This is a genomic window from Litorilituus lipolyticus, assembly GCF_006439335.1.
Lineage (GTDB): Bacteria > Pseudomonadota > Gammaproteobacteria > Enterobacterales > Alteromonadaceae > Colwellia > Colwellia lipolytica.
Genome location: NZ_SAWY01000016.1, coordinates 1 through 57,671 on the forward strand (window position 1 = coordinate 1; position 57,671 = coordinate 57,671).

The following is a 57,671-nucleotide window of genomic DNA, read 5'->3' on the forward strand; positions in this document are numbered from 1 at the left end:
ACTCTCCTCAATTGAAGCTTCTTATCAACTTCACTATGGCACATTCGCTAGCGATAGATGCCGAGTGGGGAGTCCATATCATTCGTTATAACGATAAGGAGCATAGGTGCAAACTTTAACTAAAAAGAATATCCCGTTTATATTTCTTGCAGTTATTTCTGTTTTCTGGGCTTTTTACTATCAAAGCTCAAATATTCTTAATGGATATGGCGTAGAAAAACCAGAATGGCTTTTGCTAATCGATGGTTTAGTTGTCTTACCTATATTATGCTTTTGGTTTGTTAAAGATAAAAAAGAAGCCGCTATAAAAGCTGTTGCCTACAGCTGTTTAATTATTTTGCTTGGCAGCTTTGTAATTCCTGAAAGTTCAAAGGTTGTATGGCCTTACCTTGAATCATTGCGCTATCTTGCTATAGCTGCGTTTATCATTTTAGAAATCACCACTATTTTGACCGTATTTTTTGCTATCAAAGCTTCTCTTACCAAAGAGCAAGATCCAGATTTGGCTATATCAAAACCAATTGAAAAAATTTTAGGTAAAGGTGCTATAAGCTCTTTACTCTCTTTTGAGGCGCGGGTTTGGACATACGCGTTATTTTCTAAAAAGATAAGGCAACAAAGTTTTACTGGAGATAGTCATTTTAGCTGTCATAAAAAAGATGGAGCTCAAAGCAATCAATTAGGCTTTATTTTAATCATTTTATTTGAACTACCCGTAATGCATTTGCTGTTACATTTTTTATTGTCACCGTTTGCTGCTAATTTCACAACGGCTTTAACTCTTCTTGGTTTAGTGTTTTTTATTGCAGAGTATAAAGCAATTGCAATTAGACCTATTTCAATTCTTCAGGACAGCATTATAGTGAGGTATGGTGTTTGGAATCCATTAAGGATTGCTTTAAGTGAAATTGCTCATGTTCAACCTAATTCAATTTTCATACGTCGGTCAGGTAATGTTAATAGATTCAATTTGGCTGGTAATCCCAATATTGAGATCAAGCTTAATTCGGGTAAGCTCATATATTTAGGAGTAGATTCACCCAATGAATTTCTAATGACTTTAGAAAAATATCGAGAAAAATCGTTATAACAAGCTGTTTAACAAGGACAAAATACAGTTGGCTTTTGCTCGTGGCTCGCTAACTTTAGCCGACCAATTTAAGCCGCTTATTGCGGCGTTAGGTTTTTAATGACTTCTACTCAAACGAATAAGCATGATTAAAATACTTACTATTACTTTCCTTATCCTTTCATTCGCTTGCAATGCGGTTGTTAAACGCCATGATGTTCAACCAGAAGTGTATGAAGTTAAAAAGACACCTGATTTTTTTATTGATATGCCGCATGAAGGAGCTGCTGTTCTTGTTGATAAATATTGGTTGGTAACGGCTGCGCATGTAGTCTTTTACAATTATCATGATAAACCTATAATGCTTCACGGTGTAGAAAATAGAATTGAAAGGGTTATTTTCCATCATGGATACAAGAACGACCCAGGTAATTGGGGGCAAGGAGATGCTAAGCCATTAATAGATTTTTTGAGCAATCGAGATGATATAGTGCTACTCAAATTAGCCGAACCTGTTGAACACTTAAAACCTATATCTCGATATTATGATAATAAAGAAATAGATGAGGAAGTTACTATATTTGGTAGAGGAGCAACTGGTACAGGTCTGACGGGAGAAATATTGACAACCAAGGAGCCTTCTTTTTGGGAAAGTATTTCAAACACTATAAGATCTCCGTTTACAGATATAGACGAAACTCAAGCCAATAGAACACTAAATAATTATAAAAATATTATAAAGTCAGCAAATGAAAACTGGTTGATGTTCCGGTTCGATAGAGGAGATGATGCACTTCCTCTAGAAGGAAGTGTTGGTTCTGGTGATAGTGGCGGTCCTGCAATTATGGTACAAGATGGCATACCTTTGCTTATCGGATTAGCAAGCTGGCAAGAATACGAAGGTGATTTAGAAGATTATGTCGGAGGAAAGTATGGGGCTGTTTCCGTATTTGTCAGAATTTCTTCATACAACCAATGGATCGATAAAACCATCTTGGCATACAAAAACAAAACCTAATAAGGTTTTTAAGTCGGACTCGTAACAGCTTGCTCGGTTCCACTTCGTTTCACATTATAGCAAGCTATTACGTGCCGCTTAAAACTGCGTTAGATGCCTGCATTATTCAAGTCCGGAGTTTTAGTTGGAGATTAGAAAATTAAACACATTGCGTGGGTTGGCTGCATTAATTGTGTTTATTACTCATTTTAGCGATATTACAAATTGGCTTAATGGAATGTTAGGCGGAGGCTCTGGAGCGTACGGTGTAATGCTGTTTTTCTTGCTGAGTGGTTTTTTAATGTCTCACTTATACCTGACCCAAAAATTCAGCAACGTTAATATCAAGCGCTACTTATTAGCTCGAATCGCAAGAGTAGTTCCATTATTCTTGGTTATTGTACTTAGCTCTTATGTTTTGTCCTTAATCGGCAATGATAGTCTTTATAACATTCCAGATACGAATGCACTGATTAGTCATCTACTATTTTTATATGGTGACAGTGTACTTTGGTCAATCCCCCCTGAAATACAATTTTACTTCGTATTCCTGGTTTTTTGGTCATTTCCAAAGAATAGGAGAGGCTATATTTACCTTTCAATATTAGCGGTTATGCTCCTGCTATTTTTCACAAACTTTCCACGAGTATATGGAGACATAAACGGAGTTCGTTACAACTTATTTAATACGTTAAGAAGTTTACCTTATTTTTTTATTGGGGTTATTTTTGGAATGCATTATAAGTCTTTTGAGGTACCGAAATACCTTAAGAAACATTACTTTATTTTCGTCTTACTCTTAATACCTGCTATGTATCCAGAGATCTCATCTGTTACGTCTGATGCTAAGACAAGAATGTGGTTAAGCTATGAAGTATTACTTGTAATGAGTTCCGTATTTTTTTGTATTGTATTTTTAGTTCCTGATAACAATGTACTATTAGCTAACAGGTTCGGTGACTTCTTGGGAAAAGTATCTTATTCATTATATTTGTTTCACATGCCAGTTATTATTTTTGTAAACAAGCTCAATTTAAGTGTTGAATTGAAATTATTATTATCTTTCGTTCTAACTGTTTCAGTAGCATTTGTATCATTTAAATATTTTGAAAAGCCCGTTGCTAGGTTCATACGTAACATAGCATCTAACACATATGAGCCTTCTTCCCGTCAATAGACACTAGACAGTTAACGGGAAACCTTACTTACGCTCATTTGCCGCAATTTTGCTTTTATAAATATCCTTCTAATGTAACCCTCTGTATATAATAAGATAGGTATTGAGACTATTCATAAAAAAAACATATCTGAAATACGAGGAGTTTTCTGATGTTTTCTTCATTTAGGTTTTATTGAAGTTGTTAGTAAAATCAAATAAACGACTAATTTATAGGCGAAGATCTAACTTAAATGTTACTTAGCGAGATTTAACAAAGACGTAATACTAATTCGACAAACGTTAACTTACGCCCCTTGAGGGGGCAATCTAATAAGTCTAAGGCTTTGCCGTAGGTAATTTAACTGATATAATTCACCCTAAAGATTTGCTATATTGTATACTGTATATTATTTGTGGTATGATCGGTTTAATGTGACTTTTTAACAGTAGGAAATATGATGGAAACAACAAGTACAGATTGGCGATATACGGTTATGCCGGCCGTATTTACATGGCTAAAAGAATCAGAATCCGGTGCCCTTGAAATTGACCTTGAAGTAACCCAAAAATACGCTGCAGATATTTTAAAGGTGCAAGGTAAAGGCGGAACTAGAATGGGTGGTCTTGTTGGTTCTGGTACGCTAGGTGAGAATAGCTACCTTAGCTCTGAACAGCGTATTTCTTTACTTAAAGGTCTTTCTGATGTTGCTAAAGAATTCAATGTTCCATTAATTAGTGGTGCTGCAGCAGAAACAAAAGAAGAAATTGCTGAAATAGTTAAAGGTTTAGCGTCTGCTGGAGTGGATACTGTTATGGTAATGCCTCCTAAAACAAAAGAGCTTCCTTCAGACGAAGATATGTATGCTTATTATGAACTTGCTGAATCAGCAGCAAGGGCTGCTGGTGTTACAATTATGCCTTATAATAACCCTGATGCAGCTGGTTATCATGAAATTTCAACAGAGCTTCTTTTAAAAATTGCAGAGCTGCCTAATGTGACTGCACTTAAAATATCTACTATTGATGTTTCAATCATTGAAACAATGATGTTAGCGAACAAAGATGCAAAAATCTTAGCAGGTGTTGACACTGTAACAGTACACGCAGGCCTTGCAGGCGCTTGCGGTGGTATTACAGGTGTTGGTTGTATCTTCCCTAAAGCAAGCGTAACGATGCAAGAGTACGTTTCTGCTGGTAACTGGGCTGAGGCAAACAAAATTTCTCAGGCGATGAACTCTATCTCATACCTTGACGCACAGCCATTACTATTAGAGTACCTAAAGTTTGCATTTGGTGTTCACCACAATGACGCTGAAGGCGGTCTTCGTACCCTTGGTAAGAAGTTAACTCAAGAACAAATTGATGATGTTCGCGCTAGGTATGTTCTAGCAAAAGAAAGACTTGAAGTTCTTGGTTTAGCTGAATAACCATTTCAAGAATCCAAATTAAAAAAGCCTCATTTTAACGAGGCTTTTTTTGTATGTATGAGATGGTAAATAGCTAAAGAGTTAAAGCCATTTGAAAAATATAAATTTCACTTTATTTATAAGTTTCTTGCAGATGCATACTAAAAAAGGGATTTATGCATGCGATTATTAAAGCTATAGCCGTAAATACCTAACGCAAAATTTGGCAGGGACAAATAACTGTTGGCTGTTTGCTCCTGGCTTGCTTATATTAGCCAACAATTTTTTGCCTCTTAATTGGGCGGTAGCTGTATAAGGAAATATCATGAGCTGGTTTAATTCTAAAAATTTGTGTTCTCACTGCAATATAACTAAAACGAATCAAAAATTTGAAAATGCCATAACTTGTCCTCAATGTGAAAGCAATATATTACTGGCTAGAGAAGGTATACGTATGTGCCCTGTTGACCAAACTGAGATGACAAAAGAGAATCATAAAGGCATTATCTTGGACAGGTGTAGTAAGTGCAATGGTGTATGGTTAGATAGGGATGAATTATCTAGTATGCAAGAGTTAGCCATAGAAGATTCTGATTTTGCAACAGGCATGGTTATTGGCATGGCAATAGGGTAACTATAGTTGGCAAGTGCAGGTATCTCACACACTTTAGCAAACTAAAAATGCTCCTTATCGGGTCATTAGTATTATTGGGAGTTTCAGTTGAGTATTGGAAATCAAATAACAGGCCAATTAAACAGCATAGAAGATTTTATTGAAAATTCTTCTGTCTACTTATTTCCTGTGAAAGTATTAGGCTGGATAGTTTTACTGTTAGCCTTGATTATTACTAATTTTATAGCAATTGCTAAATGGCCTTTATCTGCTATATCAAGAAAGTTCTATAAGAAAGAATTAGTTTTAGGAGATCCGATTGATATAACTTCTGAAAATGAACTTCAGAAAGTAGTTTCTGAACAAGATACCGTATTATTGGACTTTTGGGCTGAGTGGTGTGGGCCTTGCCTCTTAATGAACAATACCATTACAAACATAGCACAAGAATATGCGGGTAAGGTTTCTGTTGTTAAAGTCGATGTGTCATTAAACTCAACTCTAAGTAAATTATATGCTGTAAAGGGTTTGCCTACGATCATTGTCTTTAAAAATGGTGATGAAGTGATTAGGAAAAGTGGTTCATTAACAAAGAATCAGCTGGTGGAGCTAATTAAATAAAAGACACTGCTAAAGCAGTGTAAGCTCACCTTAGTCACTAAATTTAGCCAAACATTCAAGCATAGAGTTTTACGTTAGCTTTTGTTACACATTGAAGTCATTAACAGCGATCCTTTTATGTTAACTTACACTTTTTATCTTCAAGGGTACAACCGTGAATAACTTTCAAAAAAATGGGGGGGCATTGCAGCACTTTTTCAGGCAGCCATATACATATCAGCTTTTGTTTTTTTGGCGCGTTTTAGCATTATCCTGTCAGTGCAGATGATATTCAGAAGTTTATTTTTCTCACCAATAACCAGGTAATTTTATCGATAGTTAACTTAATTATGTATGTCGCCTTGGGTAGTTGTTTGGCAGTTTTAGTGTTAGCAACTCATCAACGGATGAAAACCAAAGCTCCTGTTTTATCAGAAGTTGCTTCAGTGTTCGGTATTATTTGGTTACCCTTGTCATAGCAAGTGGTATGATTTTCAACATAGGATTAGTTGCTGTAATCAATTTATCTGCCAAAAACTCAGAGCAAGCAATGGCTCTTTGAATAGTTATTAATACTATAGTTGAAGGTTTAGGCGGCGGAAACGAAGTTGTTGGTGGCTTGTGCTCTTTTATTGTGTATTGCAGGCTTAAGAATTAATGAGCTACCTAGACTACTTAACTATTTAGGTTTGTTTATTGGTACTGTTGGTATTTTCACGATTTATCCTGCTGAAATACTGACAGAAATATTTGGATTAGGCCAAATATTATGGTTCTCTTGGCTAGGTGTTGTAATGCTTATGAGCTATCAAAGCACTCAAACATCAGCTAACAGTTATTCAACCCGAAACATTGTGACAAACAGTTATTTGCCTATTAAATCGGGCGTTGTATTTTGCGTAGGTTCAGCATGAAAATAGATACTACTTCAAAAGAAGACTATTCAATCTTAATTGCTCTTTGGGAGCGATCTGTTCGAGCAACTCATGATTTCTTACCAGAAGACAATATAAAGATTTTAAAACCGCTTATTTTCAAACATTATTTCGATGCTGTTGATTTAAGAGTGGCTAAAAATAATCGTGGTGAAATTGCTGGGTTTATCGGGGTAGCCGAAGGCAATATTGAAATGTTATTTATTTCACCTGATTTTTTCAATTGTGGCATAGGTTCGCTGTTGTTAAAAAATGCTATTCAAACTCAGTCAGCAACTAAGGTAGACGTAAATGAGCAAAACCATGATGCTACAGGTTTTTATCAGCACTTAGGTTTTAAAGTTGTTGGCCGTTCACCTATAGATGGCCAAGGCAATCCTTTTCCATTGTTACATATGGAATTGAGCGAAGTATAACGTGCAAGTACTGTTGCAAAACAGCTAAAGTCTGACTAAGGTCCGCTTTACTTTGTCTTTTTAGGCAAACACTTTCAGCCCTTTTTGGGGCGTTATTTTATTTTTCTTTAAGGTTTAAGATGCAACCTGATTTCTCAAAATATACGTTAGAAGAGTTATTAGATATTGAGCAAAATATCGATAAAGATTTGTACCCAGAAAGATATGAAATAGTGTGTAAGCTAATTCAGGTTAAAGCAAGCAACTCTGTTGAAGTTGATGCAATAGCATTGGAAGAAAAGTCTTCTAAAATTCACCGCGTTTTATATGTTGTAGGGTTATTTTGGTTTTTTGCATTTTATTCAATCATTAAAGGTGAGTTTAGCCTTAAGTCTTACACCGCAACATTTGCTGATAATCCTTTGGGTTTCTTTTGTGGCGTAGGAGTTTATTTCAGCTTAGGTTTATATTTTTATTTTATGTATAAGAAGCAATGTAATAAGCTAAAAGAAAAGGAGTAAACATCAGCCCTTAATTTTTGGTGTTAATCGTAAAGGAATTCTAATGAACAAACACAATAAAACGAATGCGATTAAAAGCCCTGTAGGTTTTGGATTATCAATCGGTGTCGCAATTGGTTGTGGTATCGGTGTGGCACTAAACGATCTTGCTATTGGTGTAGGTGTTGGTTCAGCCATAGGTGTGGCATTTGGGGTTGCTATCAAAAAAGAACAAGAAAATAAGAAAGACTAAAATCAGTGGCAATTCAGTACACAAGCGACGAAGTAAAAGCATTCAAATTAATTTAGGAAAGTATGAATAAACATTCGATACCATTATTCATTGGCGTAGTCATTAGCATCATAGTTGTATTACTAATAAATAACTTCACAGTTGTTGATGACTGTTTAGACCATGGTGGAAGCTTTGATTATAAAGCTGGGCAATGTGTATTGGAGACTGGAGAAATTCATGTTGCTAGTTTTACTAATTATTTAATAGCGATTTATTTTATCATTGCAATTGCCGTCGCTTTCACTGTATCAAGGCTCATCAAAAGGTTTTTAACCGGTAAAACTTAACAGCGCTTTGATAGGAATCATTGCGACAGCACCTGTTAACCAACATAGATGTCATCGTAAAATGGATAGAATTATTAACCTCGTTGAGCAGGACGTGTTTAGGATTAACGCGTTAGATTGCATTTTTCAGCTGAACTTGCCTCAGTGTTATTTAGCCGCTGGCTTTGTTAGAAACTTAGTTTGGGATTATCTTCATAATAAACCAAAGCCAACCCCACTTAATGATGTTGATGTGATTTATTTCGATATAGCAGAAACACAGCCCAACAAGCACTTTGAATATGAAGCTAAGTTAAAAGCGATAATGCCTCAAGTGAACTGGCAAGTGCGAAATCAAGCCAAAATGCACATACAAAATGGTGATAAACCTTATTTAAGTACACTTGATGCCATGCGCTATTGGCCTGAATATGAAACGGCCATTGCCATTCGAAAAGTTAATAACCTTGATTATGAGTGCATATCAGCATTTGGGGTTAAGTCTTTATTTGCGTTGAAAATTACTCGTAACCCAAAACGAGATCGCACTACTTTTGAAAGTCGTATAGAATCAAAAGGCTGGCTAACTCAATGGCCTAAGTTAACCATTTCACACTAACAAGGAGCATTCATGAGAATTCAAGCAGACGTAGCAACAATAGACATATTAGGGCATATCATTCTGTGGTTTATTTTAGTACTTATTACCTTCGGAATTGCCGCGTTTTTCTTTCCGTATTCATTCTCTAAATTTATTCTAAACCGCTCACAAGTGATTGATGAACATGGCAACCCTAGGCAAATGGTGTGTCACACCGACATTTTTGGCAACATTGGCCATGTCATTATTTGGATGATTATTTCCATACTGACACTTGGTTTAGGTTACGCATTCTACTTTTATAAAGTGTGGAATTACTCATTAAACAATACCAGCGTTGAATAGAATCTAACTAAAATATAACGATTAAAAGGAGTTACGATTATGATTAGAGGCATGCTGTTTTGCTTTACCTTAGCTGTTTTAATAGGCTGTGCTAAACCTGTGAGTTCAAGTTGTATGGAGTCTCAACGGTATAAGGTTCCTGAAAACAATTACCCGCCTGATAATAGTAAATGTGATGCGCAAGATGCTGCCGTTTATGTGATTGCTGCAACCATTAAAACTATGCAAGAGCAAGAGAAAGAGAAAAAAGAAGCGCCTTCATCAAAAGAGCCGGTAAAATGTTCTGACATGATTGGTAATGCTCGAAAAGACTGCCTTCGAAAAGAGAAAGAACTTAATGATCCTTTAGATGAGTTTTAACTAAAGGTTCACTTTTGCTTTACCATTGTAATGCTATTTATAGCATTACAATATCGTCATCATTTCACCAATAAGAATCACAAGCCTCTGAATTTACTCAGTTTAGCTCACTAGTAACTTATTATTTAGATGGTCAAGCTACAAACTTACTGGCAGTTTTCCTTGCGCTTGCTGGTTGCCTAATAAAATGCCAATAGCGCTGTTATAGCCTGGGCTTTGTGCTGCGTTGTTATGATAAAAGCTACGATCATCAAACCCGAGTAAAACCACATCAGCATGCTGACTATAAGGCGACATTAAATAAGGTGAGCCCCTGCCAATAAACACAACAGGTTTTTGTTGTGCCTTAGCATTTGCTAGCGCCAACTCGACCAACTTGTCATAGGTTAATTTACTCTCTTTACTAGTTGAAGCTACTTTGCCAGTAGGTACAGTTACCAAATCATCCATTCCACCTAAATCAACCAAACTCGCCGTTTTTACATTGATGGTGCTAATAAATAAATCTGACCTCTTTAATGCGGCGTTATTTTCTTTATTCATTAGAGAGCTTTTATCCGTTGCGATAACCGCGGTGATGTGAGGCTGTGCTAATTTCGCAATAGCAAACTCTTCATTAATGGCCAATGTTAATGCTTCAAACTCTAACTGATTTTCAACTAGCACATGAATATTTAACGCTGCATTATTATTAGAATGATTATCGGCATTAGCTTTTGCATTTATATTTGCTGAATATTGCTTAAGAGGAATAAGACCTTGTTCATTCTTTAATAACACCGTTGCTTCATCTGCTAGCTCTTGTTCTAACTCAAGATGAAAGCTGCTAGCAATAATATTATTAGCTTGTTCTATTTGCTTAGCTAAACTAACGCTAGGTAAGGTTATGTAGCTTTCTTTATGATGATTGATTCTAGCAACTGAAGCTTCAAGTTCTGCTAGGGTAAATTCACCTTGTTCAATGCGTGTTTCTAGCGCTTTGCTAACGGCTTTAATAAATTGCTTAAATGCTTGAACGTCACTCGGCTTTCTTACTTTAAATGGCATCACCGCTAAATCTGCACCAGCGGTGAATGTTTCAACCGTAGCTTGTACCTTATCAAAATAATGAGCAATGCCAGCCATATCTAATGCATCGGTGGCGATAATGCCTTTAAACTGCATTTTTGTGCGCAACAAATCATGTAAAATTTTACGCGACATGGTGGCAGGCCTAATGAAGGTTTTTCCTGATTTACTGGTAAAGGTGCTGTCATCTAAGGCAGGATATTGAATATGTGCCGTCATTATCATGGCAGGGCTTGCCTGCTTTATCGCCCAACTAAATGGGAATATATCATTCTTTTCAATAACATTAAGAGGATGGTCCACTCGAGGTAATCCTAAATGACTATCGACATGGGTATCACCATGACCAGGAAAGTGCTTTAGTGTTGCCATAATGCCATGTTGTTGCAGTGCTTTTACTGCGCTGACGCCATGCTTTGCAACCTCTATCGGTTTTTCGCCATAAGAACGCGTATTGATTACCGGATTTTGACTGTTGGTATTTACATCAACCACAGGTGCATAATTATTGCTAATGCCTAAGGCTTTCAACTCTGTCGCAATTACATGATTTACACGTTCAGTATAATACGTTTGATGCTGTGTATAAGTTGCCCCTAATGCCATGTTACCGGCAAAAGCGGTCCCTTTATTAAAGCGAAAAACTCGACCACCCTCTTGATCTACAGAAATAATTAACGGCTTTTTCAAGGATGATTTTAATGCTGCTTGTTGTAAATCGTGAGTTAACTTAACAACTTGCTCTGTTGTATCAAAGTTTTCAGCGAACAGTACCACTGAGCCAAGGTTAGTGTCAGTGATTAATTGTGCTAACTCATCAGGTAAAGTTGTTACACCTTGCCAACAATGCTTGGGCGTATCTTCTTGCTGACAAAAATAACGAATATCTAGCGCCATTTTTTGGGCTATCATTTGATCTAACAAGGTAAAAGCAATGGGTTGTTGTTTTTCAGTCATAAGTTTCTCAATTTTCTGTTCAGCTTTGGCAGCAGCATTAAAAAGAAAACAATTAACAAGCAAGCAGTTAATTATCAAACAACAAAACACACCAAATACTGTGTCTTTAATTGACCTAGGCTTGTGATAAATCATAAAGTGAATTCGCCTTTTTCGGCACTGTTATGCCAACTACTTTACTCGATTAATGCAATTACACTTTTCACTAAACGGTTAATCCCGACAGCGGCTTCACTGATTGAGGTAGCTAGCATGTAAGCGGGAGTTGTCACCACTTTATGTGCGGGATCTATAACAACTTCATCAACGGGGCTCTCACAATGCGCTAATCCCTTTGCCGCAATTAAGTTAGCTGTACCTGTATCGGTGCCTATAGTCCCTTGAATACCTTTTGGGTAAATTAATGGCAGTAAAGCTGGGGCAATACACATATAACCAGCTGGCTTTTCTGCCTGAGCAAAGGCCTTACCTGCAGCGAGTACATGTTCATTAATGGTGTAATTATCACCATCGATAGCGAAGTTACAGAGATTTTTTGCCGCGCCAAAACCACCGGGGACAATCAGCGCATCAAATTCATCAACGTGAAGATCATTTAGATCTTCAACATCACCACGAGCTATCCTTGCCGATTCAACTAAGACGTTTCTGGATTCATTTTCACTTACTTCGCCCGTATGATGATTTATAACATGGTGCTGAGTCATATTAGGAGCAAAACAACGATAAGCAGCTCCGTGCTGTTCAATTGCCAACATAGTTAATACCGTTTCATGTATTTCACTACCATCGTACACACCACAACCACTTAAAATTAGTGCTATTTTTTTCATAATCATTCCTTTCTCATCACTTTTCTGCCCATATTATTATGCAAAGTAGGCAAGTATCACAAGGCTTGTTTAGAGGATTCTTTTTGTTTAAAGCGAACGACTAACTGACAAGCCAGTACAATCAGTACCGAGCCAAACATTAAGCCCGCAAAAGGTAAACCCGTTCCGTCGTAAAAATACGCCAATATAGGACCTGCTAACGCCCCGATACTCCAGCGTAAGGTGCCAATTACTGCCGTAGCCGTACCTGATTGTTCAGTAAACTTAGTGATCACTAAGGCATCACTATTTACGGCTATCATCGAAATACTGCCCATTAACGGCAAAATAGTAACAACGGTGTAAGCTAGCGGTAATTGATAAATATTTACGATTAATAACGCTGTAGCGCAAATACACGCCAGTGTTAGCCCATACCATAACATGGCTCTAGAGCCTTTACGTGTAACTAGCCGTGTATTGGTGAAATGCGCAGTCATTAATGCTAGTACATTCACCGCAAATAGAACACTAAAGGTGTACTCTGAAACCTTAAACACTTCTAAATAAACAAATGGGATAGCCGTAATATAACTAAAGAAAGCCAAAGAAATGACCATAGAACTGGCGATATCAAGCCTTGCTTCTTGATTAGAAAATACGATTTTATAGCGTTCAATAAAGCTGTACTCTTGTTTGTTTTCGACTTTATTGGCTTCAGGTAAAAAGAAAAAGACTAATATCCAAATAAACAAACTATAAGCTGCTAAGGCAAAGAATATTAATTGCCAACTATGTGATACCAGCAAAAAGCTGCCAATGGCTGGCGCTATCATCGGCGCAAACATCATGATCATGCTGACATAGGATAAGCCTTTTGCAGTATTTTTTCCGTAGTACTCTTTAATTGTTGCTGGCACAACCACCGTTGCTGCGCTACTGATAAAAGCTTGGCAAAACCTCAGTAGTAAAAACTGCTCAACTGACTGGACATAGGGCAATAGTACGCTAGCAACAAAAAATCCACCAACCCCCAGTAAAACAAGCTTTCTGCGCGAGTATTTATCTGCCATTGGGCCAAATAATATCAAACCCAATGCATAGCCAAGTAAATAGATACTCAAGCTGTTTTGGATCATAGAAATATCAGTCGATAAATCTGTCGCTATCACAGGCATAGCAGGTAAATACATATCAACTGCTAGAGGAGAGACCGCTAAAATAGCAGCAAGCAGTGGTAATAAGTATTTGAGGGAAATAGTGATATTTTTAGGCATTATGGTTCCTGTTGTTGAGTGCTATTTTTAGGGTAATCACGTACTAAAGCACCGAGAGTTTTAATAGCCTTTACGATGTCGTCTCCCCATTTAACACCAAAACTTATACGCATGTAGTTGGCGTATTTTCCTGACGGTGAAAATATAATGCCAGGAGCAAAGCTCACACCTTGTGCTAATGCTTGCTGAAAAAAATGGCTGGTATTTACATGCGACTGACAACGTACCCAAAGTACACTGCCGCCTTGTGGTTTTGAAATACAAACTTCTGCGGGAAAATGTTCACCAATAAGTGCTCGCATTCGTTCACAATTGTAGATTAAGGTTTTTCGCAGTAAGGCTAAATGGCGATCATAGTCGCCATTGGCAATATATTCATTGAGTGTCCATTGCTGCAACATTGGTGTAGAGCAAGATTGTGCTCGCTTAATACGCTTAGCTTGTTCTTCAAATTTTCCGGGTAGCAACCAACCAACACGGTAACCCGGTGCAGCTGTTTTAGAAAAAGAAGAACAGGTCATAACTAAACCTTTTTCAGAATATAACTGGGCAGGTTTGGGTTTTTTCTCAGTAAAGTAAAGCTCGCTATAAACGTCATCTTCAATAAGCGGTATTTCATGTTGCTCTAATAAGGTCACCATGGCTTGGCGCTGTTGATCGCTCTTCATTGAGCCAAGGGGATTATTAATGGCTGACGAAAATAAACAGGCAGCAACCTTATGCTCTGAAAGTGCTTGTTCCAGCTCAGCTAAGCCAACGCCATCTTCTGTGCAGGTATATAGCTCTAATGCTTTCATGCCTAATGCTTCAATGAGTTCAATCATGCCAAAAAAGCAAGGCGATTCAATGGCGATAACATCACCACGCGTCGCCACACATTGTAATGCGATTGATAGCGCTTCTTGTGCGCCATTCGTTATCACAATGTCTTCTGGGTTTGCGTTCACACCTTGTTCTTGATAACGAATAGCAAGTTGCATTCTGAGCTTGGCATCACCCGTAACTGGCCCATAACTCACCGCTTTTTCTGCCACTTTGCTTATCACGGCGCGCATGAGTCTTGCCAATGCTTTATCTGGCGGATGGGCTTGAATAGGATTTGAGATGCCTAATGCTATGGTATCAGGAAAATGTACCGCTTCATGCACTCGCTCAATCATGTTACGACACTTTACTTCTGTGGGCTGACATTGAGACCAATTTGCAGGCCGTGGCTGTAGCGTTCTCGCTTGTTGCGCCTGTAAGTAATAGCCAGATTGTGGCCGTGCGCACACACGACCTTGCCGCTCTAACTCTAGATAAGCTTGCTTGACTGTAGGTACACTAATTTCAAATTGTCGGCTAAGCTTTCTTAGACTTGGCAATTTATCGCCCGCTTTTAACGCGCCAATGTGCTGTTGATGCTCTATAAAATCGATAACTTGTTGATACAAATACGAAGAAGAGCTTTTATCCAGTAATCTCATAAACTGTATAGGTTACATTTTCATATTTCTGTATATGTTATTACATCAAATAATCAGTAAACTGTCACTTATTATCTAAACTGCTTTTAGAAATATGGAAAACATGCAACATGAATAATACCTTTTTATATATTATTACCGTGCTTATTTGGGGCTCAACTTGGATAGCCATTAACTACCAGTTAGGTGATGTTGCTGTGGAAGTCTCTGTGGTATATCGTTTCGCGTTAGCAGCATTAACCCTTTTTATCTTTGCATATTTCAAAAAGTTACCCATGCAGTTTTCGCTGTATCAACATGGGCTATTTGCCCTGTTTGGTGTTTGCTTATTCGGCATAAACTATGTGTTACTTTATAATGCTCAGCAACACATAAACTCAGCATTAACTTGTATTGGTTTTTCTAGCTTAATGCTTATTAATATTGTTAATACCCGAATCTTTTATAAAACTAAAATTACTAAGCAAGTGTATTTTGGTGGTGCCTTCGGTTTATTTGGCATAGTGGTATTATTCTGGCCTCAATTAAGTGATGTTGAATTAGGCGCTGCTACGCTATTGGGCTTAACGTTATGTGTGATGGGCACTTTCTCAGCGTCAATGGGCACTATGATTTCCATACGAAACCAAAAAAATCACATTCCTGTTTTACCCGCCAATGCCTGGGGTATGTTTTATGGTGCTTTCTTCATGGCCATTGTTGCTGTAGTAAAGGGTAAGGCGTTTACTTTTTCTTATACCTTTGAATATATAAGTTCATTAGTTTACTTATCTATTTTTGGCTCAGTGATTGCCTTTGGATGTTATTTAAGCTTAATGACCAGAATTGGCGCGCATAAAACGTCATACGCTAATATTATATTTCCAGGTATTGCGGTAATTATCTCAACGTTCTTTGAAGGTTTCGTTTGGTCAAGTTATACCGTTATTGGCTTAATGCTGATGGTTGTTGGTAATTTAATTGTGCTATCAAAGCCAAGAAAAACAAAAGCTCTTAAAACAAGCGATAAAAAAGTTATTACCGCCTAAGCGTTATTTTGTTGGCTAGTAACCAACAAAATGTTCTAAGAATTAATCATTAAAGCATACTCAAATGGCAAGGAAACTTGCTATAATGCCGAAAGTTTTTTTAGATGTTTTCATAAAACATTTCACTACAACATAAATGATAAGGTTATTTAGGTAAGCCAATGCAACGACTCGCACCTGCTCTACGTCAAGACAACGTCCCACTTGATTTGATTTCATTGATCAAAACCATATTAGCTGCCACAAAAGAAATCTCTTTTCGTGTTAGCCAAGCACACTTAGGTGGCTTAATGGGCTCTACCTTAGATGAAAACATCCAAGGTGAAGTACAAAAAAAATTAGATGTGGTTGCTAATGAATTGTTCAAAGATATTCTATTAGAGTCTGGCTTTGTTCGTGCTATTTCTTCTGAAGAAGAAGATACCTCAGTTGCTGGCGATCAAAACGGTAAATTTGTTGTTTCATTTGATCCCCTTGATGGTAGTTCAAATATTGATATTAACTCATTAATTGGCACCATTTTCTCAATTCATGAAGCCATTCCAGATATGGATGCGGAAGATCCTGGACAATTTCAGCAACAAGGTAACAAGCAAGTCTGTGCTGGGTACGTACTTTACGGCCCATCAACAATGTTAGTTATGACAACAGGCAGTGGTACTCACTTTTATGTCTTAGATAGAACTCACGGTGGCTACTTATTGGTTGAACGTAATGTACAAGTGCCAAAAGACACTCAAGAATTTGCTATCAATATGTCTAACCAACGATTCTGGCAAGAACCTATGCAAAATTATATTAATGATTTAGTTGCAGGGGATACTGGCCCTCGTGGTAAAAACTTTAACATGCGTTGGATAGCCGCTATGGTTGGCGATATTCACCGTGTATTAACCCGTGGCGGTATTTTTACTTACCCTGCAGATAGCAAAAAGCCTGAACAACCCTATAAGTTACGCTTAATGTATGAAGCAAACCCGATGTCTTTTCTTATTGAGCAAGCTGGTGGTTTAGCAATGACCAGTACTGGCCGCATTATGGATATTGACCCTACTGATATCCATCAGCGCGTCGAAGTAATTATGGGCTCTTCTAACGAAGTAGAAGCCTGCTTGAGTTATTATAAATAAACTTATTTAATTCAATCATTCATATAAAGAAGCTAGCTAATCACTAGCTTTTTTTATATCTAAAATACGCTTAAGCATTGTCATTGAAAATCTATTTCCCTTATTAAATATCAAAGGTATACTTTTTAATATATCAATACTATTCGAGTTGCCTTTGTTTAGTTCATGCCCAAAAGTCTTTAAAAGCATAAAATGTTTACTAATTACCTTAGTATTTACGAGTGCCCCGCAGATTAAGGCTAACGAATTAACAAAAATCACGCTAGCCACACAAAACCTATGCCCTTATGGTTGCTATCAAGATAAAAATCCAGCCAGCACACAAGGTTCAAATGAATTCTCAGGTATTGCTGTAGATGTTGTAAAATGTGCCTTAAATAAAATGAATATTTCATTAGAGCTTTTAGTGTTGCCCTGGGCTAGAGCGCAAAAATATGCGTTACAAACTAATAAAGCCGATGGTTTTTTCTCCGCATCGCAAAATCACTACCGAGATCAATTCGCTACTCTATCTTACCCAATAGCTAAACAAAAATGGCAATGGTATGTTCTTAATTCCAATACGATTTTACCGACAGATTCCAACTTTAAACAACAAGCAACTGTAGGAGCATTTATTGGCTCGAATATGCTTAAATGGTTAGAAAATAACAATTATAAAATACTAGCGAGACCCCTTAACACTGACTATCTTTTACAAATGCTCTTGAAGGAAAGGCTAGATGCAATTTTAGCTAACGATTATGTCACTGATAGGTTAATTACCAAGTATGGTGTTGATAAGAAAGTTACTAGCTACTTACATATGAACAAACCTCTCGGCGTTTACTTTTCAAATACGTTTCTTAAAAACAACAAACTCTTTCTTCCAGCCTTTAATAAAAAAGTCAGAGAATGTCGTAAAATCCAATAAGTTTACTTTTAAATCACTCATAATCACACGACCTTTCATAGTTAGATAATTCTAATTTCCTACTTTGTTAAATTAATCGTGTCACACAGTACTTTTCTACTATACCCAAACAAGTTTTGGTTTGATAAAATATCGCACAAATTTTAGGAGAGCTTTTTTATGCCGCATTATGTTGTGGGTCACAAGATCCCAGATTCAGATTCAATTTGTTCAGCGATTGCACTGTCTTACTTAAAAACCACCTTAGGTGAAGAGACTGTTCCAGCTCGCTTAGGTGAATTATCACCAGAAACATTATTTATTTTAGATAAATTTGGTTTTGAGCAACCAGAACTTAAAACCAGTTACGCCGGTGAAAGCCTATATATTGTTGACCACTCTGAGCGAACTCAAGGTCCTGACGATATTGATGAGGCAACGATTCTAGGTATTATCGATCATCATAAATTAGGTGATATTACTACATCGACTCCTTTAGAGTGCTGGATTCGTCCTGTAGGTTGTACCAATACTATCATTAAAATGATGTACGACTTTCACAATGTAGAAATTCCAAAGAACATTGCTGGTGCGATGATGTGTGCCATTTTAAGTGATACGGTAATCTTCAAATCACCTACCTGCACTACAGCAGATATTAAATGTGTTGAAGCGTTAGCTGAAATAGCTGGTATTGATGATGCAGAAGCTTTGGGCATGGAAATGTTCAAAGTAAAATCTGCCGTTGAAGGTACACCAGTACGTGATTTAGTATTACGTGATTTTAAAGACTTTGACATGAACGGTAACCTTGTAGGCATTGGTCAGTTAGAAGTCATTGATTTAGCTATTTTTGACGATATAAAAGCTGATCTTGCAGCAGATATTGCCAAGCTAAAAGCAGAAGGTAACCGTCACAGCGTACTACTTTTATTAACAGACATTATGAAAGAAGGCTCAGAAATGTTAGTAGTTAGTGATAATGCTGACTTAACAGAAAAAGCCTATGGCAAAGCCACTGTAGATGGCAAAGTATGGTTAGATGGCGTACTTAGTCGTAAGAAGCAAGTAGTTCCACCATTACAAGAATCTTTTGCCTAATTGATTATTATAAATTTAGGGTAAATTTATTTTCAAAAGCCGAGTGTAACGCTCGGTTTTTTTGTCTCTCCTTTCCAACAATGCTCTTTTCGAGACACTTGTTAAAAAAAATTTCATGTTAGCTGTAATAAAAAGCACGCTTCGTCGACTACTTGTATTAAAACTTCGTCAGGTTACAAGTTAACGGCTTAGTGAGCCAAAGGAAAGGTAATGGAATTAGTAGTTAGTAAAATACAGAAGCATTATGCACAAGTTACTGCAATAAAGGAGCTAAGTTTTTCTGTTAAACAAGGAGAGATTTTCGCGCTGCTTGGGCCTAACGGTGCAGGAAAATCATCATTAGTGAGAATGTTGACAGGTTTTACGCAGCCTGATTCAGGCGAAATAACACTCACCCTTGATGGTGAACAATTTTCTTCTATTCCTTCATATACTTTGGGTTACTTGCCTGAAGATCGCGGTTTATACCCTGAAAAATCAATTATTAAAAATCTTATCTATTTTGCTCAACTTAACGGAGTTGAGAAAAAGATCGCAAATGAGCAAGCCTGTTACTGGTTAGAGCGCTTTGAATTACTTGACAGAAAAGATGAACAATTAAAAACGCTTTCAAAGGGTAATCAACAAAAAGTTCAGCTCATTAGTGCCGTTATTCACCAACCTAAATGGGTTATCTTAGATGAGCCTTTCTCAGGGTTAGACCCTATCAATCAAGAAAAGGTCGTATTGTTCTTATCTGAATTAAAAGCGAAAGGCATGACTGTTATTCTCAGTGCGCACCAAATGGCTATGGTCGAAAAACTTGCAGATAGGATGCTATTAATGAATTTAGGTGAAGCCGTATTTTATGGCACGTTATCTGACATTCAACAACAGGCTAATTCAGCCATAGAGTTATCAGCACAATTTTCGCAAGGGATTGATAATGAAAAATCTGAACAATTATTAACTCAATTCAAACATCGTTATATTGATGATCAAAGCTTAATGATCACCTTAACTGCTAAGGAGTCTATGAATCAATTACTCAGCACCTTAACTTCAATAGGTGAGTTACAAAGCTTGCAAAGTAAAAAAATGGATTTACACCAGCTGTACTTAAATGCCATAGCTAACCATGGAGAAAATTAAGATGCAAAGTAGCAATAAATTACAACAAACTTGGTTAGTGACAACTTGGGAATTCATGCACTTTTTTAAGTGGAAGCAAGAAGTCATTTCTAAACTAATTATGATCGGCATTGCTTTAGTTGTATTACTTTGGCAATACATAAAAGATGAGCAAGCACCACACTATACAATAGCAATTCATGGCAGTGATATTGCACTGTCAAATTCAGATAGCTTCACTTTTATAACAGCTAAAAAGCCACTTACGCAATTAAAAGTTGATTTGGTAGATGAAGAAAAACTAAATGCTATTTTATCGCTCAAGGTTAATGAGCAAGGTGTTAGCGAATTAACAGTGTTATCAAAGGATAAGCAAGCTTGGTTAGCTGACTTACAGCACAACTTACATCAACAATTCTCTTTAATATATGCGGATAATCTAGGTTTAGCGCCTGAACAGCTTATGGTTTTAAAGCAACCTGTCACCTTTAAAAATCATTATTTAGACACTGCTATTAAAGCTGATGATAGTCCAGCAAAAACCACTGCCATTGGTATGATTTTATTACTCGCTGTCGGTGTGTTTACTTCCTTTGGTCAGTTATTTATCAGTGTAACGGGTGAAAAACAACAAAGAGTCACAGAGCAACTCTATTCACGTATCAGCCCGCAAACTTGGATTGATGGCAAAATTTTAGGACAAATGCTGCATGCATTAAAAGCGATGGTAACAGCCACAATTACGGCTTCATTAGGCTATGCCTTTGCAACAGTAATCATTAGTGGTAATCCATTAGACTTTTCAATGATTGACTGGACGTTATTACCATGGTTGTTATTATTTGCTATAGCTGGCGTATACTTGTGTACCGCGTTTATGGCTGCAATAGCTGCAGCTATTGATGATCCAAACCATAGTGCAAAGACCAGTATAATGCTATTGCCTTTATTACCTATGGTGATTTCTTTCATTACTATGGATAGTGCTTCAGGTTGGGCCCTAACATTTTTAAGTTACTTCCCTATTACTTCATTTGTCGCTATGCCCGTTCGCATGTCGTTGATTGAATTGCCTATCTGGCAACCAATACTCTCATTAGCACTTATTCTCGCCTTATGTTTATGGATTAGAACAGCTGCCGCACGATTATTTAAAATGGGCATGACTATGTATGGTAAAGAGCCAAGCATGAAAGATATGCTTAAATGGACTTTTAAAGAAAGTTAACTTGCTTTCTTACCACAATATAAGCAATTAAAACAAAAAGCCCAGCAATTGCTGGGCTTTTTAGTAACTGTATCTGACAACCATGCTCAGTTATCAAATGCTTTGAGCGCGTAAATTACACTCGTTCAAATACCGTAGCGATACCTTGACCTAAGCCAATACACATAGTTGCTAAGCCAATATTTACGTCTTGACCTTCCATTAAGTTGATCAACGTGCCTGAAATACGTGTACCTGAACAACCTAAAGGATGTCCTAATGCAATTGCACCACCATTAAGGTTGATCATATCATCCATTTTATCCATTAAACCTAAAGCAGAGATACATGATAATGCTTGTGCGCCAAACGCTTCATTAAACTCAGCTAGTTCAATATCTTCTATTGCTAAACCAGCACGCTTAAGCGCTTTTTGTGTCGCAGGAACAGGACCAAAGCCCATTGTCGCTGGATCACAACCTGCAACGCCCATACCGCGAATTTTAACTCGTGGTGTTAGGCCAAGCTCTTTTGCTTTATCTGCCGACATTATTAACATGGCTGAAGCACCGTCTGATAACGCTGATGAGGTACCTGCGGTCACTGTACCATTTACCGGATCAAATACTGGGCGAAGTGCAGATAAGCTCTCTGCTGTCGTGTCAGGGCGTACAACCTCGTCATGCTCTACCAATGTTAATGCACCCGTGGCATCATGTCCTTCTGTAGCAACAATTTCATTATCCCAACGACCTTCTAGCATTGCTTGGTGAGCTCTTTGATGCGAACGGGCACCAAAGGCATCTTGCATTTCACGACTTATACCATGCTGCTTACCTAATAACTCTGCCGTTAACCCCATGTTCCCAGAGGCACGAGCGATATGCTTGCTTAGCGCAGGTGCAAAATCAACATCATACATCATAGGAACATGACCCATATGCTCAACACCGCCGACTAAAAACACATCACCTTGGCCGGCGATAATGCTTGTGGCTGCATCATGCATTGCCTGCATTGATGAACCACATAAACGGTTAACTGTTAAACCACCAATTGATTTAGGTAAACCAGCTAATAACGAAGCATTGCGAGCAATATTAAAGCCCTGCTCTTTAGTTTGCTTCACACAACCCCAAATAACATCTTCAATATCATTTGGATCTAATGCTGGGTTACGCTTTAAAATTTGTTCCATTAAATGGGCTGATAATGTTTCAGCGCGCACATTACGAAATACACCTGCCTTTGAACGCCCCATAGGAGTACGTATGCAGTCAATTATTACAACTTCTTTCATCATATTTCTCCTAGGCTGTTTTAACGTCAGTTGTGAAGTAAGATTTACCTGCTTTGGCCATGTTTCTTAGGCCATCGGTTACCTGATAAATTTCACCTAAATGCGCATATTTGTCTGCCATGGCTATAAAATTTTCTAGACCTAACGTTTCAAGGTAACGAATCGGGCCACCTCTAAATGGAGGGAAGCCAATACCATAGATTAAGCCCATATCAGCTTCAGCCGCAGTATCAACCACGCCCTCTTCTAAACAGCGAACAACTTCGTTGACCATTGGAATCATCAAACGAGCAATAATTTCTTCACTTGAAAAATCTTTTTTATCTGCGCATTGCGCTGCAAATAATTCATAAGCTGTTTCAGCGGGAACTTTAGATGGGCGACCACGCTTATCTTTACCGTGATCGTAAAACCCTTTACCGTTCTTCTGACCATAACGTTCATTGCTATATAATGTGCTTACTGGATCGTTTTCTAACTTCTTCATGCGAGTAGGGAAACCAGCAGACATAACGCCCGTACAATGGTCAGCTGTATCAACACCCACCACATCAAGTAAATAAGCTGGGCCCATAGGCCAACCAAACTGTTTTTCCATCACTTTATCAATCGCCACAAAATCAGCACCTTCAAGTACTAATTGGCTAAAACCTGCAAAATATGGGAATAAAACACGGTTAACATAAAAGCCTGGACAATCATTGACTACAATAGGTGATTTACCCATTTTCGCTGCATAGGCAACAACAGCTGCCACAGTTTCATCAGAGGTATCTTTACCACGGATAACTTCAACGAGTGGCATTCTATGAACTGGGTTGAAAAAGTGCATGCCACAGAAGTTTTCTGGGCGCTTTATGCTTTGTGCCAGTAAATCAATTGAAATAGTTGAAGTATTCGATGTCACAATAGCATCTTCGCTTAGTATTGATTCGACTTCTGCTAATACCATACCTTTAACTTTAGGGTTTTCGACAACTGCTTCAACAACAACATCAACATCTTTTACGCTGTCATAACTTAAGCTTGGTGTAATATTATTCAATACACCTGCCATTTTCTTCGCGTTCATACGGCCGCGTTCAACTTGCTTAGTTAAAATCCCAGCAGCTGTTGATAAACCAAGATCTAACGCTTGATCATTAATATCTTTCATGACGATTGGTGTGCCTTTATAGGCAGATTGGTAAGCAATACCACCCCCCATAATACCTGCACCAAGTACCGCAGCTTTATTCACTGCTTTTACCGCTTGCTTGCTGGCTTTTTTTGCTTTGCTTTTGAGCACCTGATCAGACATAAACAGGCCAATTTGCGCTGTAGCAGCATCAGTTTTTGCTAACTTAGCAAAACCTGCGTTTTCACATGCCATAGCACCAGTTCTATCAAGAGTTGATGCATTTCTGATGGTCTTAACCATTATCATCGGTGCTGGGTAGTGCTTACCTGCTTTGGCCGCAATCATGCCTTCGCACGTACTGAATGTCATTACAGACTCTATTGCACTAAGCTGCAGAGGCTCTAATTTTGGCTGGCGCTTTGCTTTCCAGTCTAATTTACCTGCAATCGCTTGTTTAAGCATACTGATTGCAGCATCACGTAATTGCTCTGGTTCAACAACCGCATCAAGTAGGCCAACAGCAAGGGCTTGCTCAGCTTTATGTGCCTTACCTGTCGACATCCACTCTACTGCGTTATCTGCACCAATAAGGCGAGGTAATCGTACTGTTCCACCAAAACCTGGCATTAATCCAAGTTTTACTTCCGGTAAACCGATGCTCACTTTTGTGTCAGCTACACGAAAATCACATGCTAAGGTCATTTCACAGCCGCCACCTAAAGCTACACCATTAATGGCTGCAATGGTTGGCATATTCAAATCTTCAAAAGCATCAAAAACATCAGAAGCTTTTTTAACCCATGGAATAAGCGCTTCTTCCGGTTGCTTAAATGTTTCTAAGAATTCTGTTATATCTGCACCTACTAAAAAAGCAGGCTTAGCTGAAGTCACAATAACACCTTTTGCTTCATCGCAAGTGTTAATGGCTTGAATCACTTCTATAAACTCTTTGAATGTTGCTTGATCAAACTTGTTAACTGAGCCTTGTGCGTCGAAAGTAAACTCAACAATACCATCTTCTAGTAATTTGGCAGAAAGGCTTTTGCCTTGATATATCATGCCTAGTCTCCTCACCTGTAGGGTGTATTTAACGGTAGTGATATAGCGTCACCGCCGTGCTTTTTTTAGCAATAATAATTATTTTAGTCGATTGAGTGTGCCTTGAATGAATATGAAATGCAATAAATTTCAAACGATCGTTTGAATTGACTGTTTGATATGAGCAAAAAGTACATAAAGTTGCTCCCTGTATTTAATAGCACCCCTATTTATCGTACACTGACTCAACTTTTCAGTTTTGCTCTCTAACTAAATGACTTTTCTTAAAAAATACAATCAGCCCGAGCACCTATTACTCGCGATGGCTTTTACTATGCCCCTTGTATTTTCAGTATGGATGGTGCTGTTAAACAATTTTGTTATTGAGAAAGCGAATTTTACTGGTGTAGAAATAGGTATATTACAAAGCTTACGCGAAATTCCGGGGTTTCTCGCATTTACCGCCATCTATCTTTTGCTTTTCATCAAAGAACAGCGCTTAGCGTTAATGTCTTTAGCAATCACTAGTATCGGTGTGTTACTTTCGGGTTACTTTCCATCAGTTCTCGGTTTGTATTTAACCACAGTATTAATGTCTATTGGCTTTCATTACTTTGAAACGGTTAGCCAATCATTAACATTACAATGGATTGATAAGGACAACTCAGCACACTTTATGGGACGAATGTTATCCGTAAAAGCTGCGGCTTCTTTACTCGCATTTTCAAGTATTTGGCTAGTTATGGAAGTGTATTCATGGTCTTATAAACAAACTTATTTTATGTTTGGTGCTCTGGCTTTATTAATCACCATATTATTAGCAATTGCATTTAAGCATTTCCCTGAAAGAGCAGCGCAACATAAAAAAATAGTACTCAAAAAGCGATATTGGTTATTTTATGCTTTGACTTTTTTTAGTGGCGCTAGAAGACAAATCTTTGTTGTTTTTGCAGGCTTTTTAATGGTAGAAAAGTTTCACTATAGCGTCGCAGAAGTCAGTTCACTCTTTTTAATCAATTATGTATTTAACTGGTTATTCGCGGCAAAAATAGGAAAACTAATTGGCCGCATTGGTGAACGTGCAGCACTACGTATTGAATATATTGGCCTATGTGTCATTTTCATTAGCTATGGGTTTGTCGAAAATTCCAATATAGCTGCGGCTTTATATGTGATCGACCACCTGTTTTTTGCTTTAGCTATTGCCATTAAAACGTATTTTCAGAAAATCGCTTCTCCCGAGGATATCGCGGCTACGGCTGGCGTCAGTTTCTCTATCAATCATATTGCTGCTGTATTTATACCTGCATTATTAGGCATGCTTTGGATAGTACAACCGTCATGGGTCTTTTTCATTGGTGCTGGCTTTGCTTTTTGCTCATTAATATTAGCCCTGCTAATACCAAAAAAACCTCTACCAGGGGTAGAGGTTCGATATAAAGAAATAGCTAATGAACTATAATGTTGTTAGTTTCGAGTAAGCTTAGTGGTTCGCATTTAAGAATTCGATAAAGTCTTTTTCAGGCATAGGCTTTGCGTAGTAGAAACCTTGCACTTCATCACAACCTAATTCCAATAAACGTTCTTGCTGCTTGAGCTCTTCAATCCCTTCTGCAATAACTTTGAGTTCCATCTTTTTGCCTAAGTTAATGATTGTTTCAGCAATGACAGACTGGCCTTCTTCAGCTATGTTTGTGACAAAAGCGCGATCTACTTTCAAGCGATCTAGTGGTAATTTTTGTAAATAACTTAATGATGAATAACCTGTACCAAAATCATCAAGTGCAATACTGATACCTTCAGACTTAAGCTTTATCAAAGCATCAACCACAAGTTGTGGATCATCCATTAAGATATTTTCAGTAATCTCTAATTCTAATTTACTTGGATCAATCTGATGTGCTTTGATGGAACCAATAACGGTATCAACAAAATCATCACGCCTAAACTGCGGAATAGAAACATTAACTGAAATACTTATATCACCAAAGGTATTCTCTAAACGCTGAATTTGTTGACAAGCCTGCTTAATAACCCAGTCGCCAATCTCAATAATTAAGCCTGAGTACTCGGCAAGCGGGATAAACACTGCCGGAGAAACATAATTACCATCTGCGGTACGCCAACGTAATAGGGCTTCAGCACCAATCACCTTGCCTGAAGCTAAACTTAATTGCGGTTGATACCAAAGCTCTAAACAATTGGTAGCAAAATCATTTCTTAATTGCCTAATCATCCCCAAACGCCACTGCATTTGATCTTCCATTTCAGGGTTATAAAATGCAAAATGTTCTAAGCGATTTTTCTTAGCTAAGTTAAGGGCTATGTTAATTTGATTAAGTACTTTAACGCCTGAATTTTCAGCATGCTCTTTTGTGCAGAAACCAAAACATGCATTAATGGGGAGATGCTGTTCACCTGCTGAAAAGGGGTGATGAAATAGTCCCATCAAATTTTCAGGCGTTACAATACTTACTGGCCCGATAATCCCAAATACATCAGCACCAACACGCGCAAATTTACAAATACTGCCAATTTCCAGCATACGTTTAGCTACGGCGGTAAGTAGCTGATTACCAATATCTTGACCAAGCGCATCATTAATATCACTAAAGTGATTAATATCTATTAATGCAGCGACTAATTGCTCACCGTTTTGTTGAGAAAAATCATCGAGTAAACGTAGGAATTCTAATCTATTGGGTAAGTTAGTTAACCAATCTTTATAAGCAGCATTACTAAGCTTTTGGAATAGGTGAACATTTTCATAGCCAACTGAAACACCAGAGAGAAAAACATGGAGTAATTGAGTTTGCGTTTCAGAAAGTGGCGTAGCTAATTCAACAAAAATAACAGCACGATAATCACCCTTTGCAATATATAAACTTAAGTGTTCATCTGCAATCTGATGCTGTTGTTGGAGGAAGCAAGTTTTAACAAACTTATTGGCTTGCTCACTTTTTAACTGCTCTAATTTTTGATTGACTAAAGCTGTCTCATGGCCATTTTGCGCCAGTACGTAAAAACTTAGATCATCAACGTTATCAATTATACCTTGACCTCGAGCACAGAATACACTTGAAGCACCATCGGTAACTAGATTTTTTAACTGTTCTAGGACACTAGCGCAAAATGCTGAAATTGAATGCTGAGAGGATAATTCAGTTGAACCTGCAACAATCGACTCTAAGCCTGCTCTATTTTCATTAACAGTAGCGATTTGTTGATATGAGCGTATGGCAGCAAAAACTGTCGTGACAAGCTTTCGGCGAGTTAATTCTGTTTTAGTTTTATAGTCATTAATATCATACTCTTTAATGACGCTTTCTTCAGGGGCATAACCTGGCTGGCCAGTACGAAGAACAATACGAATATCTTGACGATTTAAATTTTCTCTAATGTGTTTTACAACATTTAAACCAGCGTCATCCGTTTCCATGACAACGTCTAATAAGACAAGGACTATCTCAGGGTTTTCTTCAATTAGCTTACATGCTTCACTACCAGAATACGCGTGAACATATTCTAAGTGTCTACCAAGAACGACCAAATCTGACAAAGCTAATTGGGTGACGGAATGAATTTCAGGATCATCATCTACAATCAGAACTTGCCAAGTTTCATTGCCACCTTGAGCTAGAATTTCATCTTCATCGCTATCGTCGATAAATAGGAAATCATCATTTGAATTTTCTGATGCTTGCATACTGCCCTCAGATCTCTGACTAACTCCTTTATGTCAGAAAAATCTCTATTAAATATTTTTACAAAAGAATACTAGATTAACTATAACTCAATACTACTTATTTACACCAATAAATATCATAATAAAAGTTACTTTAACAATATTTATTTAAGTCATACAATAAAATTATTGATTATAAAGTAAATCTTTGCAAAATCTGAAAAAGCTGTACAAAATCATTCACTACTGATTATATTTTAAGCATCTAGATATAGGTTATTGCGCTATAAGGGAGTTATTGAAGTGAAGAAAGACGAAAGTTCCATTATTGCTGTAGATAACAAAAAAGCTACGAGTGAATCACAAAACGTCATTGTCGCTGATGTTAATGACAACACGCAAAATGATGCTTCTGCCTCTGTGCAATTTTTAAAGCTTGCAAATCAATTTGCCATTGATGGCGCCCTTATTCCCCCTGAGAAAAAAATGCCAATTGAGGATAGGGTTAATAAACGTAATCGATTAATCAATGCAAGGCAGCAACAAAACATTGAACAAATCATTCAGAAAACATTAAGTTACCATGCAAATTCTGATATTCGACATAGAACAGATCATGATTGGTTTAGCCGCTATATTAATTTAGCCCAAGAAGTCAGTAATCCAACCATGCAAGATCTTTGGGCAAAAATTTTGGCCGGAGAATTAGTAAAGCCAGGCTCATTCTCTTATAAATCATTAAAAATTTTTCGTGATATGAGCATTTTTGATGCGAAGCTATTCGCTAAAGCCTGCTCACTCGCTGTTCAAGACTCCAGTAAGAAGCACATTCGCTTAATCAGTGGTGCTTATCAACAACCAGGGTTGTTAAATTTTTTCTCTAAAAGCAGACAAGCGCATATCAATCTAAGCCAATATGGCTTGAATTTCGCTAACTTAATGGCACTAGCAGAGAATAATCTACTCTATTTACAAGAAAGTGAGTTAAGTTTTGCCAACAAAACAGAAGCGCTTAACCTCAATTATAACGGCATAAATTTAAAGTTTAGTGCCCTAAAAACAAATACTAGCATTCAATTTTATAAGTTCACTCCTCTAGGCTGTGAATTGGCTCAGTTAATTAGTGATAAACCCAATGAAGACTTTCTTGAAGTATTAAAGCAACAATTAAGTCGCCTTATTGATATTACTAATTAATAATAAGGCTTAAAAAAAGCGACATATTGTCGCTTTTTTTCTTATATACCATCACCATCAGTATGAAGACCACATTCTCGTTGACCACCACCAAAGCGAGTATCGCTTTCATCCATGCCTAAAGTTAATGGCTGAGTACTGTGTACGTCTCCGACAGAAACATATCCCTCATCCCATAATGGATGATAAGGTAAGTTATGTTTAGTTAAGTACTCATGCACATCTTTATTATGCCAATCAATAATTGGATGCACTTTAAAACGGCCACGTAAAATACTCACCACCGATAAACCCTGACGGTGCTCTGATTGTTGACGTCGTACTCCAGAAAACCAAGTACCTGCATTTAATTCAGATAACCCTCTTTCTAGTGGTTCAACTTTATTACGACGATTATATTGCTTTAAAGCCTCATCACCTTGACACCATTGCTCACCGTATTTAGCCAATTGCCACGCAGCACTTTCTTTGGCACTATACACTTGAAGATTCAGCTTCAAACGCTCTGCCATTTGATCAATAAAACGGTATGTTTCAGGAAACAAATGCCCTGTATCAGTCAATATCACCGGAATATTGCTATCGACTTGCGTCATCATATGCAACATTACCGCAGATTGAATACCAAAGCTTGACGAGAGTACAAATTGAGAGGGCAAATTCTCCATTGCCCATTCTATACGTTCTGTCGCCGATTGCTTTTCAAGTAGCTCATTCCACTGATTCAACCAAGGCTCTGGTAATGACGCAGGAAATCGGTTGTTGATAACTGGCTTATTAGCGGTTTGCTCAACATTAATCATGAAAATCTCGCTTACTGACCTTCACTTCAGCAATGATGCTGGCACGAATAACAAAATCACCAAACGATTCATTTGCGTTGCGCTCAGTAGCCCAGCGGGCAACTAAAGTATTAATTTCGGTCAAAATATCTTGTTCACTTAAGTTTTCTTTATACATTTTAGGTACGCGAGTACCTGAAACATTACCGCCTAAGTGCATGTTGTATTTTCCTGGCCCTTTACCTACTAGACCAATTTCTGCCAGCATGGCTCTACCACAACCGTTCGGGCAACCTGTCACGCGTAATATAATGCTTTCATCTGCAACATTATGTTTAGCAAGAATGCCTTCAACCTCATCAACTAAGCCAGGTAGGTAACGCTCAGCTTCAGCCATAGCTAATGGACAGGTTGGAAAAGCAACACAAGCCATTGAATCTTTGCGCTGTTTTGACACACCATCGTCCATCAAACCATGTTCACGGGCGATTTTTTCAATTTGTGCTTTGTCTTCAAGCGCCACGCCTGCCACAATCAAATTCTGATTAGCAGTCATGCGAAAATCACCTTTGTGAATTTTTGCAATTTCAGCAACACCAGTTTTCAATGCTTTACCTGGGTAATCTAATAATCGACCATTTTCAATAAACAAGGCTAAATGGTGCTTACCATCAAAGCCTTCAACCCAGCCAATTCTGTCTCCACGACCAGTAAATTCATAAGGACGAGACGCTTCAAAAGTAATACCTGCTCGTTTCTCTACTTCAGTTTTGAAAACATCAGTACCCACACGGTCTAAGGTATACTTTGTTTTAGCATTCTTACGATTAACACGGTTACCCCAGTCACGTTGTGTTGTCACAACAGCTGCCGCAACATCAAGGGTATTTGCTAACGGAACAAAACCTAAATCATCGGCTTTTCTTGGGTAAGTTGATTTGTCACCATGGGTCATGGCTAAACCGCCTCCCACAAGTACATTAAAACCAACTAATTTTCCCTGCTCGGCAATAGCAACAAAGTTCAAGTCATTGGCATGTACATCCACATCATTTTGCGGTGGAATGACAACCGTAGTTTTGAATTTACGAGGTAAATAATTACTGCCTAAAATTGGCTCTTGGGTTTCTTTACCTTCAGGACCTTCAAGCTTTTCACCATCTAACCAAATTTCTGCATAAGCACGTGTTCTAGGAAGCAAGTGTTCACTTATTTTAGTTGCCCACTCATAAGCTTCTTGGTGAAGCTCTGATTCAACAGGGTTCGTCGTACATAAAACATTTCGGTTAACATCACCAGCGGTTGCAATTGAATCGATACCAATACTGTTTAATGTTTGATGCATTAATTTAATGTTCGGCTTTAACACGCCATGAAACTGAAAGGTTTGACGGGTTGTTAAACGAATACTGCCATACATAGTTTTATCAGCAGCAAATTTGTCAATCGCTAACCATTGTTCAGGCTTAATAATTCCGCCGGGCATGCGAGCACGAAGCATTACATTATGTAATGGCTCTAACTTCTGCTTAGTACGTTCAGCACGGATATCTCTATCATCTTGCTGATACATACCGTGAAAACGAATAAGCTGAAAATTATCAGCAGTAAAACCACCGGTAACTCGATCTGATAAATCTTGTTCTATCGTGCCGCGTAAAAAGTTACTTTCTCGCTTTAGACGCTCGTTATCAGCCAAATTGCCTTCAACAACTAATGGGCCGTTTGCTTGAGTTGAATCAGTCATTAATATACATCCTTCTGATAACGCTTAGCGTTACGTAAATCTTTTAAGTAATCTTTTGCTTGCTCTTCGCTCAAGCTACCTTGTTCAGCAATTATTGCTAATAAAGCAGCTTCAACATCTTTTGCCATTCGGCTCATGTCGCCACATATGTATACGTGTGCGCCACGCTCTAACCAAGCAAACAGCTCTTTTGCATTTTCGCGTAGACGATCTTGTACATAGATTTTCTCAGCCTGATCTCTAGAAAAAGCCAAATCTAAGCGAGTCAATAGACCTGATTTTAAATAGCCTTGCCATTCAACTTGATATAAGAAATCTTGTGTGAATGTTTGGTCGCCAAAGAACATCCAGTTATCACCTGTTGCTTCATCTGCATCTCTTTGCTGCATGAACGCTCTAAATGGCGCAACACCTGTACCTGGACCAATCATGATCACTGGTGTTTCACCATTTGCTGGCAAGCGGAAATTATCATTATGTTCAACAAAAACTTTAACGGCTTGACCTTCTTCAAGACGGTTAGCTAAATAACCTGAAGCACCACCTGTTCGTTGCTGGCCATTTTTGTCATATTCAACAAGACCGACTGTTAAGTGAACTTCTTCCTCAACCTCTGCCTGTGCAGAAGCGATTGAATATAATCGCGGTGTGATTTTACGAAGGCTATCGACAAAATCTTGTGCCGATAACTCTGCTTTCGCAGCGCTAACAACATCAATTATTTGATGATTGGCTGCATATTCACGAGCTGTATTTTTATCAGCAGCGACAGCGAGCAAGGCTTTATCGTTACTAAGGCTTGCCCAGTACTCAATGAAGGCTGGTGCGGTTTGCGTAATTTCAAGCTGGTCTGTGAGCGCCTCTTGTAAACTGAATGATTTCTCTTCACCACTTAACTGAAGTGTTACTTGTTCTTCACCAGTAAAGTTCATCGCGGCCAATAGCTCAGTCACAAGTTGTGGATCATTTTCAAACCAAACACCTAATGCATCGCCTGCTTGATAAGTTAAACCTGATTCACCTAAATCTATTTCAATATGACGAACATCTTTGGCAGAGTCTCGACCGGTGATTTTCTGACTTAACGAGAATTCAGCTGAAAGTGGGTTTTGCTTATTGTATTGACTTGCAGCGCCACTAGTTACAGGCAAATCAAATACTGGAGCTAAACCGGCTTCAGCTTGAGTTAATTCTTCTTTTAGGCTTTCTACGATATTTAATGACCAACTTTGGCTATCGCTGTCGTAGTCAACATCACAATCAACGCGAGGTGCTACTTGTTCAGCTCCTAAAGCTTTTAAGCGCTCATCAAAATCTTTGCCTGTTTGACAGAAAAATTCATAACTGCTGTCACCTAACGCTAAAACGCTATAGCGTAAGGTTGGTAATTTTGGTGCTTTTTTTCCTGATAAAAATTCATGAAACTCAATAGCATCATCAGGTGGCTCGCCTTCACCATTAGTACTTGCCACAATAAGTAAGTGTGATTCTGACTTAAGTGATTTCGCTTTATAATCAGCAATATTTTTTAAATTAACCGTAATACCAGCATCAGTAGCTGTGGTGGCTAGTTGTGTTGCGACACCTTTGGCATTACCTGTTTGTGATGCATATAAAATAGTTAACGTTTTTGCCGCAGCGACTGCAGTGCTCGGCACAGTTTGAGCATTTTGCCCTTGTTCACTCTTCGCTGCTAAATAACCACTAGCCCAAGCAAGCTGTAATGAAGAATAGTTAGCTGTAACTTGTTGTAACTGTGTTAATTGGCTAGCATCTAACGAACTACTGCCATTTGAAGTATTTTGATTTTTTAAGTGCTGCTCTGGCAACATAACGATTTCACCCATTGCAATTGATGGTGCAAGAATAGACAAAAAAAAGTAATTTCAGAAGGAATAGATAGCGATTTTTTATTCCAAAAAGGAATATTGATATTTTTATTCTTGGCAAAGTAACTGCCGAGTTATATTTAAATGCTATAAAATTTTGATGATTTTGTGTTCAACTTGACAAAGTAAACGCTATCAGCCCATGATTTATAAAGATAAACTTAACTAGGTTGTTATTTTGTTCTCGCACCACATAAAATTAATAAACAGTATAGTTTTGCTTTGTTTTTGTTCGCTAGCCAATGCAAACACTAAAAATATTAAGCAAACACCTATCTATAAATACAAATCAGCCAAGGGTGTGACTTCTTTTTCAGGTATTGAACCAATGGGAGTTGACTACACGCAAGTAAGGTTTGATTGTTTTGCTTGTAAGGTTGATTCTTTGATCAATTGGCGAAAAGCTAAACTTTATTTAACAAAGTATCACTCACTTATTAGTGAAGCCTCTAATCAATACGGTATTGATCCTGCTTATGTAAAAGCCATTATTCATGCTGAGTCACACTTTGATTCAAAAGCCATTTCCAAGCAAGGTGCACAAGGCTTAATGCAGCTTATGCCTGAAACAGCCCAATGGTTAGGAGTTAAAAACCCTTTTGTAGCCCAACAAAATATCAATGGCGGTGTAAAGCATTTGTCTCGTTTACTCAGAAAGTATAAGGGCAATATCAGCCTAACCTCTGCAGCGTATAATGCAGGTGAAGGCACGATTAAACGTTATGGTGGTATTCCACCCTATGCTGAAACTAAAGTTTATGTTGAGCGAGTCGAAATATTGCATGATCGATATCTGAAACATCAACGTTTAGCACAAAAGATGAAAAGCTAAAAATACCCGGCCATAAAAAAGCCCCAAAACCATGTAGATTTGAGGGCTCAATATTATTAATTATTGATACGATTAAAAGTGAACGATAGCCCCAACAAACAAGCCATCAAATGTCATATCACTGTAAAAGTCATCAAGGTCATTCAATTCGAGTTTAACACTGCGATAGCCAACAGTTAAATCTAGATCGACAGCTAGGTTATCAAGAAGCTCATAACTAACACCCGCTTGTACATCATAAACGGTATTATCATCGTAACTAACAAAGTTACCTTCAGCAAAGAAGTTGAAGCCTGTAAACGGTAGTCCAACAATTGTTGATAGATAAAGCATAGGAATATAGCCGCTCGCTGATAAGTCACTATTTAGTGAAGTAATAGAATCTTCTACTTTAATGTAGGTATCTATTTCTCTTGCAGTTAAACCAAAGTCAAAGGTTAACAAGTCGTTATCAAATAACTCATAATAGAGCGTATAGTCGATATAGCTGGTATCAAGGGTTGTGTCTAGTGTTGTATTCGCACTATAAACTTCACCATTAAACTCAAAAGTAGAAGTTAGCTGCGTGCCCCCTACTGTATCTAGTGACGTGCGAGCAATTTTCGCATTTGGAATTAATGGAATAGGATGCTCAAAGGCAATGAAATAACTACCTTGATATTCATCGTCAAAGTTAAAAACTGCTTGATCAATTTCGCCTTCACCAAAGCTACCACTAGTTTGATTCGCCCATGCTTGGCCGCCAATATACAAGCCTAACAAAGTATCAGCTTGTGCTGTAGCACAGGTCATAAGCGCTAAGCTAGCGGCTAACATTGTCTTTTTCATTTTTTATCCTTTGCTTAATAATTCATTTAAATCAATAAGAGCTGCATTAGCTCTAGATATATAATTTGCCATCACCAAAGAGTGATTTGCTAAAACACCAAAGCCATCTCCATTCAATACCATTGGGCTCCAAAGTGTTTGCTGGCTTGCTTCTAGCTCTCTAATAATTTGTTGTAAACTGATTTTGGCATTTTTATTGGTTAATACACTTTCAAAATCAATTTCAACGGCTTTTAATAATTGCAATAACGCCCATGCAGCACCTCGAGCTTCATAAAACTCATCATCAATTTTCCACCAACTTGTTTTGATCTGTAATTGACTTGCCGCACTACTTGATTGTTGTGCTTGACTGTCTCCTGCAAGATCAGTATTAACCTGTTCACGACCGACACTAGAACTTAACCGATGTGAATAGCTCCCTAAACGCTTTTGCACCTCTTCAATATAAGCTCTTAAGTTATCAGCTCTGGCATAAAACTGTGCTCTTTCCTGACCATTAATACTTACTAATCCTGCACGGTATTTATATAAGCTATTGATCGCTTTTTGGTATTCTGACTCAGCACTGGGCATAGCCCATTTGCGATGATTAATATTAAAACGGGGCTGGGCTTCTTTTAAGTGTTGATTAACCAAAGACTGTGATTGAGAGCGACTAAAGTCTTTTCGCATAACTAAAGCCATATCTCTAACCATCTCTAAGACACCGAATTCCCATGCAGGCATATTATCTAGAAATACCGAAGGCGGTAATGCGTCATTTGCCAAATATCCACCCGGTTTATTAAGAAGCGTTTCAGCCACTTTAATTAATGCTGTAGTAGTAGTATAACCAACCACAGGTGCAACATTTTCCGCTTGAGCTGCCAGAGTCACTTCTTTTTCAATATCAATAGAATCAGGTTCTATACTCCAGTACACGCCAAGTCCATAGAAAAAGACAAATACGCCAGCGACAATAAGGGAAATAGTTCGCGTAGATAAGTTAATGTTCATAATCCACTCCTAGTGGTGATGATGATGTTGCTGCTTTTGCTTCAAACTTTTAACAGGTAGCTGAACCACTTTTACTTGTTCATCACTAAAATGTAATGCTAACTCAACAACCTCATTTGGTTTTAATGCATGTGTTAATTTAAATAACATTAAATGCAACCCCGAAGGCTGTAGTACTAATGACTCGTTACCTTTTATTTTAACAGACTCTAATTTTTGCATTTTCATCATATCGTTTATCATGATGTTCTGATGTATTTCTATCTGCGGTGAAATTTTACTGCTCACCTTAGTTAAAGTCACTGTTTTTTCACTATTATTCACTATTGTCATATAAGCTGAAGTAATCTCAGTACCGGGTATGCTAGCCCTTACATAAGCATCAGCTGCTTTTATCTCAATGCTTAATTCATTTGCTTGAATTGAAACAGCAAAGAAGCTGACTATTGTTATAAGTACAAAGCTAAAGTAATTTTTTATCATTTTCGCTATACATCCTTTTTAATAAGCTCTATTGTTAACTGCATTGTTCAACGACTAACTGGTCAGACATGTCAGATTTAATTCTTACTTCCAATGCTCAGGGTATTTTTACTATAACCCTAAATCGTTTCGATAAAAAAAATGCCTTAAATACCGAAATGTATCAACAACTTTGTCAACATTTTAAAGATGCCATGACAAACGAAAACATTCATTGTCTAGTCATTCAGGGCAATGCAGAGTGTTTTACTGCTGGCAATGACCTTGATGACTTCTTACAATGTTCACATGATGAAGATCTCGCGGCACTTGAGTTTGTTAGCACACTTGCCGAATTCAATAAGCCTTTAATTGCTGGCGTAGCTGGGGCAGCCGTTGGTATAGGCACCACCCTTTTACTTCATTGCGATATGGTTATAGCAGCTAACAATAGTAAGTTTAAGCTACCCTTCACCCAATTGGGCTTGTGTCCCGAAGCTGGCTCTAGTTTATTATTAACACAACGTGTCGGCCATAACCGTGCTTTTGAACTATTAGTTCTGGGTAAAACATTTTCTGCAAATCAAGCCTTAGAATATGGCATTATCAATCAAGTTTGTCAGCCAAAAGAACTGCTCAGTATTACCAGAGATGTTGCTTCATCCATCGCTGAATTGCCCCAAGATGCCGTATTAACCAGTAAAAAACTCATGCGCCAAGCTAACCAAACCGTGTTGCCTCAAATAATCAAGGAAGAGGGCGAACAGTTTTCACGACTGATGAATACTGAAGAATGTAAAAATATTTTGTCTAGCTTTTTTAGAACCAAGTAACGAACTCATGCCCTAAATAAAAAAGCCTGTACGCATTACAGGCTAATCAACTCACTTTTTACAATATTACCTATATTGCGTTTGAGGTTTATCTTTTGTTGCAAACCAAATCACTAATGCAATTAGCAACACTGGCCAAAACACGCCAACAGCAACCATAGCTATTGAGCCGACAATTAATAACCCTATAAAAATCAGACTCCCAAAAACGCTTAGCACAATGGCTAAAGCAGCAATGACAAGTAACACAACTACCAATGCGGAGACACTTATAGCTTTAATGGGCTCGATTAATTCCTCTCCCATATAAACACTCACATTTAATAACTCTAATAAACCTGTTCCTAAAACGTAAGTTAAAAAAAGTGTCGCTAGAATAGCTAGCATTAAAGATTTAAAAAAAGTCATGTTCCTCCCCCTCTGTTCCATTGCTTTCAAACTCATAACCTGCGCCGTTATTTTCGTTTGTTAATAAGCCCTTTGGCTTGGTAGTAAAGCGCTTGCGACAACATAAGCGACGCCAGTGGCCACAGGTAAAAATATTAATGCACCTATAGCAGCCGCCCTAACAACCACTCTTGGGTATTCATAATGATTAGCAATACCTGCACAAACACCTGTTAGCTTTTTGTTCACAATATCCTTTGATAAACCTTGGCTCACTACTTTCTCTCTGGTGTACTCTCTACGATAATTCATTTCTCTCTCCTCATTTACTACCCACTTTTGGCTTCCCTGCCTCATCCTTATTTCAGGTTTTTCCTATTTACCTGTTTTCATCCCTGATGAAGCTCCTTCTATTACTTGCTGCTATCCATTGGCAACTTGCTTTTTCATTTCAGCTAACTCTTGCTCGATATTTTCATCTTGTTCTAAATCGGCAATTTGCGCTGATAAGTCTTTATTTTCAGTCATATCAAACGCTTCAACTTGCGCCTCTATACGATCGATTTTTTGTTGATAGCGTTCGAACTTACCTATTGCTTCGTCAATATTATAAATAGCCGCCTTTTCTCGTACTTTTAATCTTACTTCTGCGGACTCTTGTCTTAGCAATAAAGCTTCTTGACGACGTTTTGCTTCATTTAACTTGCTTTGAAGTTTCTGAGCATCATCCTGAACTGCTGTTAAAAACTCACTTAAGTGCTTATTCTCTTCTTCCAGTTGTTCTAACTCTGCTATGTACTTATGCTTTTGGGCTAATGCTGCCTTAGCCAAATCATCTCGATCTTTAGCCAGCGCTAGCTCAGCCTTACCATGCCAATGAGTAACACTTGCTTGGCTTGCCGACACTTTTCTAGCTAATGTTTTTTGCTCTGCAATGTTTTTAGCTGCTGTAGCACGAACCTCAACAAGGGTTTCTTCCATTTCCTGAATGATTAAGCGAATCATTTTCTCCGGTTGCTCTGCTTTATCTAGCATGCTGTTAATGTTTGCATTCACAATATCGGTAAAACGTGTAAATAATCCCATCTGTCTATCTCCTAGTTCTCTTTAAATTACTTATTACTTGTATTTTTTTTAACTGTGTTAGTTGTTTTAGCTAATAATTTTTCAGTATTTTCTTTAAGCGATTTTTCTGCATCGACTTGTTGAACTGTTTCATCAAAAGTGAAATTTAATGAGAAAGCCTTAACTTCTTGTTCAATAGTTTGTTGAAGTTGCTTATTAAGTTCTTTCATCATCTGCTGTCCTTGCGCCACAACAAAATCACTCACTGTATTTTCTACGCTGGCAGATGCCGCATTTGCATTCATAGAAAATAAACCACCTAAAGATACAACTAATACCAAAGCCATTTTTTTAATGTTTAAAGTTTTCATCATCAATTCCTTCTTCTCTTTTAAATTTAGTTATTGTGGTTAACTGTTATTGTGATGCTTAATATCAACTTCAGTTAAACCTATTTGACTAACCATTTGCTAGTCAGCTTCACATCGTTACAAGTACTATTACAAGTGCTGTGCCAATGTTTAAAATATTTTTAAGCGGCTGATATTAAAGAGATTATGTCAAACAAACAAAATCAACCAAGCTCTGAGACATATTATGTCAAACTATATTTTGGTCAATTTAGCCATGTCAATTAGTTAAATTGACCAAACAAGATTTGGTTTAATAAACGTACAAAAACAGCCCAATCAATATTCAGCCACACAAGCTCTGTTTAACTGGTTAATTTAGGGTCAGAAAGGTTATGCAATATTGCAGGCATAAAAAAACCAACTCGATAGTTGGTTTATATAAATTGAGAAATAGAAAGTAATGGCGATCTTTATGTCCTTACATCGCGCAGGATTTTACTTTTATAGTGGAGAGCCGATTATGATGATTCTTTTTCAAAAAAGCTTACTAAGACAGATGTACCTAATAAAGCTAATACTGGCATCATCGTTAAAGTAAAAAAGAAAGTTAAATCTAGCATGACCAATCCTTATATATTTATTGCTACTTGTTACTAAGTTGCAACAAGTGTTACAAAGGTTGTGCCAGTTTCTGAATTAATTCTTATCTGCCTGAAAAATAAGTAGTTTTATTTTTCAGCTATGTCTGCTGATTTTAGTTTTTTCTAGAATCTTCTTTGAAGTAGCGAAATTAACCAACTATTAGCCAAAAATGCACAATTTTAGAAGCAGCTCTAAAAACTTATCCAGCCTTTTGTTCGATTTAGGGATAGTTATTCTCAATTTCGTAACACTTTAGATTTAATTGGAATTAAAATTTACCTTTAGTGACGCTTCTTTTAAGGTTGTGCCATTAGCTTCTGGCTTGCCTGCACACTCACTTAAATAACGACGAAACTGCCGAGCACCAGCTAGGCCATTACATAAGCCCAACATATGCCTTAATATATGCCATGCTTTACCACCTGAGGCTACATGTTGATCTACATAAGTAATCATTTGCTCAATGACTTGCTCTCGAGTTAAAACGGGGGTTGTAGCTTGATATAGTTTTTGATCGGCTTGTGCTAATAAATAAGGGCTATTATAAATTTCTCGGCCAATCATAACACCATCGACATGTTGCAAATGCTCACTCGCCTCTTCAAGCGATTTGATACCACCATTAATAGATATTTCTAATTCCGAGAAGTCTTTTTTTATTTGATAAACACGTTGATAATCTAGAGGAGGAATATCACGATTTTGCTTAGGGCTTAAGCCTGTTAACCAAGCCTTTCTAGCATGAATAATAAAATGTTGGCAGCCCGCTTTAGCGACTTGCTCTATAAAAGTATGTAGAAACTCATAACTATCTTGATCATCAATCCCTATTCTCGATTTAACGGTAACAGGGACTTTAGTCGCGGCTTGCATTTCACTAACACATTCAGCAACGAGTGTCGGCTCTGCCATTAAACATGCACCAAAACGCCCGTTTTGCACTCTATCTGACGGACAACCAACATTAATATTGATTTCATCATAACCTCGTTGCTCTGCAATTTTGGCACACTCAACCATGGCTTTAACATCACTACCACCAAGCTGTAGTACTAAAGGGTGTTCAGCCTCGTTATAGGCTAAATAATCTCCTCGGCCATGTAATATAGCACCTGTTGTGACCATTTCGGTATAGAGCACCGTATGAGCAGACATCAAGCGATAAAAATAACGACAATGTCGATCAGTCCAATCAAGCATAGGTGCAATGGAAAGCTTATGTGAAATCATAGTGATAAATGAATAGTGTAAGTCTTATAATAACATTGGCTATATTATAAAGGATTCCATAGTGAGATAAAAACCCTTACGGATAAGTTAATACTCTAATGCATTTAGCATCACTAAGTGTGATGTCCTAGAATCAACTTTATCGTAGATTACATAAGGAGTTTTCGTAATACCTATGTCTGTGACAAACTTTTGCTTATCTAATTTAAAAATCAATTCCGAAGTATCTTCTTTATCAAATAAATTACTAACAACCAAGTTATTTACTTGCTCTCCTTGTTCAATATAAAAAGCTCGCATAGTATTTAAATCTATATCAATTGCATGAGGGCGAATTAGTAGAGGAATATTTGAAAAATCCCTTGCTACTTTCACTGAACCATCTTCACTACGAAACATCAGTGCTTTATTATATAAATCACCATAAAAAATACCTGCATTGTGAGCTTTTTGTTTCACCACTAATCCTGATGCCAATATCCGTTTAGTTAGTTGTGCCGTTTTTAAATCATATTGCCAAATATCATAGACATTATTACTTCTGATGCTTAAAAAAACTGAGTTAGCATCATCTGACCATGCTAATAAACTACTTGTTTGAGCAATTTGATATTCGGAAACAATTTCAGTACTCGCTATATCCAATACAAACATCTTTAATTTATTATCTTTTAAGACGGTAAACGCTAATTTTGACTGGTCATCATTCAAAATAGGTCTCTCTATCTTGTCAGCATAAAGGTTAGTCAATTTAATCACTTCATCACCTGAATATCGATAAACTTCATAATTACCAGTACGTTGCGATATAAAAAAGACAGATTTATGTATACTCGCCCATAAGCCATTAAGATCATTGGCGTGACTATTTAGCTTTGAAAAGTCAATCTGCTTTTCTAGCCCAATAGCAGAAATATCGAAATTTGAATGCTTTTGTAAATAAAATAGATCAGATGAAAATGAATTTGAGTCTAATTGAAAAGCCGAGTTACTAGGTGGAATTGAGGACACTTGCTCAACGGCTTTCGTAGTTAAATTTAACCTCCATATCGCATTACTATTTTTCGCTTTACCCGCTATCAATAACTGTTGATCTCCCTCAAATTCTAAACTTGTAATACGTGAAAATTGAGTCGATATTAAACGATATTCTTGTTTCTCAATATCATAGCTCTGAATAGCTTGACTGCCATCTTCACTGATAACAGTGAAATAAATTTTTTTGCCTTCATCATCAAATACCGGATAACTTCCTGACAGCTTAGCGTCTGGAATAAATAAAGCATTTTCTTTACTATTACTCACTAATAATTGCACTGATAAGCGGCCTTTCTCAATTAAAGACAAAGCCATAATCTTACTATCTTTTGAAAGAGCTACTCCCACAATATTGCTGTTTGTTGCATACACTGAATCAAGAAATTTTTTCTTATTCAAATCAAATTTCAATACTTCACATTGAGTATTATGGCAACGAGCAAGATACGCTAAAGAGTCATTATTTGCCCAAATAACCGAGGTAAGTTTTTTAGTATCTTCTAGTAAGAGTTTGGTGCGATTATTTGCTATTTCCTTCAAGGCTAGCTGCCACTTGCCATTTAAACTTTCATGCTTTATATACAAGGCTTTTGACCAACTAGGTGATAAATTCGCAGAATATATTTTCTCCTGTCCGTTAGAAAATAATGTTGTTTGATATACCTTGTGCTTATGCACTTTAGAAAGCGCATTGTTATCGTCAATCAGTATAAAATACGCAGATATCACTATGCACAACATACAACCGATGAATAAAAGTGCCTTTAAGAAACTAGACTTTTCTATAAATCTCGATGGTATAGGTAACTCATTATCTTCTGAGCCATTAAAGATAAAGCAATACCCCTTGCGAGGAATAGTTTCAATGTATCTTGCTTGTTTTGGGTTATCGTTTAGCACTTTACGTAACTCAAATATGGCTCTGGTAATAACCTCATTGCCAACAACAATATCTGGCCATAGTTGCTCGGCAATATGATCTCGACTCAGCACTTGCCCTTTATGCTCAAATAACAAGCAAAATACTTGCATGATTTTAGGTTCTATTTTGGTGGTTTCACCTTGATAGTGCACTTGATTATGATCTGGATAGAATTCATAACCATCAAAAGCAATTGAAAAGGAAGCTTTAACCATTTGATATATAACACAAATAAAAACATAATAACTTCATTATAACATTTGCATGTTATCTGTAACCAGAATTGATTAAAAACGAATAACCATTTCAAAGCAGGTAATAAAAATGAAAAAAACACTAATAAATTTACTAATAGCTATGCCTCTTGTATTACCCATAACGAGTTATGCCAATGAAGTAAGTTTATCCATTACTGGTCAAGGTAAGGTAGAAAATCATATCAACTCTTGTAATAGCAATTGCACTCTCAGCACAAGTAATAGCGCTCTTAATTTGCAACCAGTCGCCGATGAAGGGTGGTATTTCAGTGGTTGGCAAGGTCAACAATGTGACTGGGGCGAAGGAATAATTAGCTCAACCGAACCAACACTTATTGGTTCTGCAACCGGAGGAGCAAAAACCCTTGAAAGTATCGACATTAACCATGATGGCTTAATAGATTTACTCGCAATCAGCTTATTTAATGGCAACATTATCAGTTACATCAACCAAGGAGATGGCACATTCTCCCAGCAAAATATCATAACAGACTTACACTACCCATCGGCTTTGGATAGCTATGACTGGGATAATGATGGTGATCTCGACCTATTTATCGCTGAATATGGTACTGGTGTTGGTGACATTTTACTCTATCTCAATGATGGCAACGGTCAATTTGAATTTAAGGAAACCCTGAAGTTTAAAAACGCAAGACCTTATGCTTTTACTGTGACAGATTACGATAAAGATGGCATAGCAGATATTGTTGTTTCTTCTTTTAGTGCTGATATTTCGGGTGACTTGTTTGTACTGGTTAACAGTATTAGTAACGAAAAAATATCTTGGTATAAAAACACAGGTGACGAGTTAATTGAGCAAAACGTAATATCAGATAAAGCTGCAATAACCATTGATAGTGTTGAATTTGATTCTATAGGCACAACTATTGTTTCTGCGGAAATCCTTTCAGGAGAAATAGTAACTTATAGCGCACAAGGAAGAGCAGTCATCAGTACTGGTGGGGCAGCTTATGGCGCAGCATTTGGAGACATTGATAAAGATGATCTAATTGATGTCTTTTCAGCGCATTATCAACCAGCTAAATTAGGCGTAACCTACGGTAAAGAAAACGGAGAATTTTCTGTAGAGTCCGTAATTGCGACTCCAGAAAATGGCGTAACAGCGACAGCAATGGGCGATTTTAATAATGATTCTTTCATTGACTTAGCTTATGGTGAGTTCAATAAAAAAGGTTTTTATTATTTTGCTACCACTAGTTATAAAAATTGTATTCTCGAGCAAGGGAGTTCAATTAGCATTGAAGCCGTTTTCAAAAAAAATGACACTAACTCTGGATCTGATTCAGTTGAAGAAAAATCTGAAAACAACTCTTCTGGTGGTAGTGTGTACTGGCTAAGTTATTTGTTAGTCTTTTTGCTCATTACTAGGAAAAATAATTGATACAAATCATGAGCTGGTAAAATTTTACCAGCTCATGATGTTAATTTATTCATTAGACATCGCTTCAATATTAACAATTTCAGAACGGTTTAACGTTATCTTAAACCGTTGAACCGCTTCCCCTTGCTTGGTTTTGTGCTTTAAAATAAGGTTAATTTGATAGCGCCGCTCAACAGCCTGTTTAGAAATTTTCTGTCCTTCTAGGCTATATAGTTTACCTTCTCCTTTTTTGAGATAACGAACAAAAGGGGTTAAATTAAAAAATAGCTGCTGTTGAATTTCGTCATAACCAGGTAAATACTTTTTAACGATAACCTTATTATCACACCGAAAGTGTAGTAACCGCGCTGTTTGCTTATTTTGTTGTCGACGTTGCTGAAACAGTGAATTAACAGATTCTGGCAAATCTTTTTTATTGATATATTCTAGCCACAATATTTGGCTCAATATACGTTTACCATTGACACTGTGAGTATAAATGTTTTGCCATTTCGGTCGACCTTTTTGGATTTTACGCCAAATAAGACTCGTTAAATCATCTTTAAAAGTTTCACGTAAACCATAAATCACCCCTAGCAATGCAATCAATGCAATAGTCACCTCAGCAAAACTAGATCTCGCGTTTAGCACTAAAAACATAACGAAAGCCATAATAATTGCAGTAACAGTACCACGCACTAATCGCTTTAAATTACGATTCAAATAACGTGTATGTTTTTTGAATACCACGCCATATTCAATCAAGCGTTGTAATAATCGCATTTTATTGGTGATGCGATTTGGATCGTCTAATGTAACTTGAGAGTTGTATTTATTTTCATCGCGATATTGGCTTTCTTCGCGGCAGAAGTTAAGTAAGTACTCACGTTCCGGTGAAAAGTCACTGCTTTTGGGTCCTTGTGCTAACAACTTTAAGAAAGATTGCTCGGTATGCCAGCTCAAATAATTATCAGCATTTTCAAAAAAAGAACTCAGCTTGGTATCCGAAGGGGTATATCGACGTAGCTTCTTCATTAAAACCGTAGTTTGATCAGCTAACTCAACCGCAGCAGGATAAAATTCCTCTGGTGCTTTTAGTTTTAACGTTTGCTTTATGTCTGCATCTAGTGCAATTCTAATTTGATAAGAATAGAGATTAAGGTTAAGGCGATAATCTGTTTGCTCACCTTTGTTTTGACTAATGAAACGACTTCTCACTAAAGGTAAGTGTAATTGAGCTGAGTAATAAGCACTATGACTTTTGATATTTGAGTAAAAGTAGTCTTCTTCGTTTAAGGTACTCGGGTTTATACCCATTTCTTCGGGTAAAGAAAAATAAAGATCTAACCTTTGATACTCTTGAGGCAGTAGTTGATGGCTAATCTTAAATGAGAGGTTTTCATCTTGAACTAATGTTGCTTTGCTCACTCGTTATTGCAGCTCCCTATTTTTTATACTTTCCATAGAGTACTTATATAATTTTATCTATGGAAAGTCACATAACGCAATAATAAGCATAGCAATTTCTCGCTCATATTACTGAGAAATATTTATTTTTCGCTATCTGCTAAAGAATATTTTTTATATTTTAATAAATATTTTGCGTTTATATAAGAGCAAGGAAACATACCAGAAAAATACCACATGAGTTAATGCAAAAATAAATGAAGCAAAGGTATTATCTAAAAAGCTTGTTAAGACACCATAAAGCCATGCATAAAGAGTGCTATCAGCAATTGAAATATTCAAATATAAAGTAACAGTTAGAAAAGATAATACATAAACAAATAACGGGTTTGTACCATATACAAGTAAAGGTGAAGCTAATTTTTCTTGCTTTAATATATCAATAACCCAAATAAATGCTGCCAGTAAAAGGCATGCAAACCCAGTAGTGTATATAACATAAGAACCTGTCCATAAAGATTTATTAATAGGTAAAGTTAAACTCCATAATGAGCCTAAGCCAATCGCTACCCCCCCTAATATAGTGAGCTTTATTACACTCTCTTTTTTATCCTCAATACTGGTTAAATATCTTGTTATTTCAAAGCCAAGCAACATATTAACAATCGCTGGAATAGTACTTAATAAGCCTTCTGGATCAAAAGCAACGCCCATGCCACTATACATATGACCTGCGCCAAGCACTGCTAAATCGAATTGCCTAATAATGTTACCTTCTAAACTGTACGCATTATCACTACCTACACTTAATAATAATAACCAGTAGCCAAGTAAAATAACTGCCGATGTAATAAAAATCCCACGTTTATTAAGCATTAAAACTAAGCTTGCCGCAAATACGTAAGCAATACCTATACGTTGTAACACTCCCATAAATCGCCAATCATTTGGATCAGTGTTAAATGGAATGATATTGAGCATAAAACCAAGGAAAAATATGATAAACCCGCGCTTTACAATTTTTCGAAATTGCCCAGCATTTGCGGTAAAACCACTCTTTTTAAATGAGAAAAACATCGCTGAGCCAATGATAAATAAAAAGAAAGGAAAAACTAAATCAGTAGGTGTGCAACCATGCCACTTTGCATGAAGAAGTGGCGCATAAACATGGCTCCATGTGCCAGGTGTATTAACCAATATCATGAGAGCAATAGTTATGCCCCTAAAAGCGTCAAGAGCAAGGTATCGAGTCATTAAGTTTATCCAAAAAAGTAAAAAAGCCACGAAAAAGACAGCGCTGTCTTTTTCATTGTAAAGGATCATTATTCAAATGGCGAATAAAAATAGTTATCCTCAACTTAGGGCTATGTTACACTGAAAATCAATCACTGATAGGCAATACTTTTTTCACCATGACGATTGACTCAACTGCAGAAAAACTCTTAGCTCAAGCTCAACAAGTTTGTTCAAAAAAAGGCGCTCGGTTAACAAAAGTACGTGAGCAGGTTTTTCTTTTACTTGCTAAACATCAAGGAGCCGTTGGTGCTTACGATTTACTTGAAGAATTGCAAACAATTGATGCTGGTGCGAAACCTGCGACCATATATAGAGCATTAGATTTTCTCTCTAAGCAAGGGTTTGTTCATAAGATAGAATCAATCAATGCCTTTATCATGTGCCATCACTTTGGCGAGTGTAATCACCCAGTACAATTGCTTATTTGTGATACTTGCGGCCAAGTTGATGAAATTCAATCAAATAACTTTGATCTTGCCTTACGAGCTATGGCAGATGCCAGCGGCTTCACCATAAGTCATCAGATTGTTGAAGCACATGGCAGTTGTCGTGCATGTGTGTCTACAAGCTAAATACCTACTTACAATTCCCTTAAGAGTAAATTGAAGTTTCAGATCAATTTACTTTACTCCACAGAGATATACTATTGCACAAATACAGTAAATATTTCTTTTCTGAAAATTCAAAGTAATCACATAGTTCAAAAACATTCAAAATCAACTGATTTTGCTTTTAAATCAACCTATTACAATTATAGCCCGAGTATAAACCAGTTTGATTCAGACCAAATAATCATCTTTCAATTATTTCAGAGCAAAACTTTTTAAAACAATTAGTGGTAAAAAACACAATACTCGTCGATACTTATGCTAAGCACGTAAATACTGTTAATTTTCAGGACAGTAAAGAAAAAGGTAGCTTAACTTTTAGCCGAGCAGATTCGACTGCTGTAATCGCTACCAATTAGAAAATATACACAATTATTAATAAATTTTATTTTTGTTTGATTTACATTTGTTAATTTTCCATGCAAAATCAAATAACTTAACTGACAAGGCTCGGAAAGCTTCATGAACGTAGAGTTTATCAATCCCTTTTTATCTTCAATGCTCAATGTGATGTCCACCATGGCTCAAATGGAGTTAACTCCTGAGAAACCAAAGCTTAAAAAAGGTGAAGTTGCAATGGGCGATGTCTCTGGCCTCATAGGTATGGTAAGTGAACAAGCAAAGGGTTCGCTATCTATCACTTACGATGCTTCCTTAGCTATCGCTACTATGAAAGGCATGGTTGGCGAAGCACCTGATTCAGTTAATGAAGAAATTACTGACTTAGTAGGTGAAATTACTAACATGGTAACAGGTGGCGCGAAAAGAATGCTCAGCGAAAAAGGCTTTGAGTTTGATATGGCGACCCCAGTTGTTGTTTCTGGTCCTGATCACACTATTCATCATAAAGCTAAAGGACCTATCGTAATAATTCCGTTAAGTTCCCCTCATGGCAAAGCCTATATTGAATTTAGCTTTGATGAGTCATAAAACCTTTCAGGCATAAAAAAAGCGAATTAAATATTCGCTTTTTTTATGCCTGAAATATACTAAATTACTCAACAGGATGGCTTATTTTACCTTTAGTTTTTCATCAGTGTTCAAGTAAATTGCTCAATTAACATTGAAATTTATTCGCTAAAGTTAAAAGCTGCGTTGCTTGTTCACTCTGCTCTGTACTCGCCAGCTGAATTTGTTCACCTTCGTGGGTATTATTGGCAGATAGTTCACTGATTCTTTCAATATTTCCTGCCATCTCATTTGCAACGGCAACTTGTTCTTCTGTCGCAACAGCTATTTGATTACTCATATCATTAATCGATGCCGCAGACATAGATAAAGCTTGCAGTTTTTTCTCTAAAATATCTGTTTGCTCGACAGAACTACTCACACTTTCAACACACTGATTGATTGAAACGGATACTTGTTCAGCATCGTGTTTGAATTTACCTACCATAGATTCAATTTCTGCTGTTGATTCTTGTGTACGTTGTGCCAAAGTACGTACTTCATCAGCAACTACTGCAAAGCCTCTTCCTTGCTCTCCGGCTCTGGCTGCTTCTATCGCGGCATTTAACGCTAACAAATTGGTTTGTTCTGCAACGCTTTTGATAACATCAACAAATGAAGTGATATTACTACTGCTTTGCTGCAATTCATCAATAAGCTTGTCTGCATTGCTCATTTCAATTGATAGCGCCTGCATTTCATCGCGTGTATGGTTAATTTGCTCAACACCTTCATTAGCAACATCATCTACTTCTTGTGCTGCATGCGCTGATTGAGAACTATTTGCAGCGACTTCTTGTACTGTTGCACTCATCTGTTCTATTGCGGTTGCTACTAGTGTTGTTTCTGCTTGTTGAGTTTCAAGATGTGTTTGGTTGTTTTGTGTGGCTTGTTTTGTTTGCTCAGAACTATTAGCCAACTTGGTGCTACTCATTTCAATGGCGACAATCGCCTGTTGAAATGCCACAAGCATTTTATTTAATCGTGTAACAACATCACCGAGTTCATCTTCACAATAAAGTTCTGCTCTAGCCGTTAAGTCATTATGTTCATCAACAGTTGTAATGGCATCTGATAAACTGCCCAATTGCTGCATAATAATTTTACTAATGTAAAAGGACAAAAGAATAGAAAGACTAATAACCACAAATGCAATCACAACTGTTAGCAATAACATTCTTTGAGCACTATTTAAATGTGCCTCACTCACAAGTAATAAAGCTTCTACTGCCGCATTTTCAACACTTTTGAGTTGATTTATTCGTTGAGTTGTATTGTTAAACCATGTTTGGCTATCAACACTCAATACTTGATTTCCATTAGAGGCTAACGCTATTTTTCTAAATTCATCTACTTTCGATACAGAGTTATGTTGCATAGCTTGGCTAAATGCCTGCTGTAATTGAGCTGAACTCATTTTATTAAAAGTATCAAAGTAAGCAGATTGTTCTGTCATTAAAGCAATAAATCGTTGGTAGAAATTCCCCGTAAACTGGCCTTTAGCAAAAACATTGGTCATTACTGCGCGCTCAATGCCCGCTCTTTCTTTACCTTGTAAGAAGTTATAATAAGCTTGTAAGCTGCTAGCTATTTCACCATTTGTTGTCGATAAGCTGATGTGTGACACGACATTGATTAAGTCTGCATTGTTCTGTGTGTAGTAAGAAATAGCGACTTTACCTTCAATAGCTAAGTCATCAATTTGCTGTCTTATACTGGAAAGCCTTGCTAAAGAGGCTGTTGAGCTTTTTGTGGCTTGGATGACTTGCGTATGGCTAATATCATCAATATTCGCCTTAATAAATGCCGCTCGATTTTGAAATGCGATATCTGTTGCTTGTCGTTGTGTGCTAAGAGTATCAGAAAATTTTGCTCCTTTACTGCCAATAAAACCTGCTGAAGCACCGCGCTCTTTCTGTAACTCATGCACTAAAGCACTATTAAAAGTAGCTAATTGCGTTAACTGATCAATATCTTTACTACTACCCACTATTTCAAGATTTTGCTTAATTATCATGAAGCAAAAAAACACAAGCCCTAAAATGGCAGGAATTACGAGTAAAGTAAGTTTAGCTTTAAAAGAAGCATTTCTGATTGAAGACATTGAAACCTCTAGTGCAAAATAGACCCAAAGAACGGTAACTCTGTTACTCAATCAACGTTCTTTTCTAAGAGCTCAATGTTAACTTTTAACTGAATTTATTGTTTTGATTCCTATCAAGAATTCAACAGGAGTGTTGATTATATCCCCAACGAGGCATAATGTTTTGTTCAATATTCAAATGATCAAGTACTCGCCCCACCATAAAGTCAATAAGATCATCAATCGTTTCTGCTTTATGATAAAAACCTGGGGCGGCAGGCATTATAGTGACACCTTGTTGAGATAAGCTCAGCATATTCTGTAGATGAATCGTCGAAAATGGTGTTTCCCTTACCATTAAGATCAAATGCCCGCGTTCTTTAATTACTACATCAGCCGCTCGTTCAATTAAATTATCACTCATGCCTTGGCTAATTGCGGCCAAAGTTCCTGTTGAACAAGGACAAACAACCATTTGTTTTGGCGCAGCAGATCCTGAAGCAACTGGTGAAAACCACTGTTCTTTGCCAAAGACAATAATTTGCTCTGCTTTCGCGCCATATTTATCAATTAAAAATTCAGCGGCAACATCAGGTTTACTCGGCAGTTTAACGTCTAATTCAGTGTTAAGTACAATGCGACCAGCACTTGAACATAAAAAAAACACTTGATAGTTCGCAGCGACTAAACACTCTAACAGACGTAATGCATATCCTGCACCGGAAGCGCCTGTCATTGCCAATGTTATTCGACCCTTAAATGTAGTCAAAATAATCCCCTATACTGTTTTACGTTATGCTAAATGTTTAAGTGTTTTTTTCACTTTTTTAAGTGCCATTTTTTGCTTTAACGGCGAAAGGTATTCAATAAATAACTTACCTTTCAGGTGGTCTATTTCATGTTGCATAACAATCGCTAAAAACTCATCACTTTCAATGGTGATCGCTTGGCCATCGCGATCTTGAGCTTGAACTGTCACTTTTTCAAAACGCTCTACATCTGCATAATAGCCAGGTACAGACAAGCAGCCTTCTTGACCTTTAACTTTGTTTTCACCTGAAATAATTTCAGGATTCACTAATATTAAGGGTTCATTTCGTTCTTCAGAAAGATCAATAACCACAACGGCTTCTTTCCTTCCTACTTGTGTTGCTGCTAAGCCAATACCATCTTCAGTATCGTACATAGTATCTAACATATCATCGATTAAAGATTGGACTGTCGATATGTCTGCAACCTTAACTGCTTGTTGGTGTAATTTTTCATCGGGAGCTTTAAGTATGGTTAATACTGCCATTTTATTTTCTTTACCTTTCTATTAAATCTATTGCCAGCTATTAATGCTCAAGTGCTAATAATAACTTATTGTGGATATCGTCAAAACCACCATTACTCATTATAACAACGATATCATCAGGCTTCGCCTCTTTTACTATAGCATTGACCAGTGCTTCTATATTATCTTCTACAACACAGCAAGGCTTACATTGACTAATAAGCTCAGAAACAGACCAATTGACTTGTTCTCCTTGATATAAAAACACCATATCTGCGTCATCGAATGACTTAGGTAAAGCATCTTTATGAACGCCAGACTTCATGGTATTTGATCTAGGCTCTAACACCGCGATAACTCGACCATTTTGATTGGCTGATAGGTTGCGAGCCGTTATTTTGGCACGAACGCCAGCCAATGTTTTTGCTATGGCAGTTGGGTGATGAGCAAAATCATCATAAACTTCAATGCCCTTCACTGTACCTTTTAACTCAAAGCGCCTTTTGGTATTAATAAATTGTGATAACGCTTCTATCGACACATGACTTGGCACACCCACATGTCTTGCAGCAGCAATAGCCATTAGCGCATTATCAATATTGAAGTCTCCCATCAATTGCCAGTTAACACAGCCTTGTTTATTTTCATTGAAATAAACCTCAAATTGACTGCCATCTTCAACAAGCTTTTTCGCCTGCCAACCGCATTTATCATGGGTATATTCTTGCTCACTCCAACAACCTTGATTAAGCGTATCTTGCACGGTTTGTTCATGCTTAGGTGAAAGTATTAAGCCATTGCTCGGTACCATTCTAATTAAATGATGAAATTGTCTTTGTATATCAGCTAAGTCGTTAAAAATATCGCCATGATCAAACTCCATATTATTCATGATTAACGTTCTTGGTCGATAGTGAACAAACTTAGAACGTTTATCAAAAAAAGCACTGTCGTATTCGTCAGCTTCAATCACAAAAAACGGCGTGTCACCGATACGTGCCGAGTACCCAAAGTTTTGTGGTACACCACCAATCAAAAAGCCCGGGGCTAACTGGCCATATTCTAATATCCATGCCAACATACTGCTGGTAGTGGTCTTGCCATGAGTTCCCGAAACAGCAAGCACCCAACAATCTTTAAGTACATTTTCTAATAACCATTGTGGCCCTGAGGTATAAGGGATATTTCGATCAAGTACATATTCGACCATTTCATTGCCACGAGACATAGCATTACCTACAATCACCATATCAATATCTTCTGCCAAATTCTCTGCACTATAACCGTGCATTAATTCAATACCCAGTTCTTCTAATTGAGTACTCATTGGCGGATAAACATTAGCATCAGAGCCACTCACTCTATAGCCTAACTGCTTAGCGATTGCTGCTATGCCTCCCATGAAAGTGCCACAAATACCTAAAATATGAAGATGTTGCTGTTTATGTGTCATAAATGAATTAATAATTAACTTTAGCGAATATGATAAATTGCTCGTAATATACCTGAAACGAGCAATTTAATCTGTATTAACTTAGGAGGTTTACGGGAATGAATAACAATACTAATACCATCAGTATTACTTTTTTATCAAAGCAGAAAAATATTCAGGGAAATAATAACACTGTTATTTTAAACCAAGGAGAAAAAGCAGGGCTTATTTTACCTCACTCATGTTTAAGAGGGCAATGCGGTCGCTGTAAGGCGAAACTTATATCAGGCGAGGTGAAGCAATTAAAAACAGACGGTTTAACTACAGCAGAGCAAGAAAATAATTATATATTACTATGCTCATGTATTCCGCTAACTGATGTGGTTATAAAGCATGAAAGCTAGCTTTCACTTAAAAGTCATAACCTAAACTTATGAGTAGTCGATAATCATTTTTCTTGGGCGTATTATCTAAAGTTGATACTGGCTTAGCAACACGATCTATATAAAGCATCAGATCTACATCAAAATTCTGTGTAAACTCAAATTCATACCCTGTTTTTAAATGGTGGTTTCTCGCACCAGCATCATCATCAACAAATTGTATTTGGTAGTCAAAAACAAAGTCTGTTACTTTTGATACGGTATATTCAAATAACGTACTTAAACTGACCACCTTACTTCTAGTACTTTCATTTGCTTGGCTATACTTTGTTTCTTGATAACTAGGCCCTGCTGTAAAATCCCACAGGATACGCTTACTATTAATAACGTGGTACCCCAGACTTAAACCAAATGTGTTTCGGTTATCAATGTTTTGCTGAATATCACTGAAATTTTCATAATCTATCGCCCGAAAAAATATTTCACCACTATAAAACCAGTCAAGGTAAGCCGTGAGTCTTTTCGAGTTACTTAAGACTTCACTCTCTTCTTCTTGTGTCGATTTACTGTAATTAAAAATAAGATCTGAACGGAATCGAGTAAACGGTGTTCTTCGTTGCACCATCACAGTAGAAAAATAATCTAACTTTTCTACATTACCAGCGCTTACATCAATACCAAGGGTTACTTTAGCATCCCATAAATCAATTCTTCTTTCTGCAGAAGAGGTTATTGATAACAGTTCAGATAGTGAATAATGTACTTCCTTCCCCTGACTGAGCAAGGTAAGTTTTCCATTCTCAACAATTAGAAAACCCTGTACAACTTGTCCATTTGATAAACGAATACGCTGATCAAAACGACTTCTTAATACACTAACGTCTTCCCAATCAAAAGTAAGTATACCAAATTCGTCACTTTCAAACTCGAGTTCATCATCGTACATAGAGATGATATCACCCTTTAACCACTCATCAGAATTGAGCTTAAGCCAATCATATTTTTGGTTGAAAATTGGCGTAGGATTTTGCCAAGTTAACTTTTCTGTTTGGCTCTCACTTAATGAAGCAAAAGAAATCATTATAAGAAATAAAGCGCTTAAAAAGCGAAAAATGCGTATCACGTGTTATCAAAACCCAAAAATAGAAACAATAAGCAGCATTACTTCTACTATTTTAATTACCAGCTAATTTAAAAATCATACCCTAAACTGACCACTAAACGGTAATCATTCTGCTCAGGAATGTTTCCATCTGCATCTGCTCTTGGCTTCTCAGTTCTATCAGCATAAAAGGTCAAATCAAGATCAAAATCACTTGCCAACTCTATTTCTAAACCTGTTTGAAAGTGGTGAATATAATCACCCGACGCTTCATCCACAAACTGAATATTATATGAAACATCATAATCAATATCGCTTGTCACTTCATAAGTAAAATCAGTACCTAATATCAAGCCTGGAGAGTTTTCTTTGTCCTTTTCACCGGCTTGAACTTCTTTAAATGATGTTGTTTGATAACTTGGACCAGCATTAACATCCCACGATGTTCGACTTGTATCAATAAGATGATAACCTACAGCAACACCATAACGGATCCTGTGTTCAATATTTAAAAACTCATCAGAAAAATATTCAAAGTCCATTGCTCTTAGGTAAATTTTTTGACTAAAAAACCAATCATAAGTTGACGTTAAACGATCACTATTTGCAGTGACAATTTTCTCTTCAGTGTCTTGATCTTCGTATTTACTATAATTGGCCGTGTAATCGGTTTTAAAACGGCTACTAGCACTTCTGCGTTGTACGCCAGCTGTGAAAGTATAATCAAATTGAACAGTATTACCTTCTCTTAAATTAATACCAATATTAATATATCCGTCCCAAAGATCCCTTTCATTTTTCCCTGACGATGCAATAGAAAGTAAGTTAGCAATATCAAAATGAGTCGTCTTACCATGCTTAACGAGGCTTAATTGACCGTCCTTAACAACTAAATAACCCTCGGCAATAGTGCCATCAACTAAACGTATGCTCTGCCATGATTTACTTCGAAGTTCAGCAACATCATCCCAATCAATGGTTTGTAAGTCTAATTCATCACTATCAAATTCAAGCTCTTCATCGTACATGGAAACAATGTCACCTTTTAACCACTCATCAGAACTAAGTCGAAGCCAATCATATTCTTGCTCAAATATTGGCGTTGGTTTTTCCCAATCGGCTTTAACTTGTTCTGCTTTAGCAACATTAGCTGATAAAAGTAGGAGACATATAATGGAATATTTTAAATATGATTTTTTTGAAATAACTTTCATGCCTTTAGACTTCCTGTGCGTTGTCGAGATTCATAGCTAAATAGTTAAAGTTAATAATATATCAAGCTTCAAAGAGTTTAAAAGAAATAAAAATAGTTAAGGAATTCTTAAGAATTTGTTCTATAGTATGAAGCTATTAAATACCTTATGCACCACTTTAGTACAACAAGCGCACCAACAATGTGCAACACCATAGAGTGCGAGCACTCAATCTATTGATATATAAAGAATTAACTATTGGCACGATAATAGCTAATTAGGAACCAATACCAAATTTGAAATAACCTCACTGGAGAGACAATATGTCACAAGCAGTATTCGATTTAATTAAAGAGCACGATGT

General features: G+C 37.2%; 57 protein-coding genes (1 of these 57 running past the window's edge). 30 read left to right on the forward strand and 27 right to left on the reverse strand.

All coding sequences use genetic code 11. From position 1 onward, the window contains the following. Positions 1-106 precede the first annotated feature (106 nt). The 14 genes from EPA86_RS07250 to EPA86_RS07315 all read left to right on the forward strand — a co-directional run bounded on the left by EPA86_RS07250 (position 107) and on the right by EPA86_RS07315 (position 9,541). A complete protein-coding gene (locus EPA86_RS07250) occupies positions 107-1,090 on the forward strand; it encodes a PH domain-containing protein (RefSeq protein WP_140602769.1) in 984 nt (327 codons plus the stop codon). A gap of 124 nt (positions 1,091-1,214) precedes the next feature. Further along, positions 1,215-2,087, forward strand: coding sequence for a trypsin-like serine protease (locus EPA86_RS07255; RefSeq protein WP_140602770.1), 873 nt, complete (start codon positions 1,215-1,217; stop codon positions 2,085-2,087). A gap of 124 nt (positions 2,088-2,211) precedes the next feature. Next, positions 2,212-3,243, forward strand: coding sequence for an acyltransferase family protein (locus EPA86_RS07260; protein ID WP_140602771.1), 1,032 nt, complete (start codon positions 2,212-2,214; stop codon positions 3,241-3,243). 440 nt (positions 3,244-3,683) lie between these two features. Beyond that, positions 3,684-4,652, forward strand: coding sequence for a dihydrodipicolinate synthase family protein (locus EPA86_RS07265; RefSeq protein WP_140602772.1), 969 nt, complete (start codon positions 3,684-3,686; stop codon positions 4,650-4,652). 304 nt (positions 4,653-4,956) lie between these two features. Then, on the forward strand, positions 4,957-5,265 hold the full coding sequence (locus EPA86_RS07270) for a TFIIB-type zinc ribbon-containing protein (RefSeq protein ID WP_140602773.1): 309 nt from the start codon (positions 4,957-4,959) through the stop codon (positions 5,263-5,265). An 87-nt stretch (positions 5,266-5,352) separates the two neighbouring features. Next, positions 5,353-5,865 carry a thioredoxin family protein gene (locus EPA86_RS07275; protein ID WP_140602774.1) on the forward strand — a complete coding sequence of 171 codons (513 nt, stop codon included), beginning with the start codon at positions 5,353-5,355 and terminating at the stop codon, positions 5,863-5,865. Between the two features lie 593 nt (positions 5,866-6,458). Further along, complete coding sequence (locus tag EPA86_RS18335) at positions 6,459-6,758, forward strand: hypothetical protein (RefSeq protein WP_246058303.1); 300 nt, start codon at positions 6,459-6,461, stop codon at positions 6,756-6,758. After that, positions 6,755-7,195 carry a GNAT family N-acetyltransferase gene (locus EPA86_RS07285; RefSeq protein WP_140602775.1) on the forward strand — a complete coding sequence of 147 codons (441 nt, stop codon included), beginning with the start codon at positions 6,755-6,757 and terminating at the stop codon, positions 7,193-7,195. The genes EPA86_RS18335 and EPA86_RS07285 overlap by 4 nt, the downstream gene beginning before the upstream one ends. 119 nt (positions 7,196-7,314) lie before the next feature. Next, complete coding sequence (locus EPA86_RS07290) at positions 7,315-7,695, forward strand: hypothetical protein (RefSeq protein ID WP_140602776.1); 381 nt, start codon at positions 7,315-7,317, stop codon at positions 7,693-7,695. A gap of 43 nt (positions 7,696-7,738) precedes the next feature. Then, positions 7,739-7,927 carry a glycine zipper domain-containing protein gene (locus EPA86_RS07295; RefSeq protein WP_140602777.1) on the forward strand — a complete coding sequence of 63 codons (189 nt, stop codon included), beginning with the start codon at positions 7,739-7,741 and terminating at the stop codon, positions 7,925-7,927. 62 nt (positions 7,928-7,989) lie between these two features. Continuing rightward, a complete protein-coding gene (locus EPA86_RS07300) occupies positions 7,990-8,256 on the forward strand; it encodes a hypothetical protein (protein ID WP_140602778.1) in 267 nt (88 codons plus the stop codon). A gap of 61 nt (positions 8,257-8,317) precedes the next feature. After that, a complete protein-coding gene (locus tag EPA86_RS07305; protein WP_140602779.1) occupies positions 8,318-8,854 on the forward strand; it encodes a nucleotidyltransferase family protein in 537 nt (178 codons plus the stop codon). Positions 8,855-8,866: 12 nt separating this feature from the next. Continuing rightward, positions 8,867-9,181: a DUF6693 family protein gene (locus EPA86_RS07310; RefSeq protein WP_140602780.1), complete on the forward strand. Its 315-nt coding sequence runs from the start codon at positions 8,867-8,869 to the stop codon at positions 9,179-9,181. Positions 9,182-9,220: 39 nt separating this feature from the next. Continuing rightward, positions 9,221-9,541 (forward strand): hypothetical protein, encoded by a 321-nt coding sequence (locus EPA86_RS07315; protein WP_140602781.1) that lies wholly within the window; start codon positions 9,221-9,223, stop codon positions 9,539-9,541. A gap of 138 nt (positions 9,542-9,679) precedes the next feature. Here the strand turns inward: EPA86_RS07315 and EPA86_RS07320 are convergent, their stop codons facing one another. The 4 genes from EPA86_RS07320 to EPA86_RS07335 all read right to left on the reverse strand — a co-directional run bounded on the left by EPA86_RS07320 (position 9,680) and on the right by EPA86_RS07335 (position 15,121). Next, positions 9,680-11,566 (reverse strand): glycoside hydrolase family 3 protein, encoded by a 1,887-nt coding sequence (locus EPA86_RS07320; RefSeq protein WP_170309590.1) that lies wholly within the window; start codon positions 11,564-11,566, stop codon positions 9,680-9,682. A gap of 176 nt (positions 11,567-11,742) precedes the next feature. Continuing rightward, a complete protein-coding gene (gene elbB / locus EPA86_RS07325; protein ID WP_140602783.1) occupies positions 11,743-12,399 on the reverse strand; it encodes an isoprenoid biosynthesis glyoxalase ElbB in 657 nt (218 codons plus the stop codon). A 56-nt stretch (positions 12,400-12,455) separates the two neighbouring features. Next, entirely contained in the window at positions 12,456-13,655 is a 1,200-nt protein-coding gene (locus EPA86_RS07330; protein ID WP_140602784.1) for a multidrug effflux MFS transporter, read from the reverse strand. Then, positions 13,655-15,121 (reverse strand): aminotransferase-like domain-containing protein, encoded by a 1,467-nt coding sequence (locus EPA86_RS07335; protein ID WP_140602785.1) that lies wholly within the window; start codon positions 15,119-15,121, stop codon positions 13,655-13,657. Before EPA86_RS07335 ends, EPA86_RS07330 begins: the two co-directional genes overlap by 1 nt. Before the next feature lie 110 nt (positions 15,122-15,231). Between EPA86_RS07335 and EPA86_RS07340 the strand changes: the two genes are divergently transcribed. The 6 genes from EPA86_RS07340 to EPA86_RS07365 all read left to right on the forward strand — a co-directional run bounded on the left by EPA86_RS07340 (position 15,232) and on the right by EPA86_RS07365 (position 21,610). Continuing rightward, positions 15,232-16,149: a DMT family transporter gene (locus EPA86_RS07340; protein ID WP_140602786.1), complete on the forward strand. Its 918-nt coding sequence runs from the start codon at positions 15,232-15,234 to the stop codon at positions 16,147-16,149. A 161-nt stretch (positions 16,150-16,310) separates the two neighbouring features. Next, positions 16,311-17,279 carry a class 1 fructose-bisphosphatase gene (locus tag EPA86_RS07345; protein ID WP_140602787.1) on the forward strand — a complete coding sequence of 323 codons (969 nt, stop codon included), beginning with the start codon at positions 16,311-16,313 and terminating at the stop codon, positions 17,277-17,279. Between the two features lie 154 nt (positions 17,280-17,433). Next, a complete protein-coding gene (locus EPA86_RS07350) occupies positions 17,434-18,192 on the forward strand; it encodes a substrate-binding periplasmic protein (protein ID WP_170309591.1) in 759 nt (252 codons plus the stop codon). A gap of 159 nt (positions 18,193-18,351) precedes the next feature. Next, positions 18,352-19,272, forward strand: a complete 921-nt coding sequence (locus EPA86_RS07355; RefSeq protein WP_140602789.1) for a manganese-dependent inorganic pyrophosphatase — start codon at positions 18,352-18,354, stop codon at positions 19,270-19,272. Between the two features lie 210 nt (positions 19,273-19,482). After that, positions 19,483-20,403, forward strand: a complete 921-nt coding sequence (locus EPA86_RS07360; RefSeq protein ID WP_140602790.1) for an ABC transporter ATP-binding protein — start codon at positions 19,483-19,485, stop codon at positions 20,401-20,403. A 1-nt stretch (position 20,404) separates the two neighbouring features. Further along, complete coding sequence (locus EPA86_RS07365) at positions 20,405-21,610, forward strand: ABC transporter permease (protein WP_140602791.1); 1,206 nt, start codon at positions 20,405-20,407, stop codon at positions 21,608-21,610. Positions 21,611-21,725: 115 nt separating this feature from the next. On the opposite strand, the gene fadA is transcribed toward EPA86_RS07365, so the two are convergent. Both fadA and fadB read right to left on the reverse strand, forming a co-directional pair. Continuing rightward, positions 21,726-22,889, reverse strand: coding sequence for an acetyl-CoA C-acyltransferase FadA (gene fadA / locus EPA86_RS07370; RefSeq protein ID WP_140602824.1), 1,164 nt, complete (start codon positions 22,887-22,889; stop codon positions 21,726-21,728). Positions 22,890-22,899: 10 nt separating this feature from the next. Further along, positions 22,900-25,068, reverse strand: coding sequence for a fatty acid oxidation complex subunit alpha FadB (fadB, locus tag EPA86_RS07375; RefSeq protein ID WP_140602792.1), 2,169 nt, complete (start codon positions 25,066-25,068; stop codon positions 22,900-22,902). Between the two features lie 253 nt (positions 25,069-25,321). Between fadB and EPA86_RS07380 the strand changes: the two genes are divergently transcribed. After that, complete coding sequence (locus tag EPA86_RS07380; RefSeq protein WP_140602793.1) at positions 25,322-26,509, forward strand: MFS transporter; 1,188 nt, start codon at positions 25,322-25,324, stop codon at positions 26,507-26,509. 21 nt (positions 26,510-26,530) lie between these two features. On the opposite strand, the gene EPA86_RS07385 is transcribed toward EPA86_RS07380, so the two are convergent. Beyond that, positions 26,531-28,753 (reverse strand): bifunctional diguanylate cyclase/phosphodiesterase, encoded by a 2,223-nt coding sequence (locus EPA86_RS07385; RefSeq protein ID WP_140602794.1) that lies wholly within the window; start codon positions 28,751-28,753, stop codon positions 26,531-26,533. A 282-nt stretch (positions 28,754-29,035) separates the two neighbouring features. Between EPA86_RS07385 and EPA86_RS07390 the strand changes: the two genes are divergently transcribed. Next, positions 29,036-29,929, forward strand: a complete 894-nt coding sequence (locus EPA86_RS07390) for a TIGR03899 family protein (RefSeq protein ID WP_170309592.1) — start codon at positions 29,036-29,038, stop codon at positions 29,927-29,929. Positions 29,930-29,970: 41 nt separating this feature from the next. Here the strand turns inward: EPA86_RS07390 and EPA86_RS07395 are convergent, their stop codons facing one another. Genes EPA86_RS07395 through EPA86_RS07405 form a run of 3 tightly spaced genes read right to left on the reverse strand, consistent with a single transcriptional unit; the run spans position 29,971 to position 34,290 of the window. Next, positions 29,971-30,732, reverse strand: coding sequence for a phosphoadenylyl-sulfate reductase (locus EPA86_RS07395; protein ID WP_140602795.1), 762 nt, complete (start codon positions 30,730-30,732; stop codon positions 29,971-29,973). Beyond that, a complete protein-coding gene (gene cysI, locus EPA86_RS07400) occupies positions 30,725-32,458 on the reverse strand; it encodes an assimilatory sulfite reductase (NADPH) hemoprotein subunit (RefSeq protein WP_140602796.1) in 1,734 nt (577 codons plus the stop codon). The genes EPA86_RS07395 and cysI overlap by 8 nt, the downstream gene beginning before the upstream one ends. Further along, positions 32,458-34,290 (reverse strand): assimilatory sulfite reductase (NADPH) flavoprotein subunit, encoded by a 1,833-nt coding sequence (locus tag EPA86_RS07405; protein WP_140602826.1) that lies wholly within the window; start codon positions 34,288-34,290, stop codon positions 32,458-32,460. Before EPA86_RS07405 ends, cysI begins: the two co-directional genes overlap by 1 nt. A gap of 358 nt (positions 34,291-34,648) precedes the next feature. Between EPA86_RS07405 and EPA86_RS07410 the strand changes: the two genes are divergently transcribed. Further along, positions 34,649-35,179 carry a lytic transglycosylase domain-containing protein gene (locus EPA86_RS07410; RefSeq protein WP_246058304.1) on the forward strand — a complete coding sequence of 177 codons (531 nt, stop codon included), beginning with the start codon at positions 34,649-34,651 and terminating at the stop codon, positions 35,177-35,179. 72 nt (positions 35,180-35,251) lie between these two features. Here EPA86_RS07410 and EPA86_RS07415 read toward each other — a convergent pair whose 3' ends face one another. The 3 genes from EPA86_RS07415 to EPA86_RS07425 are packed head-to-tail and all read right to left on the reverse strand — an operon-like array spanning position 35,252 to position 37,489. Then, positions 35,252-36,007: a TIGR04219 family outer membrane beta-barrel protein gene (locus EPA86_RS07415; protein ID WP_140602797.1), complete on the reverse strand. Its 756-nt coding sequence runs from the start codon at positions 36,005-36,007 to the stop codon at positions 35,252-35,254. A gap of 3 nt (positions 36,008-36,010) precedes the next feature. Beyond that, complete coding sequence (locus EPA86_RS07420) at positions 36,011-37,006, reverse strand: DUF2333 family protein (RefSeq protein ID WP_140602798.1); 996 nt, start codon at positions 37,004-37,006, stop codon at positions 36,011-36,013. Positions 37,007-37,015: 9 nt separating this feature from the next. Beyond that, on the reverse strand, positions 37,016-37,489 hold the full coding sequence (locus tag EPA86_RS07425) for a copper chaperone PCu(A)C (RefSeq protein ID WP_140602799.1): 474 nt from the start codon (positions 37,487-37,489) through the stop codon (positions 37,016-37,018). 68 nt (positions 37,490-37,557) lie between these two features. Here EPA86_RS07425 and EPA86_RS07430 point away from each other — a divergent pair, with 68 nt between their 5' ends. Continuing rightward, positions 37,558-38,301, forward strand: coding sequence for an enoyl-CoA hydratase (locus tag EPA86_RS07430; protein WP_140602800.1), 744 nt, complete (start codon positions 37,558-37,560; stop codon positions 38,299-38,301). A gap of 66 nt (positions 38,302-38,367) precedes the next feature. Here the strand turns inward: EPA86_RS07430 and EPA86_RS07435 are convergent, their stop codons facing one another. From EPA86_RS07435 to EPA86_RS07460, 6 genes are all read right to left on the reverse strand, one after another. Further along, positions 38,368-38,709: a hypothetical protein gene (locus EPA86_RS07435; protein WP_140602801.1), complete on the reverse strand. Its 342-nt coding sequence runs from the start codon at positions 38,707-38,709 to the stop codon at positions 38,368-38,370. A gap of 60 nt (positions 38,710-38,769) precedes the next feature. After that, the gene (locus tag EPA86_RS07440; RefSeq protein WP_140602802.1) at positions 38,770-39,000 is read right to left on the reverse strand and encodes a PspC domain-containing protein; all 231 of its coding nucleotides are present in this window, start codon (positions 38,998-39,000) and stop codon (positions 38,770-38,772) included. Positions 39,001-39,111: 111 nt separating this feature from the next. Continuing rightward, complete coding sequence (gene pspA / locus EPA86_RS07445) at positions 39,112-39,774, reverse strand: phage shock protein PspA (RefSeq protein WP_140602803.1); 663 nt, start codon at positions 39,772-39,774, stop codon at positions 39,112-39,114. 26 nt (positions 39,775-39,800) lie between these two features. Further along, entirely contained in the window at positions 39,801-40,124 is a 324-nt protein-coding gene (locus EPA86_RS07450) for a hypothetical protein (protein WP_140602804.1), read from the reverse strand. A gap of 882 nt (positions 40,125-41,006) precedes the next feature. Then, complete coding sequence (gene dusA, locus EPA86_RS07455) at positions 41,007-41,978, reverse strand: tRNA dihydrouridine(20/20a) synthase DusA (protein WP_140602805.1); 972 nt, start codon at positions 41,976-41,978, stop codon at positions 41,007-41,009. A gap of 87 nt (positions 41,979-42,065) precedes the next feature. After that, positions 42,066-44,153 (reverse strand): winged helix-turn-helix domain-containing protein, encoded by a 2,088-nt coding sequence (locus EPA86_RS07460; RefSeq protein WP_140602806.1) that lies wholly within the window; start codon positions 44,151-44,153, stop codon positions 42,066-42,068. Positions 44,154-44,262: 109 nt separating this feature from the next. Here EPA86_RS07460 and EPA86_RS07465 point away from each other — a divergent pair, with 109 nt between their 5' ends. Further along, positions 44,263-45,600 (forward strand): FG-GAP repeat domain-containing protein, encoded by a 1,338-nt coding sequence (locus EPA86_RS07465; protein ID WP_140602807.1) that lies wholly within the window; start codon positions 44,263-44,265, stop codon positions 45,598-45,600. A gap of 45 nt (positions 45,601-45,645) precedes the next feature. Here EPA86_RS07465 and EPA86_RS07470 read toward each other — a convergent pair whose 3' ends face one another. Both EPA86_RS07470 and EPA86_RS07475 read right to left on the reverse strand, forming a co-directional pair. Beyond that, complete coding sequence (locus EPA86_RS07470; RefSeq protein ID WP_140602808.1) at positions 45,646-47,007, reverse strand: hypothetical protein; 1,362 nt, start codon at positions 47,005-47,007, stop codon at positions 45,646-45,648. A gap of 153 nt (positions 47,008-47,160) precedes the next feature. Continuing rightward, on the reverse strand, positions 47,161-48,240 hold the full coding sequence (locus EPA86_RS07475; protein WP_140602809.1) for an acyltransferase family protein: 1,080 nt from the start codon (positions 48,238-48,240) through the stop codon (positions 47,161-47,163). 158 nt (positions 48,241-48,398) lie between these two features. Between EPA86_RS07475 and zur the strand changes: the two genes are divergently transcribed. From zur to EPA86_RS07485, 3 genes are all read left to right on the forward strand, one after another. After that, on the forward strand, positions 48,399-48,854 hold the full coding sequence (gene zur, locus EPA86_RS07480; protein WP_140602810.1) for a zinc uptake transcriptional repressor Zur: 456 nt from the start codon (positions 48,399-48,401) through the stop codon (positions 48,852-48,854). Positions 48,855-49,087: 233 nt separating this feature from the next. Continuing rightward, positions 49,088-49,249, forward strand: coding sequence for a DUF6702 family protein (locus tag EPA86_RS18490; RefSeq protein WP_425462566.1), 162 nt, complete (start codon positions 49,088-49,090; stop codon positions 49,247-49,249). 103 nt (positions 49,250-49,352) lie between these two features. Then, positions 49,353-49,820: a chemotaxis protein CheX gene (locus EPA86_RS07485; RefSeq protein WP_140602811.1), complete on the forward strand. Its 468-nt coding sequence runs from the start codon at positions 49,353-49,355 to the stop codon at positions 49,818-49,820. Positions 49,821-49,947: 127 nt separating this feature from the next. Here EPA86_RS07485 and EPA86_RS07490 read toward each other — a convergent pair whose 3' ends face one another. The 4 genes from EPA86_RS07490 to mpl form a co-directional block, all read right to left on the reverse strand. Continuing rightward, on the reverse strand, positions 49,948-51,942 hold the full coding sequence (locus EPA86_RS07490; RefSeq protein ID WP_140602812.1) for a methyl-accepting chemotaxis protein: 1,995 nt from the start codon (positions 51,940-51,942) through the stop codon (positions 49,948-49,950). A 121-nt stretch (positions 51,943-52,063) separates the two neighbouring features. Continuing rightward, a complete protein-coding gene (locus EPA86_RS07495) occupies positions 52,064-52,690 on the reverse strand; it encodes a flavin prenyltransferase UbiX (RefSeq protein ID WP_281284864.1) in 627 nt (208 codons plus the stop codon). Between the two features lie 24 nt (positions 52,691-52,714). Next, positions 52,715-53,218 carry a peptide deformylase gene (gene def, locus EPA86_RS07500; RefSeq protein ID WP_140602813.1) on the reverse strand — a complete coding sequence of 168 codons (504 nt, stop codon included), beginning with the start codon at positions 53,216-53,218 and terminating at the stop codon, positions 52,715-52,717. Positions 53,219-53,258: 40 nt separating this feature from the next. Further along, complete coding sequence (mpl, locus tag EPA86_RS07505; RefSeq protein WP_140602814.1) at positions 53,259-54,650, reverse strand: UDP-N-acetylmuramate:L-alanyl-gamma-D-glutamyl-meso-diaminopimelate ligase; 1,392 nt, start codon at positions 54,648-54,650, stop codon at positions 53,259-53,261. 98 nt (positions 54,651-54,748) lie between these two features. On the opposite strand from mpl, the gene EPA86_RS07510 reads away from it, so the two are divergent. After that, on the forward strand, positions 54,749-55,033 hold the full coding sequence (locus EPA86_RS07510; RefSeq protein ID WP_140602815.1) for a 2Fe-2S iron-sulfur cluster-binding protein: 285 nt from the start codon (positions 54,749-54,751) through the stop codon (positions 55,031-55,033). A gap of 7 nt (positions 55,034-55,040) precedes the next feature. On the opposite strand, the gene EPA86_RS07515 is transcribed toward EPA86_RS07510, so the two are convergent. Together EPA86_RS07515 and EPA86_RS07520 are read right to left on the reverse strand one after the other, a co-directional pair. After that, positions 55,041-56,093: a DUF481 domain-containing protein gene (locus EPA86_RS07515; protein ID WP_140602816.1), complete on the reverse strand. Its 1,053-nt coding sequence runs from the start codon at positions 56,091-56,093 to the stop codon at positions 55,041-55,043. 110 nt (positions 56,094-56,203) lie between these two features. Then, a complete protein-coding gene (locus tag EPA86_RS07520; RefSeq protein ID WP_140602817.1) occupies positions 56,204-57,328 on the reverse strand; it encodes a DUF481 domain-containing protein in 1,125 nt (374 codons plus the stop codon). 302 nt (positions 57,329-57,630) lie between these two features. Here EPA86_RS07520 and glnA point away from each other — a divergent pair, with 302 nt between their 5' ends. After that, positions 57,631-57,671 carry the 5' portion of a glutamate--ammonia ligase gene (glnA, locus tag EPA86_RS07525; RefSeq protein WP_140602818.1) on the forward strand. Its footprint extends 1,366 nt past the window's final position, so the window shows 41 of its 1,407 coding nt (coding positions 1-41); its start codon is at positions 57,631-57,633; the stop codon falls past the right edge of the window.

Bases quoted from the DNA above. Each gene is read 5' to 3' on its own strand.
- EPA86_RS07255 (WP_140602770.1), top strand. From the start codon at position 1,215: ATGATTAAAATACTTACTATTACTTTCCTTATCCTTTCATTCGCTTGC.
- EPA86_RS07265 (WP_140602772.1), top strand. From the start codon at position 3,684: ATGGAAACAACAAGTACAGATTGGCGATATACGGTTATGCCGGCCGTA.
- EPA86_RS07270 (WP_140602773.1), top strand. From the start codon at position 4,957: ATGAGCTGGTTTAATTCTAAAAATTTGTGTTCTCACTGCAATATAACT.
- EPA86_RS07285 (WP_140602775.1), top strand. From the start codon at position 6,755: ATGAAAATAGATACTACTTCAAAAGAAGACTATTCAATCTTAATTGCT.
- EPA86_RS07290 (WP_140602776.1), top strand. From the start codon at position 7,315: ATGCAACCTGATTTCTCAAAATATACGTTAGAAGAGTTATTAGATATT.
- EPA86_RS07295 (WP_140602777.1), top strand. From the start codon at position 7,739: ATGAACAAACACAATAAAACGAATGCGATTAAAAGCCCTGTAGGTTTT.
- EPA86_RS07300 (WP_140602778.1), top strand. From the start codon at position 7,990: ATGAATAAACATTCGATACCATTATTCATTGGCGTAGTCATTAGCATC.
- EPA86_RS07305 (WP_140602779.1), top strand. From the start codon at position 8,318: ATGGATAGAATTATTAACCTCGTTGAGCAGGACGTGTTTAGGATTAAC.
- EPA86_RS07310 (WP_140602780.1), top strand. From the start codon at position 8,867: ATGAGAATTCAAGCAGACGTAGCAACAATAGACATATTAGGGCATATC.
- EPA86_RS07315 (WP_140602781.1), top strand. From the start codon at position 9,221: ATGATTAGAGGCATGCTGTTTTGCTTTACCTTAGCTGTTTTAATAGGC.
- EPA86_RS07320 (WP_170309590.1), bottom strand. From the start codon at position 11,566: ATGACTGAAAAACAACAACCCATTGCTTTTACCTTGTTAGATCAAATG.
- elbB (WP_140602783.1), bottom strand. From the start codon at position 12,399: ATGAAAAAAATAGCACTAATTTTAAGTGGTTGTGGTGTGTACGATGGT.
- EPA86_RS07330 (WP_140602784.1), bottom strand. From the start codon at position 13,655: ATGCCTAAAAATATCACTATTTCCCTCAAATACTTATTACCACTGCTT.
- EPA86_RS07335 (WP_140602785.1), bottom strand. From the start codon at position 15,121: ATGAGATTACTGGATAAAAGCTCTTCTTCGTATTTGTATCAACAAGTT.
- EPA86_RS07340 (WP_140602786.1), top strand. From the start codon at position 15,232: ATGAATAATACCTTTTTATATATTATTACCGTGCTTATTTGGGGCTCA.
- EPA86_RS07345 (WP_140602787.1), top strand. From the start codon at position 16,311: ATGCAACGACTCGCACCTGCTCTACGTCAAGACAACGTCCCACTTGAT.
- EPA86_RS07355 (WP_140602789.1), top strand. From the start codon at position 18,352: ATGCCGCATTATGTTGTGGGTCACAAGATCCCAGATTCAGATTCAATT.
- EPA86_RS07360 (WP_140602790.1), top strand. From the start codon at position 19,483: ATGGAATTAGTAGTTAGTAAAATACAGAAGCATTATGCACAAGTTACT.
- EPA86_RS07365 (WP_140602791.1), top strand. From the start codon at position 20,405: ATGCAAAGTAGCAATAAATTACAACAAACTTGGTTAGTGACAACTTGG.
- fadA (WP_140602824.1), bottom strand. From the start codon at position 22,889: ATGAAAGAAGTTGTAATAATTGACTGCATACGTACTCCTATGGGGCGT.
- fadB (WP_140602792.1), bottom strand. From the start codon at position 25,068: ATGATATATCAAGGCAAAAGCCTTTCTGCCAAATTACTAGAAGATGGT.
- EPA86_RS07380 (WP_140602793.1), top strand. From the start codon at position 25,322: ATGACTTTTCTTAAAAAATACAATCAGCCCGAGCACCTATTACTCGCG.
- EPA86_RS07385 (WP_140602794.1), bottom strand. From the start codon at position 28,753: ATGCAAGCATCAGAAAATTCAAATGATGATTTCCTATTTATCGACGAT.
- EPA86_RS07395 (WP_140602795.1), bottom strand. From the start codon at position 30,732: ATGATTAATGTTGAGCAAACCGCTAATAAGCCAGTTATCAACAACCGA.
- cysI (WP_140602796.1), bottom strand. From the start codon at position 32,458: ATGACTGATTCAACTCAAGCAAACGGCCCATTAGTTGTTGAAGGCAAT.
- EPA86_RS07405 (WP_140602826.1), bottom strand. From the start codon at position 34,290: ATGTTGCCAGAGCAGCACTTAAAAAATCAAAATACTTCAAATGGCAGT.
- EPA86_RS07415 (WP_140602797.1), bottom strand. From the start codon at position 36,007: ATGAAAAAGACAATGTTAGCCGCTAGCTTAGCGCTTATGACCTGTGCT.
- EPA86_RS07420 (WP_140602798.1), bottom strand. From the start codon at position 37,006: ATGAACATTAACTTATCTACGCGAACTATTTCCCTTATTGTCGCTGGC.
- EPA86_RS07425 (WP_140602799.1), bottom strand. From the start codon at position 37,489: ATGATAAAAAATTACTTTAGCTTTGTACTTATAACAATAGTCAGCTTC.
- EPA86_RS07430 (WP_140602800.1), top strand. From the start codon at position 37,558: ATGTCAGATTTAATTCTTACTTCCAATGCTCAGGGTATTTTTACTATA.
- EPA86_RS07435 (WP_140602801.1), bottom strand. From the start codon at position 38,709: ATGACTTTTTTTAAATCTTTAATGCTAGCTATTCTAGCGACACTTTTT.
- EPA86_RS07440 (WP_140602802.1), bottom strand. From the start codon at position 39,000: ATGAATTATCGTAGAGAGTACACCAGAGAGAAAGTAGTGAGCCAAGGT.
- pspA (WP_140602803.1), bottom strand. From the start codon at position 39,774: ATGGGATTATTTACACGTTTTACCGATATTGTGAATGCAAACATTAAC.
- EPA86_RS07450 (WP_140602804.1), bottom strand. From the start codon at position 40,124: ATGAAAACTTTAAACATTAAAAAAATGGCTTTGGTATTAGTTGTATCT.
- dusA (WP_140602805.1), bottom strand. From the start codon at position 41,978: ATGATTTCACATAAGCTTTCCATTGCACCTATGCTTGATTGGACTGAT.
- EPA86_RS07460 (WP_140602806.1), bottom strand. From the start codon at position 44,153: ATGGTTAAAGCTTCCTTTTCAATTGCTTTTGATGGTTATGAATTCTAT.
- EPA86_RS07465 (WP_140602807.1), top strand. From the start codon at position 44,263: ATGAAAAAAACACTAATAAATTTACTAATAGCTATGCCTCTTGTATTA.
- EPA86_RS07475 (WP_140602809.1), bottom strand. From the start codon at position 48,240: ATGACTCGATACCTTGCTCTTGACGCTTTTAGGGGCATAACTATTGCT.
- zur (WP_140602810.1), top strand. From the start codon at position 48,399: ATGACGATTGACTCAACTGCAGAAAAACTCTTAGCTCAAGCTCAACAA.
- EPA86_RS07485 (WP_140602811.1), top strand. From the start codon at position 49,353: ATGAACGTAGAGTTTATCAATCCCTTTTTATCTTCAATGCTCAATGTG.
- EPA86_RS07490 (WP_140602812.1), bottom strand. From the start codon at position 51,942: ATGTCTTCAATCAGAAATGCTTCTTTTAAAGCTAAACTTACTTTACTC.
- def (WP_140602813.1), bottom strand. From the start codon at position 53,218: ATGGCAGTATTAACCATACTTAAAGCTCCCGATGAAAAATTACACCAA.
- mpl (WP_140602814.1), bottom strand. From the start codon at position 54,650: ATGACACATAAACAGCAACATCTTCATATTTTAGGTATTTGTGGCACT.
- EPA86_RS07510 (WP_140602815.1), top strand. From the start codon at position 54,749: ATGAATAACAATACTAATACCATCAGTATTACTTTTTTATCAAAGCAG.
- EPA86_RS07515 (WP_140602816.1), bottom strand. From the start codon at position 56,093: ATGATTTCTTTTGCTTCATTAAGTGAGAGCCAAACAGAAAAGTTAACT.
- EPA86_RS07520 (WP_140602817.1), bottom strand. From the start codon at position 57,328: ATGAAAGTTATTTCAAAAAAATCATATTTAAAATATTCCATTATATGT.